The sequence below is a fragment of the Cohnella sp. AR92 genome, from assembly GCF_003990975.1.
Taxonomy (GTDB): Bacteria; Bacillota; Bacilli; order Paenibacillales; family Paenibacillaceae; genus Cohnella.
This window is the reverse complement of sequence record NZ_RZJR01000015.1, coordinates 57672-115342: the sequence shown is the minus strand read 5'-3', so window position 1 is coordinate 115342 and position 57671 is coordinate 57672. Positions and strand designations below refer to the sequence as shown.

Genomic DNA, 57671 nt, shown 5'->3' with positions numbered 1-57671 from the left:
AGGACGACGACTTCAACATTCGCGTCCGGATGACCGGTAGAAGCCTGGTCGTCGCCGAGGATACGTTCATTCACCATTATGGCAGCGTCAGCATGAAGGCGTTGGGGGACCGTTTCAAGCAGGTGAACGATAAGAACGAGCATTACTATATGGACAAATGGCCCAATCCCTACGAGAGCATTCATCAGGTGTTGAAGTCGCTCCAAGAAACGGGGCAGACCTCGCTCGATTCGTCGGCCTTGTTCCCGAACGGAGTTCTGGTTCAAGGCTTGGGAGCGACGCCGTATTGGATCGAGGATGGAGGGAGAAGGCCGGTGGAGGGCGCGTTGGCCTTGCCGATCACCCGTCTGTCCCAGATCGATCTGCTGCGCTGGCCGATCCGCGAGCCGATCTCGGCGGCGGAGGTCGAGCTTCGGTATTACAGCCTATCTCTTCAGGACAAAGCCGGCTTCGCGAAGCTCCAAGACGACACGTACTACCGGCTGGAAGGCAGCGTGGCGCGGAAGATCATCAGCCGTTCCGCGGTTCGGGCATGGAATCTCGATCATCGCCCTGTCCGTCTGCTCGAGCCGGAAGAGCTTATTCGGTGTACGGAAGGCTTACCGATCATCGCGCCGCCCCAACTGAAGCAGGTTCTTTAGGCGGAATTCGGAGGGAGGCGGGACTTGATCACTTTCCTATCTTCAAGACGAATGGCGGCATCGGGGAGGAGTCCCGAGCCGCCATTCGTCTTGTTTAGGACCTTTCGATCCGGATAAGGCGCCTCCCCCACTTGACCGCTTTATTGTGGCAAGCGCCGTCAGGCGGCATATGCTGTAGAAGATATGGCAGGCGCCTTCGCGGCGCCGATTCTCGTCATGAATGGAGGCAGAAGGCCGCGATGCAAGAGCTGATGACAGAGATCGTCGTCCACTTATCGCATTCGCATCAACAGATGGCGCGGATACTGGATGCCAAACGGCACGTTGCCGTTCGCATGGCGCAGATGATACAGACCCTGCCGGACGAACACCCCCAGTTGAACGGACTGGAGGGGTTGCTGGAGAGCTCTTCCCAGGTAACGAAGAGCGTGATCTCCTACGTGAACGGGTTGGCGGATCTCCAAGAAGCGATGGCCGACAGCTTGACGCAGATCGTCAAGGCGCTTGCCGATACGGATGAGGAATAGCGGCCGGCGCCCGGACTTGACGCGAGAGGAGGGATGGGGATGAATAGGGAGCAGGCTTATCAGTTGACGCTTGATGCGTTAGCCAAGCTGCAATGGAACACCGCCATGATTCTGGAAGCCAAGGCGATCGAAGCGGAGAAGGTCCGGAATTGGCTTCTGACTCATATTACCGGCGACACCTATGTCACGCATCCCGAGAGACTGAGTACCTCGCTTCAATTCCACGAGCATAACGTGGAGCTGATCGAAGGCTTGACCAAGCTCTGCCATGGCCTTAACCGGAACATGAAGGCGGTTCTTCAGCCGGAAGGGGAAGACTCGGAAGGGATAGGCGGAATGGGAGGAATGGGAGGCATGTTCGGCGGCGGCTTCGGAGAAGGCGATAACGACGGATGAGCCGGCTGGGCAAGGAATGGGAAGTGAAGCTGACGCTTCTCCAATCCATCGCGCGAAGCCAGGAAGCTCTCGCGCGGATCTTGGAGAGCGTGGCGGATGTGGCCGTTCATAGCGAGCCTTCCGCGGTCGTCATGCGCGAGCACGTACGCGAGCTTTCCAATCTTCAGGCTGCGCTCGTGGAAGCCGTTACGGGTCAGCGCTGGAAGGCGCCTCGCATCGGGCGGGCGTCGCCTCCCTGGCTGTCCCGGAAGCTAAGGGTCGCAGCCGGGACGGGAAAGCTTCGAAGAGGGGGAGCCAAGTGAAGAAGAAGCGGATGGCCGGCAGGAAAGCGTTCGTAAGGCGGACGAAGAAGCCGAACCGAACGAGGACGGGTAAGCTCCGCAGCCAAACGAACCTGAAAGCCAAACCGGTTCGTACGGCGCGAAGATCGACGGCGCGGGCAAGGAAGCCTTCAGTCAAGCGCCAGCCTTCCAGCTATGACCAAGGCTTCCGCGTCGCTTATAACGAAGGGTACAACACAGGGTTCGCGAAGGGCTTCGAGGATGGACATCAAGCGGCATACGAGCAGCAAGCGTAACCGAAAGGCTGGGATCAGGGATGCGAAGCAAGCGACGGCTCAGGCGTTCTAATCGGTTGAAGAGCTCCAGGAGCGTTCGCGCTCGCAGGGGCCGCTCCCGTATCATCAAACGCGGCGCAAGAAGGCTGACGTCGTCCGCCCGCGGTACCTCAAGAGCAAGGCGCCGCAAAGCAAGCGGGTCCGGAACCCGTACGGCGAACCTCCCCGCCGCTTCGGCGCCGGGACTTGCGTACAACCAGGTATTCGATCAGGCCTATGATGCCGGGTTCAACGACGGCTTCGCGAAAGGGATTCAGGACGGGCAAGCATTCGTCGTGTAATAGAAGCGCTCGAATACGGGAGCGCCTGCCTTGGAGACCGGGCAGGCGCTCTTTGCGTGTTTAACAAGCTCTATTGGCTAGGGATGGAGACTTGCATTATACGCTCTTGCGTACGGGTAAGTATCCATGTCCATCAGACCAGGGGCGCATATATTGAATCTGGGTGATGATGATGGGGTACAGGAGCAGGGAGAGGCAGCTCTCCGGCGCTCGGACGGAGGGCTATAGCATGGGCTGGTCGGAAGGCTGGCGCATCGGGGCCTGCCAGGGAATCGCGAATCGCGTGCCTGAACCGCCGGCGAATCGAAGCCGCTTGCGAATCATGTATGTGCCTCAAGGCTTCGAGGCTATCGACGAAGGAATGATCTCCGCGCTTCAGCAATGCGCGGGCCAACTGCTCGTGGCGCCTGCCGACCGCATGAGAGAACTTGCGGCTCAGATGAAACCGGATTACGTGCTTGTCATGAATGGCCTCCATGTGTTTCCTCCGGACCACCTGGAGCAGATCGACGCCATACGGGCCATGGGAATCCGCACGGCGATATGGTTCGTCGACGATCCCTACGTCACGGACGAGACGCCCGGTATCGCGAAGCATTACGACAAGGTGCTGACCCACGAGAGATCCTGCGTTCCTCTCTATATCGCATCCGGATGCCTGCAAGTGAGACACCTTCCGCTTGCCGTGAACCCCCGGCTTTTCCAACAGATGTATGTCCCTCCGGAGTATCGCTCCGATATTTGCTTTATCGGCATCGCCTTCGAGAACCGAGTTCAGCTGTTCGACGAGCTGGCCGACTTCCTGCAAGACAAGAAGGTGATGATCTCCGGCAAGCTGTGGGAACGGATGAAGCGTTACCCCGAGCTCTCCCGCTTCGTGCACGACGGATGGATTCCCGTACCGGAGACCGTCAAATATTACAACGGAGCCAAGATTGTCATCAACATCCACCGTACGACCGAGGCAGGGAAGGACAATCGGAATTCAATGAACTGGGGAGCGGAATCGATCAACCCCCGTACCTATGAGATCGCGTCTTGCGGCGCTCTCCAGCTGACCGACGAACGCAAGGAGCTCTCCTCGCAGTACGAGATCGGCCAGGAGATCGTCGCTTTCCGGAATGCTGCCGAGTTGATGTCGAAGATCGATCATTACTTGAAGCATGACGAAGAAAGGCTGCACGTTGCGGCCAGAGGCTTCAGGCGGACTCGCCAAGAGCATACCTTCGTTCACCGGGTCATGACGCTGCTGCAGTGGCTGGAGACATAACGACGGCAACGCCGTGCAGGAGAGGAGGCAGAAGAGGCGATGGCGGTTCGGCAACGGAAATCGGTCTCCAAACGGTCAGGATGGCGGGTTAGCCGCACGGCTTCGGGCAACCCGTCCGAGTACCTGGACGGAAGAAGAAACGGATTCGCTCTAGGTTACAAGCACGGACACTGGCAGGGATTGTGCGAAGCGGCTATCGTCAAGGCGAGCGTCGTTCATGAGAAGCGCCCGATCAAGGTTCTGTATGTCACCTCGGGCAAAGGTTACCCTTACAGTCCGCTGGATGAGGCCATTCACCAATCGCTGCTCGAGGTTGTCGGTTCGGTCTTGGTGGCTTCCCCGAAGGAGGATGTCGCTGCCGTCGCGGCGGTTCAGCGGCCTGACCTCGTACTGGCGTTGGACGGAATGGACTTCCCTGTCGAACAGGTCAGACGAATTAGCCAGATGGGCATTCGGACCGCGATCTGGTTCACCGACGATCCTTACTATACCGATATCACGTCGGGCCTGGCCCCTTATTACGACTTGGTGTTCACCTTGGAGAAGAATTGCGTTTCTTACTATCAGCAGTTAGGCTGCACTCGGGTTTACAATCTTCCTCTTGCGGTGTACCCCGGCTACTTCCGGCCGCGCAATCCCCGGATGTCGCTTCGGGGAGACGTTTGCTTCATCGGAACGGCTTATTGGAACCGAGTGTATCTGTTCCATGAGCTGCTTCCGCGCCTGGAATCCAAGGTGTTCCGAATCTCGGGCCTGTGGTGGGACCGCCTTCCGGAATATCACAGATGGAAAAACCGCATCGAGCTAGGCAAGTGGATGACGCCTGTAGAGACCGCCGAATATTACAACGCGCATCGAATCGTCATCAACGTGCATCGCGCTCATGACGATGAGACCTTCAACAAGAACGCGGCCGGAATCACGGCCGTATCCCCGAATCCGCGAGCATTCGAGATCGCCGCATGCGGAACGCTGCAGATCGTGGACCGGCGGGATGATCTGACGCAGTACTTCGTTCCCGGCCTTGAGATTGTCACCTACGATACGGTCGATCAGCTGTCCGGCTTAATCGATTATTATTTGACGCACGAGCAGGAGCGGGAACAGATTGCCTTGCGTGCTCTGTACCGGACGATGAGGGACCATTCCTTCGCCAATCGGCTTACGCAGCTGCTGGATCTCGCCATGCAGCCTTGAGCGGAAGGGAACCGACCGTCCGAACATTGCGGGGAGGAGGCGAGTAGCGCCGTGAGCATTGCCGGAAGCGTCGCAGCATGAACGCGGAAGTCAGATCGAAAATGATGATATTCTCGCATATCTGCAGCCCGGAGTATATTACCGGGGCGGAGAAGCTTCTCTTGTCCTTCGCCAAGGAGCTTCATCGTTTGTACGATTGCGTGCTGGTCGTCCCCAGGGAAGGAGCGATCGCCGAGGCATCCAGGCGCCACGGCATCGGTGTCGTCGTGCTGGATATTCCCCTAAGCATCGCCATGTATATCGCGGCTCCTCATCTGAACGCGGAGCTGGATAATTTCCGCAGGCACCCGATATGGGAGCAGCTTATCGCCCTCCTTCAAAGGGAGAATCCCGCTTACGTATGGGTGAATACCTGCGTTCATCCGCTTCCCGCGATGGCGGCGAAAGCGCTGGGTATACCCACGATCTGGTCCCTGATGGAGACGATCAACGACGGCTCCCACCGGGACGAGGCGGCCAGGACCGTCGCCGTCTACAGCGACCGGATCGCCGGGATCTCCCAGACGGTGCTGACCCCGTTCTCCCCGGAGATCGTACGTACCAAGGCGACGGTTCTCTCGCCATTCCTGAATCGGGATGAGCTCCTGCCGGACAGTTGGTCGTTCAATCGGGTACGCCAGCGCCGAAACCAGGGGTGGGGCGAGCATCACGTCGTAGCCGGCTACATCGCGTCGGCGCTTTATCCCAACAAGGGACTCAAGGAATTCCTCCAGGCGATGCTGCCTCTTGCGGCGGGCGACACGCGCGTGCGCATGCTCGTGATCGGCAATCCGGAGGAGGATGAGGAATACGTTCGTGCTTGCCGCGACATCGTGCAGAAATCCGGGCTTGCCGATCGCGTCTCGTGGATTCGCTTCGCGGACCGTATCGAGTACGTCTACCCGATGATGGATGTCGTGGTCGTTCCCAGCTTGATGGTCGAAGGCTTCGGAATGACGGCGCTGGAAGGGATGATCTTCGGCAAGCCCGTCGTCGCTTTCTCCTCGGGAGGGTTGACGGAGATTCTGCAAGCTACCGGCAATGCCAATTATCTGGTGAAGCCCGGGGATGTGGAGGGATTGACGACGGCAATCGCCACCTTGCTGCAGGACGAGAAGCTGCGGGCTCGAATCGGCTCCCAGAACGCGAAGGCGGCGGAAGCCGAGTTCGGCAGGGAAGCCTTCCGCGTTCGGCTCAAGGCAATGCTGTCGGATCTTCCCAGCCGGAATTCCATGCTGCACGGATTGGTCCGAGGCGGGGGACCGACGGTGTATCGGATCGAGCACGGCCGCAAGAGATCGTTCCCTTCCGAGCGGGTCTTCCTCGGTCTCGGATACCGCTTCGAGGATGTCCAGACCGTAGAGGACGGCCGATTGTCCCTCGTTCCCGAAGGCTTGCCGATGGCTCTTCCCGGCGCCGCGGTTCGCCGGGCGCGTGCTTCCCGGCGCGGCCGCAGAAGACATAAACGATCGGCAAACGCAAGAAGAACGGGCCGGCGTTCGAGACGGCGCAGCTCCGCCAGGCGATCCAGACGGAACAGGAGGTGAGCTCGTGCGAATCGTTACCATATTGGGCACGAGGCCCGAAGTCATTCGTTTAAGCCTGCTGACCCGATTGTTGGACGATTGGGCGTCCAAGCATACCATCGTGCATACCGGACAGAACTTCGCATGGAGCTTAAACGGCATTTTCTACGATCAATTAGGGCTTAGGCTGCCCGACGTTCAACTGGATCACCGGGAAGAAACGGTCGGAAGGCAGCTTGCCAGCACGTTCGGGGCAATCGAGGATGTGCTGCGCCGCGAGAAGCCCGACCGGGTTCTCGTGCTCGGGGATACCAACAGCGCGCTCTGCGCTCTCGTCGCCGAACGCATGGGAATTCCCGTCGCTCATATGGAGGCCGGTAACCGCTGCTTCGATCTCTCCGTGCCGGAAGAGAAAAACCGCCGGGTGATCGATGCGGTATCCACGATCAATCTGCCTTATACGGAGAACAGCAAGAACAACCTTCTTCGCGAAGGCTTTCCCGTGCAAAGGATCGTTCTCTCCGGCAATCCGATAAGGGAAGTGCTGGAGCATTACGCGCCCCGGATCGAATCAAGCTCCATCCTGGAGAAGCTCGGGCTCGAACCCGGCCGGTATCTGCTGGCCACCCTTCACCGGGCGGAGAACGTCGACAACCGGGAGCATCTCATCGCCATCATGCAAGGCCTTCGCGCGACGGTCGAGCAGCAAGGGCTCCGCCTGATCTGCAGCACGCATCCCCGCACCCGCTCGCGGCTAAGCCAGTTGGAGCCCGAGCTTGAACATCCTCTTCTCGAGTTCCACGAGCCATTCGGTTTCTTCGACTTCGTTCACCTAGAGAAGCACGCCCGCCTGGTGTTGACCGACAGCGGGACGGTGCAGGAAGAATGCTGCATTTACCAAGTGCCCACGGTCACGATCCGCCGTACGACGGAACGGCCGGAGACGGTGGATTGCGGAAGCAATGTCGTGACGGGTCTTCATGCGGGAAGAATCGCCGACTCCGTGAACGCAATGATCTCCGTGCAAGGGAGCTGGACGCCGCCGCAGGGCTATATGGAGCTCGGCGTCGCTCGGAAGGTAGCCAAATATCTTCTTGGAGGGAACATGGATGTTTGAAGGACGACGAATTCTGATTACCGGAGGCACGGGATCCTGGGGATACGAGCTGGTTCGCCAGCTGCTGCCTCAGAATCCGGAGAAAATTATCGTCTACTCCCGCAACGAATCCAGTCAGGTAGCGATGCAGCGGGCGTTCGAGGATAAGCGCATCAGCTTCTGCATCGGCGATATCCGGGATCGGGAAGCGCTCGTCCGGGCCTGCTCGGGAGTGGATCTGATCTTTCATCTCGCGGCGCTCAAGCACGTTCCCGTGTGCGAGGACCAGCCGTATGAAGCGCTCAAGACGAATGTTATCGGCACGCAGAACGTCATCGAGGCCGCTATCGAGAACAAGGTCGAGCGGGTTATCAATATTTCCACCGACAAGGCAGCCAATCCGTCGAACTTCTACGGGATGACGAAGGCGATCGGGGAGAAGCTCATCGTCTACGCCAACCTTCTCGGCAGCGATACGAAGTTCGTCTGCGTCCGGGGAGGCAACGTGCTGGGAACGAACGGCAGCGTCATTCACCTCTTCATGAACCAGATCGCTCACAAGAACGAGATCAGTCTGACGCATCGCAACATGACCCGCTTCTTCCTGACGCTGGAGGACGCCATCCGCTTGCTGTTCAAGGCGACCAAAGAGAGCGTGGGAGGGGAGATATTCGTCCTGACGATGCCGACTTGCCGGATCGTCGATCTGGCGGACGTGCTGATGGAGGCGATGGGCAAGCATGTCGATATGGTGGAGACGGGAGTGCGACCGGGGGAGAAAATCCACGAGATTCTCTTAACGGAATACGAGAGCCTGAATACCGTCGTCTACGACGATCAGTACCTCGTAATTCTGCCGACCCTCGACATTCCCGGACTGTCCGAGCATTACTCGGCATACCCTCCGGTTCATTTTGACAGCTTCAGCTCCAGCCAATCCTTGATGTCGAAGGAAGAGATTCGCCAGATGCTCGTTCGGGGAGGCTTCCTGACATGAGGATCCTGCTGCTCGGCGGCAACGGGATGGCGGGCCACATCCTGGCTGCCTATCTGAGCCGTCAATCCGGGTACGAGGTGGAAGCAACGATACGGCCCCATGTTGGAAAAAGCTTCGGGACGGGTACGGGGATACCGTCCCTTCCGAGGCTTTCCGGAGTACCGCTTCATGAGCTGGATGCCGAGGATTTGCCGGCGGTCAGGCAGACGGTAGAGCGGGTACGGCCCGATATCATCGTGAATGCGATCGGCATTCTGAATCGCCATGCGGAGGAGCAGCCGCTCCTCGCTTATACGGTGAACGGCCTGCTGCCCCATTGGCTTGCCCATGCCGCGGGCGAGATCGGGGCCCGGCTGATTCATATCAGCTCCGATTGCGTTTTCTCCGGGGCGCGCGGCTCCTACGGGGAAGAGGAGCTTCCGGACGGCTATACGGTGTATGCCAAGAGCAAGGCACTCGGGGAGATACGCGATCCTCGGCATCTAACGATCCGAACCTCGATTATCGGACCCGAGATCCGAGAGGACGGGATCGGCCTCTTGAAGTGGTTCCTGTCCCGGAAGGGAATCGTTCCCGGATACGTGAACGTTCCTTGGAACGGGGTGACGACGCTGGAGCTGGCGAAGGCGGCGGCGTGGGCCATCGAGCATCCGCAGGTCGGAGGGCTCGTTCATCTTACGGCGCCCGAGCCGATTAGCAAGCACCGGCTGCTGGAGCTCGTTCGGCATGCCTACGGGAGAACGGATCTGGAGCTTCGACCGGTTCCGGAGCCGGCGATCGATCGGACGCTGCAGCCGACGAAGAGCGGCTTCGGCCACAAGCCGCCAGGCTATTCCGCGATGCTCGAAGAATTAGCGGAATGGGAACGAACGGATCGGCTATGAGGAGAATACTCATAACGGGAGCGACGGGCTTCACGGGGCGACACGCTTGTCGTCTCTTCGCCGCGACCGGATGGGAGGTCATCGGGGTCTCATCCGGACGAAGCGGCGGAACGGGCGAGCCGCGCGGGGCAGCTCCGCAGAAGACGTGGGGAAGCGGCGAAGCGCTGCGAAAGTCGAACGCAGGCGGCGAAGCTCTGCGGGAGTCGGGAGTATGCGGAGAGGTTCATTGGAAGTCGGGGGTATGCGAAGAGGATCAGTGGAAGCCTGGGGTAAGCCGAGAGGATCAGTGGAAGTCGGGGGTAAGCGAAGGAACAGGCGAGCCGCGCGGGGAATGGCGGGAGTACGTCCCCCCAATCGTGGGCTGCGACCTGACGGAGAAGCAAGCGGTATTTGAGCTTTGCCGCGAACTTCAACCGGACGCCGTTCTGCACCTTGCCGGACAGAATGCCGTCGATCGATCCTGGCAGCGGCCCGACGAGACTCTGGCCGTAAACGTATGGTCTACCGTTCATCTGCTTGAGGGCATGCGGGCAAGCGGGAGGGGCGAACGGGGACGCATCCTGGTCGTCGGATCCATGCTGACGAACGCTTCTCTGGAGACGGCCGCTCATCCGTATGGCTTCAGCAAGGCAGTTCAGGTAGCGGCGGCGCTTAACTGGCACAACTGGTACGGGATCGAGGCTCTGGCTGTCGAGCCTTCGAACCTGATCGGGCCAGGGGGCAGCCAGGGACTATGCGGCAAGCTCGCGCGTTGGGTCGCTGCCGTGGAAGCGGCCCGGCCTGGGCGCGATGGGCAGGAGAACCCCGAAGGAGAGAGAGAAGCAAGCAGGCCAAGCCCGATGGGGGATCCCATTGGGTCAAACCCGTTTGTTCTCTCTTCGTTGGCAGAGGAGCGGGATTACTTGGATGTCCGGGATGCGGTGAGCGCTTATGAAGCTTTGCTGCTGCGGGGTCAGGCGGGGCGTCTGTATTCCTTGGGCTCCGGCGTTATGAGGACGTTAGGCGAAGTGAAGGAAGCGTTCGATGCCGCGGCCAAGGTGAAGCTGGCCTGGCAAATCCGCGATCAAGGGGGGCCGTCTCCTCAGCCTAGGGATTTATCCGATATTCTCTCTCTCGGCTGGAGGCCGCTTATCCCGTTCACTCAGTCTATCGAGGATGCCTTGGAGGACGAAAGGCATCGGTTGGGAGAATCTAATCGGAAAGGGTGATCGAGCGGATGGGTCGGCCTAGAGTGACGGTTGTCATTCCTTTCTACAATGATCCTTACGTAACGGAAGCCATTGAGAGCGTCCTTGCCCAAACCTATAAGGATGTCGAGCTTATCATCGTAAACGACGGTTCCACGAGAGAAGCGGAGCGTCTTGTTCCCTACGGCGCAAGAGCTCACATCCTGGGGAAGGCGAACGGAGGGACGGCAAGCGCTCTGAATTACGGCATCCGCATGGCTTCCGGAGAGTACGTGGCGTGGCTGAGCTCGGACGACCGCTACCTGCCCGGCAAAATCGAGAAGCAGCTCGACTTTATGGAGAAGATGGGTTCCTCGATCAGCCATACGGCTTTTCGGGTGATCGACGAGAAGGGAATACGGAAGGAGAAGCCCGTTCACCTTCGCTTCGAATCGATGTACAGCTTCTACGAATCTTTCTTGAAAGGCAATGCCGTTAACGGATGTACCGTGATGATGAGAAAGTCGCTGTTCGATCGGCTTGGCGGCTTCAACGAGAACCTTCCCTTCACCCATGATTACGATTTCTGGCTAAGGTCGATTCTTGCGGGCTATCCGCTTACGTATCTGAAGGAGCCGCTGACCGAATACCGCCACCACGTCAACATGGGCACGGTCAAGCATCGCGGCGATATCGAGAAAGAGTTCCAGCAAGTATCGGCCGGCTATCGGGAGCGGGTCGAGACGCTGCTCTCGGCGCTAGCGCCGCCGACCGCGGACAGGCGCCAGAAGCGCGGGTGAAGGAGCAGCTTTGAGGTCGCGAAGCCTCGGAGGGATCGTGTTAAAGAGACACGATCTCTCTTTGTGTTGTTGCCGTACGTCGCTAATTCACCCGTTGCAGAATCGAGCACGCGCCGAGATGTTGCCGTACGACACTATCTCCCCCGCCGCCACCTCGCGCATCTCCCGAATTAGTCTCAGACGAGACTAACTCCGCGCCGCCACCTCGCGCATCTCCCGAATTAGTCTCAGACGAGACTAATTCCGTGCCGCCGCCCCGCGTATCTCCCGAATTAGTCTCAGACGAGACTAACTCCGTGCCACCTGCCCCGCGCATCTCCCGAATTAGTCTCAGACGAGACTAACTCCGCGCCACCTGCCCCGCGCATCTCCCGAATTAGTCTCAGACGAGACTAATTCCGTGCCGCCACCCCGCGCATCTCCCGAATTAGTCCCAGACGAGACTAACTCCGTGCCGCCGCCCCGCGCATCGCTCGAATTAGTCTCAGACGAGACTAACTCCGTGCCGCCCCCCCGCGCATCGCTCGAATTAGTCTCAGACGAGACTAACTCCGCGCCGCCGCCCCGCGCATCGCTCGAATTAGTCTCAGACGAGACTAACTCCGCGCCGCCGCCCCGCGACAATAAGCAAGACGGCAAAAGCTGCCCCAACATTGCCGGGCGATTTAGCCGGCAGAGAGGGAGCAGCTTTCTAGTCAGTAGATATCATAGCCGATAGCCGTGCGGTAGAACACGTGAGGCGGAAGCGGCACGGCGCGATCGCGGCTCCAGCCGAAGCGGCGCATCGTTTCTTCGTTGCGGATCGGGCGCAGCCGCTGGCCTTCTCCGTAGAAAAGACGGCCGTCGGGCCCCGAATAGACGCGGTTGTCCAGCAGCTCGTGCTCCTCCCAAGGGTCCTGCTGGATCGGCCAGCCTTCGGGGAGCGAGAGCAGCTGCTCGTAGCTGATGCCGGCAGCTTCGGCAAGCCTTAATCCCAACTGGCTGCAGGAGAGCTCGTCGCGGATCGGGTAGCGGATTCCGTAAGCGATCATATGCGCGCCGCCGCCCGGATCCCTCGCGAGAAAGCTGTCCGGGAAGTCCCACATCAAGCCGGTCAGCGGATGGATGGGAGAACCCGTCGGCAAGCCCGCGAGCATGCCGTCCGCTCCGTGCGCGACCCGGTCCATCGAGAGGTTCAGGCGAAGGAAGGACTCGTAGGAAGCGATGGGGCGCTTCGTTCCCCTCTCTACGCGATAGACGCAGCCGGAAGCATCCATGCCATACCAGCCGCTGGGCACCAGATTGCCGCTTGGCGAATGGTGAGGATGCGCCTGCATCGGGATGCCGGGCAGGAAGCCGGGGTCGAGCTGCAGAATGAGCCGTTCCGGATTGAACCCCCACTTGCGGAGGAATCGGCGGCGATTGACCCTGGCAATCGCGTACATATCCAGATGATTGCGATCGAAGCTCTTGTTCCCTTCGTGATAGATGAACGTATCGCCGGCGATCCGGAGCGCCAGTCCTTGCTTGAGCGCCCGGTAGCCGTAATCGATATCCTCATAGCCGCCCAGAACGAACTGTTCGTCCAAGGCGCCGATCCGATCCCAGGTGCTGCGGCGCATCAGCATGCAGAACCCGCTCAAGGAAGTGACGTCCCGCCAGCGGGCAGGGTCGTGATGATTAAAGCCATCGGCGAATTGGAAAAATTGGGCGTCGTTCAAATACGTAAAAGCGCGTTTCTGCATCGGCAGAACAAAGTTGGACACCGGCCCGGCGATGGCGACGGACTCGTGCGACAGAAGGGCGGCTTGAAGCTGCGGAAGCCAGCGGGGAGAGACCAAAGTATCGTTGTTCAGCAGCAGAATAAGCTCCCCGCGCGCCATGGAGACTCCTTGGTTGCAGGATGCGGCGAAGCCCGCATTGCTTCCGTTGCAGAAGAAGCGGATGTCCGGCTGCTCGTGCAGCCAGCCTATCGTCCCGTCCGCAGAGCCGTTGTCGATGACGATCAACTCATACGGAACATGGGTGAAAGCACGGATGCTGTTCACGCACCGAATCGTTTGATCCATGTTGTTCAGAGTAAGAAGAATAATGCTGGTCAGCAATTTTCCACCCCCAACTCCTTCAGCATACTGGTGAAATGATCGGCGTAACGCTCGAGCGTAAAATTGTCCCGGACGTGGTTTTCGCCTCTGCGAACCAACGCCTGGCGCAGCTTCTTATCGGTCATGAGGCGGATCGCTTGGCGGCTTGCGCCGTCCGTATCCCCATGATCGTAATAGAGTGCGGTAACTCCGTCGATCAGGGAGGATCGTACCCCATCCGAATCGCTAGTGACGACCGGGCAACGGCAGATCAACGCTTCAAGCGCGGCATAAGGGGCTCCCTCCGCTTTGGAAGTCATGCAGAGCACCCCGCCGGAATCCCCGATCACGGAGTAGAAGTCGGCCATCTTGGCATGCGGGATGTGATGAACCTGGTAAACCCGGCCGGTGAGTCCCAGGACGTTGAGCTTCGTTTGCATTTTCTCCTGTTCTCCGGCCTCGGCGAGCCAAGGATCGCTGAACATCCAGACCTCCAGGTTAGGAACGCTCGGGAGCACCTTGGCGGCAATGATCAGAAAATCGCTCCAATTCTTGTTGGGGTCCAATCGTCCGATCCACGCCATCACGGGCCGCGGATAATCGGTTATCTGCCGATAATGGAACTGCGATGCATCGAAAGGGTTATGGAAGGCATACCGGCGTTTGTGGGGGTAATGCTCGAGAAGAATCTCGCCAATATGGGGAGTGTGCGGGAAGAGAATAGCATCGGCATGGGAGTCGAGATAAGGCTTGGCTCCGGTCAGGGCTTCTCTGGCGACCGGCTGAGGGCCGAAGCCCTGAATTTCGAAGATAAGCGGTCCTTTATAGCCCAATTGACGAAATAGAGACAGCTCCAAGAAAAAGGACACGACAACGATGGCCGAGTAGTTCTCCTTATGGAGGATCGAACGCAACGATTCCGGATTGCTCGTATAGAAGACCGTCAGCCCTTCGTTGTTGGAGGCTCCGCTTCCCGATTGGAAATACAGGAGATGGGCGTCGATTCCTTTGCCGGCAAGCGCTTTGACTCTCATGCGATTTAACGTATCGACTCCGCCGCTGGGGAGCACGAACACGAACAGAACTTTCATCGGTCATCTCCCCTGTCGGTTAATCTGCGATGGGGCGAGAGGCGAGTTCATAACCTCTCCAGAAGCGCATTCAAATAAGGGGCATATTGGTCCCGGACGAAGTTGAATTCGGCGTCCACCGTCTGACTGCGCTGCCTGGAGCCCATTGCTTCATGCCAACGGTAAGCGGTCAGCGTCTCGTTGATAAAGTGGAAGTCGATTCCGGAGATAAACACGCGCAGCCAGAATTCGTAGTCCTGCGTGCAGGTCAGTCCTTCATTGAAAGGGCCTAACCGGAGAGGGAGGGATTTGTGCATCATGACGGTGCATCCGTTAATCGGACAGAAGGTGAACATGGCGCGGATAAAATCTTTGACGGAAGGGAATTTGACGGCGAGGTTCGACTTGAGCACTTCATTGTAGGCGCCGATCAGATCGAAGTCCGTGCAGCTGATCAGCGCATTGTGCTGCTTCATGTAAGCGACTTGCCTGGCGATCTTGTGGGGGTAGAAGCGGTCGTCCGAGCTCAGCCAGGCGATGTATTCTCCGGATGCCATACGAATCCCATGATTCAAGGCGCTGGCCGTACCGCCGTTCCCTTTGCCCAGATAGTGAATATGGCGCAGATAGGGGGTAAGCCGCTCCTGATGCATGGTGGACCCGTCATCGACGACGATGATCTCGATGGGAGAGTATGTCTGGGCAAGCGCGCTCGCGACCGCTTGGTCGATAAAGGCGTCGTTGTAGAAAGGAATGACAATGCTGACAAGGGGAGCCGTCGTTACGGATGTCATGGCCAGCCTCCTGTTCCTGAATGGTATCAGTTTATGAGGACAGGATAGCTGCCGTCACGACAGTTGAACCCCCATCATCGGCCTGTTTTGGATTGGATCGTCCATCTCAGGAGAAGACCCGATTGCGACAGACCGGAGCCGAACCCATAGAGCGCGACGAGATTCCCGGCTTGAAGCTTGCCTTCCCGCACGGCGAGGTCAAGGGCAAGCGGAATCGAAGCGGCGGAAGTGTTGCCGAACCATTCCATGCTCGTGAGAGCTCGGCTAAGCGGGAGGTCCATCCGTTCGCACATCGCTTCCACCATTCTCATGTTGGCGCTATGGGGGACAAACCAGTCGAGCTCCTCCATGTCGGCGCCGGCGGCTTCAAGCATTCTTCGAACGGCAAGGGGAACTTGAGTTACCGCCCACTTGTACACCTCCCGGCCGTTCTGAACGATCTTGCCTTCGCCGGCAAGCGGTTGGCCGTTCCACTCATCGGACAGTCCGGACGCGTATACCAAAGGCCCCCCGGCTCCGATCGTGTCGGCATCCGATGCCAGGAAAGCACCTTGGGCGGCATGCTCGACCAGAACGGCTCCCGCCCCGTCACCGAACAGAATGCAGGTGGAGCGGTCCGTATAGTCCGTGATACGGCTAAGCGTCTCGACGCCGATAACCAGAATTCGGCGGTACGCTCCGGTAAGCACGAGTCCGTTGGCCGTCTGAAGAGCGGATACGAAGCCGGCGCAAGCCGAGTTCATATCGAAGGCAAGGCAGCCGTTCATCCCGAACGCTTCCTGCACGCGGGAAGCGACGGATGGAAATGGCGAGTCGGGGGTCGTCGTCGCGACGATTATGCCATCGATGCTTCCGGAATCCAGCGGATATCGGTCAAGCAGATCCCGGACGGCGCCAATCGCGAGATGGCTGGCGAATTCGCCGGGCGAGGCTATGCGACGCTCCCTGATGCCGGTGCGGCGGACGATCCACTCGTTGTTCGTATCCACCATGGCGGATAGATCGTCATTCGTCAGGCGGCGTTCCGGAACGAAGCTGCCTATCGCGGTAATGGAAGCCTGGGACGTGATAGCGGGCGTTAACATGAAGTGCGTCCTCCTTATGGGGTCGAATATGGTTAGATACTAGAACCAGGTACTAAATTTATCTTACGAGCATTAATTGCTACTGTCAAGATGACCTTCTCCGGGCATAGCCCCGTATGGAGGGGGCAAACTAACTCATGGCGCCGCAACGCCCACATCGCATGAAGGAGGAGTAAACAATTGAATAAGGGCTTGATTTTCTCGACGCTTGTCCTCTCGACCGCTTTGGCCGTAACGTCGACGGGTTGTGCCACCAAGCAGGGAGAGATGAGCACCAAGAACGTTCGGTCGCATTCGTACCGGATGAAGGCGGCGGACGGACCAAGGTTCGCTCATGACGGAGCCCTCGAAGCGAACCGTTACCGCGGTACGCAAGTCATGGACGGCAATGTCACGGGACTGCATGGGAATTCGAATGTAGAGATGAGCCAGGAGATTGCGGATAAGCTCGCTTCGGTTCCCGGGATCAAATCGGCCCATGTCGCATTGTCAGGCAGGAATGCTTATGTTGCGGTTGTCGAAGACAGAACTGGCGGAACCGGCAGAGGCGGGGTGACGGCTCATTCCGCACGTACTCATACCATTACGCCATACAGCTGGACCGGTCGCGAGCTAAGTTCCAACAACCTTCGTTCGGGATACGGTTCTACTCCGGGGACGGCCGTTCCTCGCACCGGCATGACCGGTTCGACTCATCGGGGCATGGGAACGATGAGTACGGCTCCGACGCCGTTCGGAACCCATCCGGGGATGAACGGGCCGACCGGAACCGGAACGACCGGAACCGGAACTGCTGGAACAACGGGCACCACCGGAACGACCGGAACCGGAACTACGCCAGGTACTGGATATGCCAGCGGAGAATTGTCCGACGCGTTGAAGAATCAGGTTGCCGATATCGTGAAGGGCATGTCTCCTCATGTCCAGAACGTATTCGTCTCCGCCAACCCGGATTTGTACGGACGGCTTGAAACCTACGCTAACGACGTTCGGGCCGGGCATCCCATCCGAGGGTTTGCCGCCGAATTCAGCACTCTGATTGAACGGATCTTCCCGCAAGCGGCGGGTTCGACCGCTCCGACGAAGTTGGCGCCATCGTATTATTCCCCGTCTACCGTTCCTTCGAACCGTTATAGCGGGACGGTCAACCGATAAAACATTTTTTCTCCAATCGACCTTGAGCGAACATGCTCAAGGTCTCTTTGCGCAAAGGCTCTTATAGGACAAAAGGGCGGATTGCGCCGGGTGATATAATGAAGGCAAGGAATGGCAATGCGAGGGAACCTATATTGAGCAAATATCAAACCGCTTTGATCGAAACGTTACATAAGCAGTTCGAGACTTGGTTCGAGGATATCGAGGATCGGCCATCCATCGCTGCGGAAGAAGTGGCAAGGTTCTTGCATACCGTAAAGGGAACGGCAGGAACGATCGGAATGCCGGAGCTGTCGGAGACGGCTGCTTTGCTCATGGAAGAAACCGAATTGACGGAGATGGCAGGGGAATGGCCCGCCGAAAAGCTGGGAGCGTACTTGTACCCGCTAATGAGAATCTGCTACGAATTCTCTCAGGGGAAGGACGGCATGCAAGCACATCCGATCGCAAGCGACCTGGATATTCCGATGGACCAGCCGTTGGTGCTGATCCTGGATGACGACGTGACCATGCTTCGTTATCTGAAGGAGGAGCTGGAGGCGAACGGCTTTTTTGTCATTGCCACCGTCCGACCGGATCACGCCATTCATTATTTTCACGACCTGATGCCTGATTGCTTCATCCTTGATCTCATGATCCCGGACATCGACGGCTTCCAGGTCATGGAGACGCTCGGCAGCCGTATGAGAAGCCGCTTCGTTCCGACAACGGTCATCAGCGTGAACGACGACAAAGAAACTCGTTTGAAGGCTTTCCGCATGGGAGCGGATGACTTCCTCAGCAAGCCCCTCGATATGGAGGAACTGCTCGTTCGCTTGGGGCGGCAGCTGCGCCGCAAGGAGCAGGTGGATCGTCTGCTGTTCGTCGACGAACTGACCGGCGCGCTCAACCGTAAGTCGTTCGCGGGCGCTTATCGCCGGCTTTGCGTCGAGAAGCAGCGTACGGAGGCGAACTTCACGCTTGCCGTCATCGACCTGGACCGCTTCAAGCAAGTGAACGACAAGCACGGGCATTCGACGGGGGATAAGGTGCTGTCGCGTTTCGCGGATTACGTGCGGGAGCATACGCGAGCTTCGGACGATCTGTTCCGATTCGGCGGGGAAGAGTTCGTGCTTCTTCTGCCGCATACGAGAGAGAACGAGGCGGTTCATCTGCTCGAACGAATCCTGGAGCAGTTCGGCCAAGTCGAGTTCGGCTCGGAGGAATGCCCGCTGCGGGTGACGTTCTCCGCCGGAGTGGTCGAAGTGTCGGATACGAATCCCGACCGGTACGAGGACTGGATCGAGGCGGCGGACCGGGCGCTCTATCGGGCGAAGGAAGACGGGCGCAGCCGCATCGAGATCGGCTCGATCGGGTACCTGACGCTGGAGAGAAGCAAGAAATTGAATGTTGCCGTCGTAGATGACGACGTAATCATTCGGACCCTTCTCGCCGAGCTGCTGAGCAAGTCGCTCGACGGCTCGGTCTGCGCCGACATTAAAGCTTTCCGGGACGGGAGAAGCTTCCTGGCGGATAAGCGGCACTCCGATCGCAATCCTTATCTGGTCATTCTCGACGGAATGATGCCGGATCTGGATGGTCTCGAGGTGCTCGCCGAACTGCGCGCCAACCCGGATTCCGACCGCTACTCCGTCATCATGCTGACGGGAAGGGCGGGATCGGACGATATCAACCGGGCGCTTAAGCTGGGAGCGGACGATTATTTAACCAAGCCATTCCGAATTCAGGAGCTGGATATCCGAATTCGAAGACTTCTTAGAAGATTCCGGTGACGGAGACGGAGGACGACCCATGCCCAGACTGCTGCTCGCGGAAGACGAGCCCGTTCTTAGAATGCTCGTATGCGATACTCTCGAGGATGAAGGCTATGAGATCGATGTCGCTTGCGACGGAGAAGAAGCCATGGAGAAGATCAAGCTGACGAGCTACGATCTGCTTATTCTCGATTATATGATGCCCCGCCTATCGGGTCTTGACGTCCTTGTTCGGGCAAGGGCGCTGCCCGGAGGAGACCGATTCAAGATCCTCATGCTATCAGCCAAGAACCAGTTGACGGACAAGGAGAAAACGGCGGCCGCGGGAGCGGACGACTTCATGTCCAAGCCGTTCAGTCCGCTGGCGCTCTCGGCCAAGATCGAGGAAATGCTGCATGCATAGGCTCTATCGGCGTTTTCAACGCAGCATGCTGTGGAGGGTATCCGGGCTGCAGCTCAGCTTCTTCGTCCTTCTACTTATCGGAGTGGCGGCGATGAACGCGGACGAACATCGGGCTATGAGCAGCTTCCAGCATCGGGCGGACGAGCTGTCCGGCAAGGAACGCATGCTTACCGAGATTACCCGGCACATGAACGTCATTTTCTATAATTCCCGCGAATTCGTCGAGCGCCAGGGTCCGGACAGCGGAGCCTATAACCGGATCATGAGCGAACAAGCACAACTCGAAGCCTCGATTGAGCAATATCGCAAGCTTGAGCTGAGCCAGGAGGAACAGAAATGGCTGGGCTCCCTGGATGCTTTCTTCGAATCTTTCTTCGATCGGCAGCTTCCGGAAGCCCGGAAGCAGGCCGAGAAGGATGGAAGCAATCCGCGTCTTTTGGAGGGGCAGCTGAACGAGCTTTCGAACGAGGTGCTCGTGAACGCTTACCAGGTCATGGAGAGCAACCAATCGGCGCTGGCGGAGGCCCAGCAGAAGCTGGATAGAAGGCTGTCGGGGCAGACGGCCCGTTTCGTGTTGTACGGCCTCGCCGTGCTGCCGCTTGCTTTGTTCTTGTATTACCGCATGGTCAGGGATTTGAGCTTCCCGATTCGCAGGCTTTCTCTGACCGCCAAGAACTTCGCCAGCGGAAGGCTCGAGCAACCTCGCGATACCGGACGTATCGACGAGATCGGCGAATTGGCGCGCTCCTTGCATTCCATGATGAATCAGATTCAGAGCAAGGAAGAGGAGCTGCTCGCGCAGAACGAGGAGCTCCTCGCCCAGCAGGACGAGCTTCAAATGCAGCAGGAAGAGCTGACGGGCGCAATCGTCAAGATGGAAGCGAACGAGCGGTTTCTGCAGCGCCGGAACGGCCTTGTCCAAGCTCTAGCGAATACGCTGGACCGTCAAGAGCTGCTGGATAGCATCATTTACAATCTGGTCATGCTTACGGAGTCGGACAAGGGGATGGCGATATTGCTGGATGGGAGTCGCGACCATGCCTCGTTCGGACTGTCGGAGGAGGGAATCTCGCAGCTTATCCGGTCTTGGGATGAAGGTATTTTTGCTAGAGTGCTTAGCAGCCGAAGGCCCTATACGATCAAGCGCCCGGCCAACGAGTCCGAGAAGGGCTATGTGACCGAGGAGATTCCCGCCAGCGACATGTATGTGCCCGTTCTCGGATCCGACGGAGTGCCTGTCGCCGTCATTGGCCTCACAAGCGTGGGAAGAAGATTTACTTCGGAGGATGAAGAGGAGATGGTCTCCTTCGCCCTTCAAGTCTCGCTTTCTCTTGAGAAGCTTCGGATGTACGAGACGGCGGAACATCAGAGAATCTTGACGCAGGACATGCTTGATACCATTCAAGAAGGCATTCAATTGCTGAACGCGCAAGGGACGACGATTCAGGTGAACCGGACGTGGCGCGAGATGATGGGGCTGCCTGCCGCCGGAGAGATTGCGGCCGGCCGGGAGGAATGCCGCGCTTTGCTGTCTTCTCTCGTCGATGAGCCGGAGCCGCTGCTGGCCTTTCTCTCTTCCATTGCGGATGGCCGGGAAGACGTCGGAGCCGAAATCGTCTATAAGATGAGGCAGCCGCAGCCAAGAATCATCCGAATGTATTACGAGCCGATGATGAGAAGCAAGGAGCGGAAGGGCTATCTGCTTGTCCATCAGGATATCACGAAGGAGTACGAGGCGGACCAGCTCAAGTCCGAATTCGTCAGCACCGTCAGCCATGAGCTGCGAACGCCTCTGGCCAGCGTTCTCGGGTTCGCGGAATTGCTTCTCTATAAGAAGCTCGCCCCCGAACGCCAGACCAAATATATCTCGACGATTCATCAGGAGGCCACCCGCCTGACGGCGCTGATCAACGACTTCCTGGACCTGCAGCGGATGGAATCCGGAAGAATGACCTACGAGCTTCGGGAGCTCGAACTAGGATCGCTCGTGAAGGAAACGATGGAGCTCCACGCCATGCAATCGGACGGGCATCGGTTCTTGTTCGAGGACGCGTCGGAGGCTGCCGTCGTCCTGGCGGATAAGGACAAGATCGAGCAGGTTCTCTTGAACGTGATCGGCAACGCCGTCAAATATTCCCCGGGCGGAGGAGACATCAAGGTCTCCTGCTTGCTTCAGGGGAATCAGCTAAGGGTCGCCATCGAGGACCAAGGTCTCGGCATTCCGGAGGAATCGCTTCCGAAGCTGTTCGAGAAGTTCTACCGGGTGGACAACGGCGACCGAAGGGCGATCGGGGGAACGGGCCTGGGCCTCTCTATCGTCAAAGAGATCATGACGATGCACGAAGGAGAGGTAGAGGTCGCTTCGGCCTACGGGCAAGGTACGACGGTGACCCTCGCTTTCCCTCTTGCTAAGGCCTGCGCAACGGACGATCGCGGCCCGAAGAAGGCTTGGGAACGCGGAGAGGAGCAAATGCAAATTCTGCTCGTGGAGGATGATGCGAGCTTGTCCGAGCTGCTCGCCGAAGAGCTGCGGGAGAACGGATACAGCGTCATCTCCTGCGATAGCGGAGAGGGGGCGCTCGCATGGATCTCGGAGCACCGGCCGGATGCCGTCGTTCTCGATCTTCTGCTCAGCAAGGGCATGTCCGGACTGGAGTTCCTGGAGCGCATGAAGGCGGATGAACGATTCGCCGATACTCCGGTCCTTGTCTCCAGCGCGTTCGAGGAGAAGGAGCGGGCTCTAGAGCTGGGGGCAAGGGGCTATCTGGTAAAGCCGTATCAGCCGAGCATGCTGTCGGAATCGCTGCGCCGTTTGCTGGCGGAAGCGGGAAATTAACATCGGAAGGAGCAGGCGGCTACCTACGCGCTTGCTCTTATTTTGTATAAGCCCCCAATCCAACGTTCATCCGGAGGATCAGGGGCGTATATTTACGGCTATCGGATCTTAACGGAAGCGACAGCCCCTTAAGCGGTATAGGTCAATCACCTCCGTTAGGCGCCAGCCGCAGTCCGTAATCCGCAACCCCAACCAAAACCGCGTGGTCCTGCTTAAGCGTATGATCGAACGTCTTCTAGGGAAGGCTGACCCATATCTTCCTTATTCATCCTAAGGGGCGACACCATGGGGCATGTACAAACCGAAGAAGATTTATTCGGCAAGCCGACCGTAAAGCGCATAGAAGGGCTGTTCCAGGACTGCGCCGACTTTGAGCGGCGGGATTACGAGCCGAGCGGCATCAGCGTCTTCTATCTCGTCTGCATCGTAGGCAACGACTCCCTTATGCGGGATATCGTCCTGCCCTTCTCCGACGCCGGCAAGGAGGAGGCTCTGGCCATTCTTCGCCGACCTCCTTATCGATTGGCCGAGAACGCAAGAGACTGTATGAACGGGATCCTGGAGGGCTGCGCGGCCATTCTCCTGAACGACCAGGCTTGGCTGATCGATCTAAGCGAGCAGCTCGGCCGCAATATCGAGCAATCCGAGACGGAAACGGTCATTGCCGGCCCCCACGACGGCTTCGTCGAGAATATATTCATGAACATCGCCGTCATGCGCAAGAGAATAAGAAGCCCGAGGCTGAAGACGCTGCTTCTGTCGGTCGGCGAGATTTCGAGAACTCCGCTCATGATCCTGTACATAGACGGTCTCGTGAATCCGGACAATCTGAACCGACTTGTGCAGAGAATCGAGAATATCGAGATCGATGCGGTTTTCGAGACGAATATGCTCGTCCAGTTCATCGACGAGAACCCGAACTCCGTTTTCCCCCAGTTCATGACGACCGAACGGCCGGACGCGGCGGCGTCCAAGCTTCTGGGAGGGAAAATCATCGGCATTCTTGAAGGCAGCCCCTCCGTATTCTCTTGCCCGACTGCGTTCTTCGATTTCTTCACTTCTCCCGACGATTATTATCAGCGTTGGCTTCTTGGTTCCGCTCTGAGGCTGCTTCGGATCATCGGCTTCCTCATCACGATCGGCTTCACGGCGTTCTACGTGTCGGTGACGACCTTTCATTACGAGATGATTCCCCACACGATGCTTCTCAACCTGACGGAATCCCGGAGCAAGGTGCCTTTTCCCCCTTTGTTCGAAGCGCTCCTCATGGAGACGACGATCGAGCTGCTGAGGGAAGCGGGAGCGCGGCTTCCGACGAAGATCGGCCAGACCATCGGCATCGTCGGCGGTATCGTCATCGGGCAGGCCGCCGTTCAAGCCGGCTTCACGAGCAATATCCTGATCATCGCGGTCGCCACCTCGGCCATCGCCTCGTTCGTCATACCCAGTTACGTGATGAGCGCGTCCCTGCGCCTGATCCGGTTCGGCTTGATCATCCTGGCGGGAATGTACGGCAATCTGGGTCTGCTGATGGGGATCGGTTTGATCATCATCCAATTGTCCGGCATCACGAATTTGGGCGCTTCCTACCTGACTCCGATCGCTCCCGCTAGCTTCAAGGATATGCTGGACACCTTCGTGAGAGGACCTTTCTGGGCCTTGACGAAGCGGCCGACCATCAGCCGGTCGCCCAATAAAACCAGGCAAAAAATGCGAAAATAAGCGACGGTGAAGCCTGTGAAAGAGAAGCTTAACGGATTCCATGTCGCTTTATTGGTTTACATGTGCGAGGTCGACGTCACGGTCTTCAGCCTCCCCCACGTCTTGGCCAAAAATATCGGTACCAACGGCTGGGTCGCGATCTTCCTGTTGTCCGCCGTCTTTGCCTTCAATATTTTTCTCTATCAGATCTTGTTCCGGGTGGGGGAAGGCCGCTCGGCGTTCGAACTTCTGGAGGGAGTCATCCCGAAGGGGATCCTCGCGCCGTTCTATTTGACGCTTTCGATCTTTTGGATCGCCCTTGGGGCGGTCGTCGGCAAAAATTTTATCCTGCTTTATCAGATTCTCGCGTTTCAGACGACGAGTCCCGAGATGATCTTCCTTCTCTTTTGTCTCATTGTCTATGCGCTGTTATCGAAGGACATCTACAGCATCGTTAAAGCGATCACGATCTTTTTCCTGCTTACCTGCTCGATGAATCTGCTCGTCCCTTTCTTCTTCGATAACTGGAGCCTGGTTCGCTTCACGACTTCCTTCTTTCAAGGCACGGAGAGCGGGCAGACGATACATGGCTGGCTGGAGGCAAGCTTAGTGTTCGTCGGATTCGAGTTCATCCTGTTCCTGTTCCCGAATTTCGAGCGCCGCCAGAAAGTGTTCAAAGGCATCTACATAGGGCACGCGTTCTTTACGTTTGCTCTGCTCCTGGTCGCGATCGTATCCTTCGGCTTCTTCAGCTTTCAGGAGGTTCAGGCGTTGCCGTATCCGGTCATCAATACGATGGAATATATCGAGCTTCCGTTCATTAACCGGCTGGAAAATTTGATCTTCACGTTTTTCCTCTTCGCGAATATCGTATCCACCGTCACGTTCGGCTACATGGGTCAGGTTACGCTAAAGCGGATCGTGCCGAAGCTGCCCGACAAGGTTCTCGTCTTCGCGATCATCTTGCTCGTCTTTGCGGTCGGCTGCTTCTTCCGTATTCTCCGCCAGACCGAGGCTTGGCTGGAACGAGGGTTCTATATCGAGATGGCGCTCGCATTCGCGATGCCAATCGTCTTGATTCCAATCGCAATGGTCTTAAAAAGAAAGGGAAAGGCTGCTGCCCATGAGTCCGGTTAAACGACGCGCCTGTCTCCTGCTTCTGTCCATTCCGCTGATCGCTTCGACGGTCGTAGGCTGCTCCGATCAGCGAGTCATCGAGAAGCTGGGCTTCGTTCGCACGATCGCATACGAGTCCGGCGGCGAAGGCAATGAAGGCAAGATCAAAGTGACCATCAGCATTCCGAAGACGAATAATACCGAAGCGATTCATTATACGGCTGTCTCCGTGACGGCGCGGGAAGCAAGAATCCTCTTCGACCGCCAGAACGAACGCCATATCGTGAACGGCCAGCTGCGCCAAGTTCTTTTCGGCGAGACGCTTGCCCAAGAAGGCTTGTGGCCCCATATCGATTCTTTGCTCCGGGATCCGACCATTGGCAATCGAGCTCACGTCCTCGTCGTCGAAGGCTCTGCCGAGCAGCTCTTGAAACGAAACTATCTCCAAAGCGGAACCGCGGGAGAGTATATCGACAATCTGATCCGCATCGAGAAAAGCTCGTTGGACGTGGCGGATACGTCGATTCATACGTTCCTCAGGGATTATTACGACGACGGCATCGAACCCGTCGCCTCGATCATCAAAGACAATTCCTACAGCATCCTGTTTAACGGAATCGCGCTTTTTCGGCAGGACAAGATGGTCGGGAAGGTATCAGCCGAAGACTTGCCCTATTTCGGAGCGCTCCACGGCAGGGTCAAATCCGGAGACTTGTTCACCGATTTTAAAGGGAAGCAATATGCCAGCGACTATTCGTCGATGATCTTTTTCTCCAGCAAGCGCAAGGTCAAGGTGTTGTCGATCCCTTCCGAATCCGGGGGCAGGGCCCCTAAGGTAGTCGTGAAGCTCAATATCATCGGCTCGCTGCTCGAATACAACGGTCCTATGCATGTCAGCGACAGAGAAGAGCAGGTCAAGCTGGAGGCGGAGATCGCCAAGTACGTTAAGGAGAGATGCGAGACGTTGATTCGTCAGCTGCAGGATGCCCGCTCGGACGCGATCGGCATCGGGCAGCACGTCCGCAACGCCATGCCCTACGCCGCATGGAAGAAGCTGGACTGGCCGGAGACGTTCTCCCGGGCGGAGATCGGGGTCGAGGTTCGGGTCCGAATCCGGAATTTCGGCAAGATGCAGTAGGAGTACGCGCCGACGGCGCTGCAGAGTGAGAAGCACATTTTCGGATAACCGCTATGTTTAACCGACGCTCCCGGATTTCTTCGGAATATGCTGTGGCATGTCCGACAGAGGGGGTGAAGGTTATGTTGCAGTTAAACGGGATCGTCGGCGGCAATGCGCCGATACGACTCGCGGCCAGACGGAGAAGGGATATGCAATTGACCGTGATCGATGTCCCCAACCGCAAGAAGCTCGTTCTGAAGAAGTTGAATTTTCTGCTCTCCAACGACGCATTCGTCTTTATCGTCGAAGCTCTTCCCGGCACGGGGGTGTTTCGGGCGAGAGGAGGCGCTGGCGACCTGGCTCCGAATAAGGTGTTGTTCAACAATACGACGGGAGACACCGTCCGCATTTTCCTGAACGTCGCCGTATTCAATTCGGCTGCCAATGCCAGGACGCTGGATAGAACGTCGAGCTGGCTGCTGAAGCTGGACATCGTCTGACGGGGAATTGCCTTGCGCGGGAAATAGGCGATTCTCTACGGGCAAACAGGCTCCTGCCCGGTTGCGCGCGTAGGATGCGGTTGCATATATTATGTTGAGTCCCGGAAATTAATGACAGGCAATAGTCAGCTATAGGACGCCATGGCTGGTCAAAATCAGACATGGTCGTACGCCCAAAATTACCGGGTTATCGCACCAGCATCTAGAGCTATTCATATGATAAAGTTGACTGTATCCCTTAACCTTGTAATCATTCCATTCCCGGGCAAGGAGGGGTGACACACTTGAAAGGCAACGACCACAAAAGCAAATTCCTTCTGACCAATCGGGAACGCGAGGTTTTTGAACTGCTCGTGCAGGATAAAACCACACGCGACATCGCCCAGCAATTGTTTATAAGCGAGAAAACGGTCCGCAACCACATCTCCAATGATATGTGTTTTAAAACACGCATCAATTGAATGCCGGAACAACGTAGGACAGCAACTTACTTGTCGTAAGGGAATATGTAACGACTTTCGAACTCCCGAGCTATCAATATTAGGACAAGCTTCCACTTGAATTGACTCCTGACCTTGCAGCAAAAGTGGATAAAATCAAGTTTCACAGTTCTGGAGTAATTGCCCAACTTAAAGCCGTAATGCTCAGTTGACTTACGATAGCTCAACGGGTCAAATCGATGTTGAGCAATCTCCGCAGTTCATAGCCGCAGGCTCATCTGTCCTCGTTACACTTGGCACAGTTCAGTAAAATGAAGGTGAAGCAAAGAGAATATTCCTTTAAATGGGGGCCTTCCCTATTCGCTTAAACAAGCTTCCACAATTTAGACTTCCAAGGTAGAATACATACCAACTTTTCTTGGAAGGGGTTCTTGTATGCCAAAATTGTCCGAATTGAGCCTTTATAATGCACATCCGTGGGCAGTCCCTGTTGTTCCTGATGTAGCCGATCCGTATTTTGCTCAGCTCATACCCTGGCAATTCGCCGAACAAGTGCTTGAACTGATCGAGCAAATGTTCAACGAGGTTGAGGATTTCTTTAAGTCGAGAAGCTTGCATATAGAGGTGACGATCTTCGAAATTAAGGAGGTCTTTGGGCATCTGGATATATCGAGCATAACCCCGCATTCGGAAGTCACCGCCATCTTTCATAAGTATAGCGAGTTGTCGAAGGAATACTTCGCATGATGGGGTAGGGGAGCGGTCAATAAAATTGCTAGCTTCTTTTTATGTCCAGATTATTTCATGCCGCCGACAAACAGAAGTCCACTTTTTCTTGCCCCTTTATGAAATCCCGAATACTTCATTCGCAGTTCTCCCAACTTTAACAGTTAAATTAAGATCCTAAACATAGTTATTAGCAGAGATATGCTCAAAAAACAACCTAAGTCCAACCTCAATAAAAATCTAATACAACTCAACTCTAACTCAGGGTTGAGTTTCTTTATTCCCACCCGCTCACCCAGTCTCCCGCCCTGATTCGCAGATCCACCCTGCTCGCCCTACTACCCTCCCACCCCAGCCTACCACAATCACAAAAAAGTCATGAGCCTTCCCAGACGGAGTTAGAAAACTGATGCAAGACATGAACCAATTCTGACGGAGTTGAAGAAAAAACACCGCAAGAGGTAGCAGACCTATGAGTGTAGGCAAGCAACATAATCGATCCTTGAAAACTGAACAGCCCCGAACGGACATTGGTCTACTACAAGACATGAACCAATTCTGACGGAGTTGAAGAAAAAACACCGCAAGAGGTATCAGCCATTTAGGTATAAGCAATCAACTACAACAACCGCAGGAGGCCACAAACATGACAGTTCAAAACAATGAAGCACAAGAAGTTGAGGTATTTATGAGTAACGCGAAGGGCAAGTCGCTCGAGAAAGCTTTAAAGCGTTTCGATGTGAAGGTTTTCTTGGACTGGAGCGACAGCGAAGCGGATGAGATTTTCTATGTTGAGTTGACCAGTAAAGTCACCAATAAGCGAGTCACTTTCACAAAGAGCTTTTTCGAGTCACCAAGAAATGCGAACAAAGTTCAGAGTAAGCTGAATCAGATCGGTAATATCGATTCAAGCACCTACACAGCCCTTATTTATCACATTCATGACCTAATTGATAACGAGAAGTTTGTAGTTGGAGGGGGCTATTCGCAGAATAGCACTCAGCGGCTCGAATGGGATCAGCAGGTAGCGATGAAGAATGCAAAGTTGGTCGTGAGGAATTTCTTGCGTAACCAGTTCCGATTCGCGCTCCAATCCGAGATGAACTACGCCAGTTCTAAGCATCTTGGGGTAGTTCTTGATAAGGAAGCTGATCTTCCAGAGGGAGTAATCGCGGTAGGCTTCAAGGGTTCTGCCTTGCAAGCGGTTTTGAACCCACTCGGACGTATGCAATCTCAACAGTATCGCCGCGAAATCCTCGGAGGTCTTGCCCATCTTGGGGTATTGGACGCAGAGATTGCCGAATATGACGATGATGAAGCGGAAGAGGTGTATGGCGGTTCTGTAGTAATTGGGGGTAAAACCTACACCGAAGATGGCTTCGTTATCGAAAACGGGAAGGTTCGTAAAATGAATGATGAAGAGGTAGCAGAGTACAGCCAGAAAACGAAAAAGAAGAAATCCCATCGCCTAGATAAACAGCGGAGTGTAACCGAAGACAAGGTCGGCGTAAAGTTCTACATCATGCACTTTACCCAAGAACTTCTCGAGGAGATGAAGCAGTATGTCGCCGCTTAATCTCACAATGTATTCAGAACAGATCAAAGCTCTCCTGAATGGGGTTCAAGACCCCATTCCCACCCTCGGTGGTAAGAGTGCTTTACTAAAGACTCTCATTCGCATATTTGACCACTGTATATATGAGTACGACCTGACCATCATGGGCGACCTCTTTCTCGGAGGTAACAGATTCCATACGCACTACAAGAACTATCGTATCGACCGAATCGGTAACGAAAAAGACAGAGGTCTTCTAAGTTTCTACAAGGCAATCCAAGACCCCAACCAGTTCGATTATCTAATTAGAGGTATCGGATCTTTAAGCAGACCTGGACTTGTGACTAAAGCGGACTTCGAGAACTTCGTAGAGTGGAGACGTGACCCGAGTACGGACGCAATAGACGCAGCGATCCTGACCTACTTGGTAAGCAAGTACAGCCGCGCCGCCAACAGACAGGACTTTAACCATCTGAAAGCCAGTGAAGGTATCAACATCGGTAACCTACATAGGAAGTTGACTCCGCTCACGAAGATTTACAGAGATGTTCAGTTTTTAAATCAGGGGTATCACGAGCCTTTTGAAAAGCTCATGTTCCGAGAAGATGCCCTGATCTACCTCGACCCTCCGTACTTAACAGATACAGCTGGCATCACCGAGGAGACTGAGGGTTACGATGATAAGTTTGATGCAGCCGACCACATCGCCATGCTAGACCGAGTAGTATCCAGGTCCTGCAAGGCAAAGGTCATTATAAGTAACTACTTCAACGAGCTTTACTACGACTACGTGAGGAAAGGGCTTCTCTACTGCTACTTTGTAGGGATCGTCCATGTGAATAGCTCTGGAATTGGTCGAAAGCGCCCTGAGTTTATCTTCACTAATGTTGAACTTCCGCAGTACGTGCTTCCCCCGATCCCGCACGATTATCAGTATTACTTGAGCAGCTGATGTTTGTCAGGGGTAGCAATTGGAAGCCAGGAAGCATTTGAACGTCAACAACCATTGGTTCCACTTGAGATGTAACTAAATCACAGACCTATAAAGCATACTATGCATCCTTATCGGGGTATCGAAGCCCCAACAACAAATTAACGGCTTTATACCGTAGGAGGATACTGAAAATGATCAAACAACACCTTTATATCAAAACCGCATATGTAGTTAACGGACAAATCTACGTATTGGGATTCAACTCGAATGAATACACTACGTTATCCCATGCAGTTCAGTTACAGGATAGGGCTTCAGGAAGTATCTTTCGCTCGAGGAGGCACAAGAAGGATCGCGTGTTTGAACGGATAAAAATCTGCTAATCTACAATGGGTTGATAGGGTTACAGTATCACTGCTTTATGCTTCAGGTATGTTGCATTTCGCATGTACGGTAACCGCCCTTCAAAAATGCCCTTTACGCCGCTTCAATTTCCCTCGGGCTTCCATCGGTATTCGGAAGCCCCCAAACCCCTCTCAAATCGCCGTACATGTCCCTTACAAGTGATTCGGTGGTCTCGCCCTATCCCCGCTTAAGAGGTTTTCGCTATTATTTTGCTCTTAATTAGCCATTTCGGTAACCAACACCCGACCGAAAGGTCATCCCCATCGAATGTTTATTCCCCTCTAGCAGTTCATCGCTCCGTTCGATATTATTGGGGTAAGGGGTGTGAGAAAGTCGTGATTACGTTCAGCGTCAACGAGAAACGGTTCCATGAGGAAGACTATGAGAAAATTGTTCACCTGCTAAAAGAGCTTAAAGATCCCCATTGTGATGATTATAAAAGAGTTGCTATAAGTAAGCTGATCATGGACTGCTTGAATGGCGAGATAAAGGAAAATATTCAGAGCTACAGCAGATATGGTGAAAAGATCAGTAATGATGAGGTTATAGGTAAGTCGAGAAAGCAGATCGGGGACGAGAAAGTAGCTGACTTAAGGCTAGATGAACCTACTAGGTCTAGACGGGGTATCGAATTAGCTGACCGTAACGCATTACCTGAAGACGAGGCAGCGGCTAATGAAGATCGCGAGATCCACTTCAAGGTGTTTGGTATCGTGGAAGCACATCTCAATGAGTTAGGGCTTTCTCTGTTCGAGGTCATCGATCCGCTAGTCGATGCAACGATAGTACAAACCAAGAAGGTTGTCCTTACCCCGAGATTGTCGAGGAGTTTTGTCCCTTACCAGAAGGCAGCTCTTGAGTTCGTCACTAAATTCAACAAATGTTTAGCTAATATCCAAGTTGAACCTGACGGAACAGCACTAACCGATGAAGTGATACTTTACTTGGAACAGAACACCCTCACTGAGCTATTTGGGGTAGTTTACAAAGACAAGTCGCTTTGGCAATGGATAAAAGATGAGCGCACTTCGGAGACACCTAGCCAAGAATGAGCCTACTTTTGCAAGCACAGTAACTGATCACTCCCGAAGATCCCCGATCTCCGTTAGCCGTTATTGTCTTACAGTATCGTAAAGGAACACATCATCGCTTTAACAGTGTGGCATTTCCACAGTATTGTCGAAATGTCAGTAAGTCTCGATCAACTAAGCTCAAGAGGATAAGTGGTATCAAGGACAAAACTGCGGACTACTTTATGATCCTTGCGGGGTATGATACGAACGCAGTTGATCGACACCTGATGAATTTTCTACAGGAAGCTGGTATTAGGTTCGACGGCTACCAAGATGTTCAAGACACGATAAACGGAGCCGCAGATGCTTTGCGGGTTTCACGTTCCCACTTCGATCATAGTATCTGGAAGTATATGTCCGAACGTGCGAAATTAAAATCTTAGAAGAACGCATCGCCTATCATAACCACATCTATGTCCAAAATATTGTCATCCTTTTCGTAAAGGAACACATAGCCCCTGTAACAGTGCGGCGATTCTGTTGAAATGTCGACAGTAAGTATCAATCGAGGCAATCAATAGTAAGTGCAGTAAGAGAGCAACGTTCATAGTTGCTCTCTTTTCGTATTCTGAGAAAGTCTCTTAGGATGAGCAGGGTATCTCCGTTCCACACGCACCCGCCCACCCAGGCAGATTGAGAAGATTTCCCGACCTAACCAACTCGACAGTGAGTATTCGATTAGCCGTTGAGCTAAAACTCAGTAAATGTCGCCTTTAGTGTTTCTTTTCAATCCCTTCGGGGTAGCCCTCTAAGGCTTGTCCCTCTGTTGCCCTCTAAATCGCCCAACGAGCCCGCTTATGCCCTTGTCTGGTTTACCCCTCGCCCTCGCCCTGTTTCATTCGCCACGGCGGCTCCTATCCGTGTTACGTCGGTGGTGGTCATTCGTTCTGTCTAAATGTTAAAGGTGTATACAAGGCGATAGTTATATTACCGGTTCAGGATGATAAGTTCTAATGATTCCAAGTCTCGAATCCCATCCTCACTTCGTGTCCGTATTTGATAAGCAGCCAATTCTTCTCCAAGGTATTCATCATCGAGGATAACACTCTGTGAAGGGGTTAATCGCTTCTCGTTGATAACGCTCATTATTCCTTCAATCTTGCTGTGCAGCCTATCAAGAAAGGTAATATTTGCAGCAGTTAGATAATTATCTAGTTCGTATTGTTCAAGTAGCAGTTCAGTAATGGTCCCCTCGTTCAGATTGAACCTCCAGTTAGAAGCCACGATTATGGTGATTTCTCCGTACTTCGCTTTAAGCCGTTCGATAATATGTTTAAAGTTCTCAACGCATTCGGGATCGAAGCGTGGCTCGGAGTTACCTAAACTTTCAGTTGAGTATTTGGTTACCAAAACTCCGTCAAAGTCTAGAAAAACAGTAAAGCCTGTATCCACTTTTTATCCCTCCTTCATTTGCTGATCCGGGGTATTTCTACCCTTATAAGCCCCAATCATACCCGATAAAGTTGATAAAATCGACTCCTGATTTGAAACTAAAATACGTCCCAGATGTTCTACCATGCGTACCCGTCCCACACAAGCAATCTTGTGCAAAGTTTCCGACAGAACGACAACAGTGAGTATTCTCACAATCGTAAATCAGATACTTTAAGAAAATGATGATCAACTGGCGTTACGGTGGATAAGTTTCTTGCGTGAAAAGCTAATTATCAAGATTTAAGACCATTTATTCACACAATGTCTCGAAGCAAGAACAAATTATCAGATGAAGTCAGTTTAGTAAGTCAGGAGATTTTATAACGAGGCGAAGTTCGATTTATAAAATTGAAGAGAATTTTATAACCCAACGAAGTTGATTTTATAAAAGTCCAGAGAATTTTATAACAAACCGAAGTCCATTTTATAAATTGAAGACCCACTATGATTTTATCTATCTTTGTGACAGTATACGGTAAGTCGATCTCAGGCCTGAAAATAAACCCTTATGGAATTACGATAAGGAATAATACCCCTAATTATGTTGTTTTCCTGTGTTTTCGATCCGATTGATTCTACTTTGTTGTGAGAAGACAGAACATTAAATGCTGAATAGAAATGATGGGTGAATTCAAAGCCGTATTTGACTTAATTGACCTTAATTATGATGATTGCAGGTGATTAGCTCAAACAACTCCTTAGTTAGCCGCAATAACCTCTGATACTGCTCATCCCAAGCAACCTATATCCCCGTTTGTCGCCTGCTCTGCAGATATTTTCGTTTTCAACAGATTTTGATCAAGTGTATTTTATTCTACTTAACACTCCTACTGACGGAAAACTACAACCCAATTTCCCCTCACCCGCAGCTCCTTGGAAGGCTTGGGTTGCACGTTCGGCTCAGATCTAAAGGATGCTTTGATCTCGAAAAAGTGGTATGCGGCTCCCCTAATCCTAAGTAGGGGTCAGAAATAAACTGCGGAATCGTTTTTGTTGTTTTTAGCTGACTTCAATATGAATGTCGGCAGTTGTAGTGACTACATATTCATAAAGGAGGAATGTTTGACATGGCGAATGACATTGAAAAGGCATTACCACTTGTTGCAGATGAGTTCCATTCTCTAATAGAGGGGTATGGCGAAATGAAAGTGCGGTTGGAATCAGCGTTTCTGACCGATGAAGAACGATACTTAATCAAGCTTAAGCAGGTAATTATTGAAAGTATCAGTTCAGTACTGAAATTGATAGAGGAAAGTTCTGAAAGAAATAAAGTCCTGTTAGGCTTGTGTCTTAGTGGCGAAAAGTGCTCAAAAAAGTATGTGAATCGTCAATTTATGAGTGTCAATTCACTGAGGGCAGCAAGAAATGAATTTCGATTTCTATTGGCAGCGACTTTATTCAGGAGTGATAAGATTGAAGCTCTTTTAAAGAGTAGGTCGCAGGAAGACGTTGAGGATGTAGTCGCATGGTACCGAACTGTTTTCGAAAATCAGGAGTTGGGACGTAGATACCTTAAGTCTTCTGCAAGGGGTGAACGATATGAAGCACAAACCTAATATTTTTCGTGAAGTAAGAGACTGGATAGAAACTGTTCAATCCCGTATAAGTGATGATGTCTACAATGAAAAACTTGAAATAGAGCATAAGAGGTTAGAGGCTGTCTATGAAGTACTACGTTATCTCGGATCACTTTCGTGGGTTTCACATCAAAAAACCAGAGAACGTATGGAACATTACCTGAAAAAAGCAGACTTGAATGCTAAGAAGACCGCAGCTACTTTTAATGTGTCAGTAAATGCAATAGAGGTAAGTCTGAAATATGTATCGGACAAGGTCAGATCGTTGATCGGCAAGCCACTTAGCGTAATTGAGCAAGCACAGGATATATCAACTATTGAGACGGGACTAGATGAGTTCCGTAAGGTGGTTGCTTCCGGGGTACCATCTTATGGCTACTTTCTTTCGGGAATAGAACCTTACTTACCAAAGCCGAAGTACAATCCCAAGTTCAGTTTAGCCGACTGTACTAAGGAAATTTCCCGCATCGGGGTATTTGCTCATTATGCCAAGTATGTCTTGACCCAAGAGTGCGATCAGGACAAGTTAGCTCATTTGCTTTCGTTGGTAAGCTCCCTGAATGGTTCGAAGTATGATCGAGAAGTGCTCAAACTTTTCTTTAACGGAGAGTTCAGCGAGTCGGACACCGGGAAGTACTTCAAAATTGGAGAACAGATTGAACAGTTACAACAATGGCTTCAAAACCAAAACCCATATAACGCATGAGGTGGAGGAGAGGATCATGGCAAACATATTCGTACAAATGAGGCAGTCAATTGGTTTCCTCAATGCAGAGAGGCGATTTTGTCGGGATGTAGCAAAGAAAGAGTTAATTCAGGAAAAAGTCATCGCTCTTGAAGAGATCTTGGACTTCGCCAAGGAATACATCACTTATACTAATCATCAGACTTTCAGTGATGTAGGTGATCGACTTTATTATTATTTGTCCGAAGGCAACTTGAATTACCAGAAAGTTGCAGATCGTTTTAAGGTTTCTGTTAAAGTGGTCGCAGGTAACGTCCATTATGCATCAAAAAACTTGGTCAGTTTGATCGGCATTCAGATAAATCGAATTAAAGATGCTGAAGATATCAAAGTTGTTCGGCAGGCACTATCAGAATTTGGTGACATTAGAAAGTCAGTAATCAATCCTTATGACCTACCCGAGTTTTCAGAAGAAGCTTTGAAGTCTTTATATAGAGGTAAGAAACTTAAGATAGGGGGCATTGGCATTGCCAAGAATTCACCGCCGATTATCATTCCATGAGTACAGCCCACCCAATCCGTACACCGCTCGTATTATCGGGGTATCAGTTGCGGACCCTTCGCAGTTAATCGATATTGCTAAATCTAAGTACACAGAAGAGGGCTACTCAAGATTGGTGTATTCTGTTTCCAAAAGCCAACTTCGTACTTATTCTGATGAGTTCTTTGTTTCCTTTATTGAAACTGTACCAGTTGAGACCAGGGGTTTTAGTAACGTTTGTCCAGAGGCTGCTTTACCCTGCGAGCAGCCGGTTAGATGCCTGGTCTTTGACGCATTTCAATCACCGTTATACGTAGCGCAAGAATTCAAATACGTAAAAGAGACAAACTTCCTAGGGGGAATCGGGGTATACTCGATCAGTTCAAAGTTCGGTTTCGGTGATCAATCCCAGAAGTCAATTCTCGGTAAGGTCGCACAATACAGCCTAGAATCCCTTAACTTGTGTTTAAGACTGATGGTTGCAATAGTACAACCCGATAGAAGTTGGAAACTAGCCCTCGGGCAGATCCAAGTTCATAAATATACGGAAAATAACTCTGCGACCGTAAGATTTGCTTTGTTTGAACCGGCTGATTTTATTTCCTCACTCATCGTTAATAAGAACTTAAACGAGGTACAACATATTCCATTTAATACATTAGTTACTTTAGTTGGAGATATGAGCTATTACAAGTAGTTTGCAGTACTTGAATTTCGAGGAAGGATGAAACTAATCGAGATAATCAATGATATATGGTATGTTATGGTTAATGGGATTTTTAGGAGGAGCATGAATGAAGGAAGAACAATTTTTGAAAACCATGATAGAAGCAATAAAGTATGACAAGAAGTATAATAATAAAAGCGAATTACTTGGGATTTTAAGGTATTCCGTGCTTACCTATGAAAGAACTGGTACTTATGGTCGTAAACAGGACCATTTTCGGGAGTATGTTTGTTTAAGAGTACCAATCCCAATGTTAGAAATGGCGAGATTTCTAGAAGATGACTTCGAAAGAGTCGCATCTGAAGTTTATATGAAACCGACTGATACTATGATCGACTATGAGTATGCAGGAATCCAAATAAAGCCAAAACCTGTAGATCTTGAAGAAGATTTACACAAAGAACATGATGTGGTTTTTGACGAAATAAAAGAAGTAATCATTCAAGGTATTCGTGGTGCGAAATATACGATATGGATAGCGGTTGCTTGGTTTACGGATAGAGACATTTTTAAGGAATTGCTGTTAAGAAAACAAGTAGGGGTTAACATCCGTATTATCACATCAGCCGAAGACTCAAATAAATATTTACTTCCCGATTTAGAACGGAATTTTGAAGTAATGAAAGTAAAACTTTGGGGTAAGAATTTATCCAATAGAGTTCATGATAAATTTTGCATTATAGATTTTGAATATGTCATGCACGGTACCTATAATTGGAGCAATAATGCAATAAACAATAATGAAACTTGGGCAACTGCACTGGATAGAGACTTCGTAAGGAAATTTGCTGATGAATTTACAAGGTTGCTTGTAGAACATCAACAGAACTAAGAAGGGACTGACTTTCATTTTCCGCCACGAGTCTTAACTTATTATGATCTGACAAGGAAAAATTCATTTGCTTACTTCACCCAATTGGGGTATATTGGTAATAATTACATAACTTCAATGCGGAAGAACCGCAGACATTGCCTATGACGGGCGAAGTCTGCGGTCTTTTTGCATTCAATAACAAATCAGGAGGCGTTGTAGATGAGTTGCTGTGTATTTTGTCAGAAGGAAGAGGAAGTGCTGTTCAATCATTTCACCCACGATATGGGGTCGCTTTGCCTTGATGATTACATGAAGCTCCACTGCTCTTGTGGTATATGTAGCAAGAGCTTCCTGCCGCCCGAGGTTCTGCCCGAAGTCGATTTTAGAGTAAATGCAAAGTTCATCGGTATGGGCGACAAGAACATTGTAGTCTGCGATCACTGCTACGATTCGATCCGAAGTGAGTTCTCCGACATGTTCGAGGATTAGGTCTTAATCACTAAGGAGAAAGAAGGAAGTTGGTCGCAATTTGGCGAATATTTACAAGCATCGAGATGGTTTAGTACTGATTCACTTTATATCAGTCGACATAGAAAATCATGAGATTTTGGAGGTAGAAAATGGCTAAGAAAGAACGATGCTTTTGTGGAAGCGGTAAAGCTTCGAAAAACTGTCACCGGGTTGCATCTGACAGCCGAGCAGCTCACCTATTTAAGTTATTTGAGCAAGTAGAACATACAGTCGAGGATTATTTTATGGATAAGGAGAGTAAGCCTCAGTGTTTCTCGGGGTGCAATAATTGCTGTAGCGACTTCTTCGCTGTCTCGGAAGTTGAGCTTGAGATAATCTTGGATGAAATTCATAATACGTGGACTGAACAGGAAATTGCCAACCTATATAAAAAGGTGATGAATAACGTCCGTGCCTTCCAAGTTGAACATCCAGATGTAGATAATGCAATTCAGACGCAGCTTGATTATGAGGGCGATTTATATAAGTACTCATCCTTCAAAGGGGGTAAAACTAGAACGAGCTTCCCCTGTCCGCTTCTTAACAAGGAGACTGGAAGATGTTCGGTCTACAACAAACGCCCAATGGTTTGTAGGACACATGGAACCACTCATCTTAACCTAGATGAAAAGCTGAACTCAATAGAGAGTACAGTGTGTGAGTATATCCCTAGTCGCATACAAAATAATGCCGTTACACCTGATGTAACTGACATGCAGACAAAGTATGAGGAAATAGTCAATGTCACAACTGAGCAGGGTTCGCTTTATGTTCGGAAATTGCCACTATTCTACGGTATTCATGCTTTAGCTTCGATGCAGGGGTATAATCCTACTAAGTCAACGGTTTTTAACAGACACAATTTAGATATGTCGATGCAAGAAAGTAATGCGATGCAGCTTAAAAAGGCGGCAGCTATGAAATAACTGAGGGAGTTTACGTTATGGGGCTTGGAAAGCTGATCTTCCTAAGACGAAGTCGGATTAATAAGTTGATGAGACTGAATAGAGACGAGTTTGATTACTACTTCGACCTGACTAAGGTAAGTGTTGTGGTAAGAGACTTGATCTAAAGGGCAAATCCGTCAGCTTTTACTTTACTTTCATCAAGGTAACTGTCATGTTTATAAAAATACCTCACAGGGGTGCTCACTGTTTCTTCAAGGCTTAGATGATTTGGTTGAAGAGCTTCAGGGGTTGATCGATTCGGTTTTTGAATGCCAAGACAAAGTGAATGAGTTTGCTGTCAGAAAAGCAATGCAGGACTAATTCAATATTGCAGCACTTAACCACCCACCCTCGTAGGGTGGTTTTTCTTTATCCACTAAGCTCTCACAAAAACGGTTTGAACATTTTTGAACTCCCTCGGAGTTGAGCGGGTCGAGAAACTGGTCACAATAAAACAATAATGGTAGAATCACAACGATCAATATATTGGTAATTTCTTGGGGTGGTGAATGCGATGGATATAAGGTGCTTTGGTATGCAGTTTATTGATGGATATATAAGTATTGTGCACTTACAGAAGCCGCAACCTCTGGTAACTGACCATACCGTCAGGGGTTTAACCTAACCCAACCACCCGAGCGCCGACTCAGGGTGGTTTTCTTCTTTTATCATGGCTAAGTTAGGAGGGCTTTCATTGCAAGTGGGGTTCGATGATTTGGATTTTGGAGTTGAATTAGAATTTTCGGGTATCACCCGATTCGAAGCCGCCAAAGTATTAGTGGAGTATTTTGGAACGACTTACGCAATGTTTGGTGGTTGGAACAATGATGAATATCATATACCGGATTGGCATGGTCGCATTTGGAAGATCGATAGGGACGATTCCGTAGATGCACAAAAGAAAGAGGGCAACACGGTTATCCCAGCTACAGAAGAGTACAAATGCGAAATGGTCACGTCGATCCTGCAGTATCACGATCTACCGATGCTTTTTGGGGTTGTCTCAGCATTAAAAGCAGCTGGAGCGATAACCGGTGCTAACTGCGGAATCCACGTCCACATTGATGCATCGAGATTCACACCGAAGTCCTTACGTATATTATGCAACTTGGTCTACAGCAAACAGCACCTCCTGACCAACGCCCTTCGCGTAAGTGAGTCACGTAAGAAGCAATACTGTAACGATCTGTCGGAGGAGTTCATTGAGGTTTTAAACCGAGCCAAACCGAAGACATTCGAGGAGTTTGCAAACGTGTGGTATTCCGGCTTTAACGCACTCGCGGCGACCCGAACCCTGCGAAGGAATGAGTCACGTTATCGGGTGTTGAATCTCCATAACCTGCTAAGTAAAAGGTTTACTGCCATTGAGTATAGGTTATTTAACAGTTCCCTAGATGCCGTTAAGATCAAGTCATACATACAGCTATCTCTAATTATCACAGCGCAAGCCCTACGGCAGAAGAAAGCCACAACCCGAATAGCTATGTCCAATAACAACAAATTTACATTTCGGGTTTTCTTGTTGAAGGCTAAAGCGACAGGAGAGGAATTCCGCGAAATGCGCCTTATGCTCTTAAAGCATCTCGATGGTGACTCCGGTAGACGTCACCCAAAGGTTGATAAAGAGCCGTATCTAATTAACAACTAATAATTCCTCAACTATTTGAAAAGGGTGATTGTATATGAGTTCGATCTATTATGCTGCATACGGTATCAATATCAATACAGTAGAAATGAAGCGAAAGTTTAACGCCCATCTAGTCGGAAAGGGGTATTTGGAAGGTTTTGATCTTGATTTTTATGGTTTCCCAATCATGAAACCCTACCCCAATATGAAAGTTCCTGTGGTCGTTTGGCAGTTACCAGGGAAGGCTCAATCAAAACTTGATTATGACGAATTTATCAATATCGGTGATTTTAATAAGGAGTATCTTAACGTCAAACTAGAAGCCATCACCGATCAGGTAATCAAAGTCAATATGCCCCGCAATGAAATTAAGGCTTTAGTTTACACATCAAGGATATCCAATTTCGAACCCAACGTGAAGATTCCTTTGACCACCTATAATATCCTCTTCCAAGCTTACACTGAGCAGCATCACTTCGACACAGACATTCTGGTTAGAGCAGCACTCAAGGCTAATACCCGATATCAGAAGTACGAGTTTGCAAAGTATGAGCGGCAGCAAGAATTAATGCACGGACTAAAAGAAGAAAATCCCGAGTTAGTTTGCAGCATCCTAGTTGCTAGATGGTTGATCAATATAAAGCCATAAAAATTCTCCATTAAATTAATGAGAAGGGGAGTGATATCAATGCAATTTGTTACGACTCCTGGGGTTGAGCGGCTTGGCTCCAGGGATTGGAACCTTATCATTACCATCGTCACAAGGTTGTATCAGGACAATGAATACTTCCTGTCTTTCGAAGCGAAAACTGGAAATACGGTCGTAACAGATGGTAATGAGAACCACCTTTGTACTATAGATAAGTTAATATTCCCTCCATATGTGAAGGTATGGGCTATCTACGGCGATGATGGTAACTCAAAATACTACACGTTCCTGTTGCCCGAGGAGTATTAAAGGGTTATGAGAACAAACATGGCAGTTCGAAGCCTTTTCGGGTTTGAACTGCCATTTCTTTTTTTACACACCTTCTCGAGTCAGTTCCAGATCACGTTCATGTAAAGAGAGGATGGTAGAACGGTACTTCAAGTAAGTGTTAGTACTATAAAATCCTCATACTGATATGCAGGGGTATCCGAGAAAGATACATTAAGCGCTCGCTCCACGCCTCATATGTCCGGTTCAGTTCCGCCCTGTAAGCCAACATTTCCTGAGACTTGCCGAGATTATGCCCATTAAGATCCCTAAACAGAAGGGCGTCGATCCTTCCATTCATCAATTTTTCGAGGATCGACTTTTAGAACCTCACAAATATGAAGAGCTATATTAACCGTAGGCATGGTTATTCCATGTTCAATGTTCTGATAATGCTTCAAAGATATGTTAACGGCGCGACTGATCTTTTCTTGACTAAGCCCTCTTTGCTCGCGAATTTCTTTCATTTTCACTTGAGGAAACAGCCCCTTGCTTTGTTTCCCCAATGGTAGCGAATACGCGAAATTAAAATAACTAATTATAATTGGCGAAATATAATACGTGTAATATACTTATTTATGACTTGATGATTAGGTCAGGAGTGAGAAAGTGTGACAAAAAAACTTTGGAAAATACTGACTAGTTGACAGAATTGAATTCTTCATTGGGACTATCCGTTAGTTAAAACCATTTTGTAGCTGAGGGGAGTAATTGCTTTGAAAAGACATTACATACTATTTTTATCTTTGACTATGATTGCAACTATCGCTATATCTGGCTGTAAAAATAGTAGAGAAGGTAGTCAGACAACGTCAACAAAAACACTAACTACAACGTCATCGCAGTCTAAAGATGATGTAACGAAGGATTGGAAAACTGTCGAAATAGCAGGAATGAAGTACTGGTTAGATAAGGATGGAAGCTTTCATAATTATGACGATAAGGACTATATCGATTTCAACGGTGACGGAGTAAGAGAAGTCCTCTTCGGAGGAAAATATCTTCTCACCAATGCTCAAACGTTGCTAACTAGAAATAATTCTGCTAGAGACGGAGAGTTAAAAAGGGGAGATTACGATCAGCTTCAGGATCATGTGGATCTTATTCGAGTTCTTGGTGAAACCATTTTGTTCTCGACGGCTGATCAAGATGGATCCAAAGACCTTTATGGTTTGGGAAAGAACCCAAACGGCGAAGTCGGTAACGGTTCCTCTGGAGATACGATTACAACTCCATTCTTAATTTTGAAGAATATCGATAAATTCGATCTTAAAGATGGTTATTTTAGAGCTGCGGCGATTGCTAAGGACGGATTCTATGTTTGGGGTAGAGATGGCTTTTTGAAACCAACAAAATTTAATCTAAAAGGGGCATTTCCCAAATCTTTCGAAATTGGTCAAGACGGTATTAGCTTAGTTGTTAGTCGTAATGACAAAGACCAGACCATCACAGTGAATGAGGAAGCTCTAAGCCCGTACACTTATAAGAAAGAAGATATCGTGTGGGATTCTTCACGCGGGAATAGTTCAGGAAACTATGCAAATGGCGGATACTTTACTCAGAGCGGAGATACAGTTTATTTATCTATGTGGGGTCTTAGTAAGTATACTCCTGAAAAAGCGCAGTTTGAAAATCTAAAGAGAGAGAAGGGTCCAGTTTCAGATATTAAGTAAGCGTCAAATGCTTCGCGACGAGAACCCTTACATTAGCTACGGTGATATGCGCATTGTTCTAACGCAAAAAGATTTTATGCAATTATCTTTAGCCAAATCATTGTTTCATCTAATCATTCTCATAAGCAAGACGTACTTTTGTTATGTTACTTGTTAATTCATCGTGGCCACCAAATCCTCTCTGTTTACTTCCTGTATGGAACGCTTTCCAAGCGTACGAACGGCCTCTTTCATTTCCTCAGTACAAGATTTTATAAAATTCTCCAAATAATGCGCAACTGCCTGTTCAGCAAATTTATTTTTCTTCTTACCTGAATAGAAAACGAGTTGTGTGGGCGGTTCCCAAGGAATGGTTTTGCAAATTTGATCGTGCGTCATCGCCCAGATAAATGCCGTGCCCATATACACGGCATCCGCTCCCAAAGCCAACGCCTTTAAACATTCACCTGGCGTATTAAATCCCCCTCCAACCAATAAGCTGATTTTATTTTTTACCCCGTGCTTATTCAGATATTGTATTGTACGTGATAACGCATAAATGGTCAGAAGCACAAAATCATCTTCAAAAATAGGACCAATTTTTTTAGGTCATCCGGCACCTTCATTCCGTTTTAACATGGTAATATTTCTGTTTACGCTAAATTAGCAGGACTATTTGATATGAATAAGCAAGGTGATAATTATTTCAAATAAGGGGTTTGCCTGCTGTAGCTAGAAGTAATCCCATCAAGAATTAAATGGAGGAAGTTCGGGTAGATGTCCATAGCTGCAGTTATCGCTGCTGCATATATTATTCCGATTCAACATAACGGGAGAAGGTGTCGACATGCCCTGCACGATCCGCGTACCGAGCAAAACACTCCGGAGGCTGCTAAGGGCCTGTGTGGCTCGTTCCCGGAAAAAGAAATGCTGCTTACAGCGGCAGATTAAACGACGGAAGAACCAACGCAGCAAACGAAGCTGCTGGCCACGAAAGCATCGCTTTTGCCCGAAAGCCCGCGAGGTTCGGCTTATTCTTCTTCTTATTCGTGTCAGACCAATCGTAAGGCGCTATTTCCATATCGCTTCTTCTGACCTAGACTTAGCAAGCGGACAGGTTTTGGAAGCCAGTCTATTTGTAGGGGATAACGGGGAGGCCGTCCAGGAGTTCTCCAATATCAATCAGGAAGGTTATGTAAATCTATTCGTCAATGGGATCATGCAAGAAGGGGAAATGTACCACGTGGATGCCAATGGGCTTTTATTCGCAGCGGCAGACCAGCAAATCGCGGCAGGAAGCACTATCATCATTGAGTCAGTCGGTTTTAAAATGGAGTTGAGCCATAATTAGATTTTTGTAACGGAAGCTTAGCCCTGTCCCTTTCCTCAGGGGTGAATAAAGTGATAATGTAATATAATTAATTAACGTAAGGAGGTTATGAAATATGGCATTACAGCTTATGAAACTGCTCGTAACCGCAACGTCTACTGTTAATACCGTACCTACCCCCACGAGGTTTTTCAATGTCACGACAGGTTCAACCGCAGCGGGTGCAACTTTAACGATTGATGCAGCCTCTTTCTTCGACGATTCCGGTGCAGCAGTTACAGCGCTGCCTGCATTGAGCGCGAATAACAGCTTGTTCAACGTTTATGTCAACGGTGTTATGCAGATGGAAGATATTTCGACGTATACCGCCGGCGCTACGGGCGTCGGATCGCTCGCGATTGCCGTCCCTGCAGGCGGAGACCCGATTCCTGCTGACTCGCCGATTGTGTTGGAGGTTTTAAACTTCGCCCCTACCTCCACCGTAACGGTTACAACGTAAACGAACCCCTCCGCTGCCAGGTCCGTCACTCGCTTGTAAATCGCCCACATCTTGTTCCCTGGATGTGGGTTTCGAATTTTTTTATTTACAAAAGAAATAACAACTAGCTCAAGTTTTTTTAAAGGTAAACGTCAATAGCCCCAGGCCTATCATTGACTGGGGCTGTTATAGATTTATCACGAAATAAAGGCACGGCACATCAGTGGAATAGACGATGACCAAGGCAAAAACGGCTCCAGCGACTTCGGATCACGGGGATCCTCGAGCTGCGGCAATTTCTCAAAAAGATGCATGAGGTACTTAAACGGATGCAGTCCATTCTCCTTCGCCGTCTCGATGATACTGTATATCGCTGCACTGGCCTTCGCGCCTCTTGGCGTGTTAGCAAATAGCCAATTTTTTCTCCCAATGACAAACGGCTTGATCGACCTCTCGCTGCGATTGTTATCGATCTCAAGCCTTCCGTCCTTCAAAAAAGCGGTGAGCTTCTCCCACTGATTCAGACTGTAGGTGATTGCTTGTCCAACCAAACTTTTCGGAAGCGTTCGCGATCGCTGCTGATGGAGCCATTTCGAATAAGCCTCCAATACCGGAAGGCTTCGTTCTTGTCTTACTGCATGCCGTTCTTCCGGCGTGGCATCCTTCAAGTCGCGTTCAATGGCGAAGAGCGCATTGCAATACGTCAGCCCCTGTCCCGCCGCCGTGTCCGATTGCCCCTTCTTCTCTGGCGACGCTTTTAACGCTTCGTCATATTTGCGCCGGGCATGTGCCCAGCATCCGACTAGTGTAACACCAGCGACTTTATGGTAGCCTGGATAGCCGTCCACATGCAGATACCCCTTAAAGCCGGTTAAGAAGTCCCGGGGGTGTTCACCGCCCCGTGTCATCTGGTAGTCATAGAGCACAGCCGGCGATACGCCTCGGCCAGTCCGGTAGAGCCACAGATACGATGTGGATTCAGCCGATCTTCCCGGTTCGCGCAGCACCTGCAGTGTCGTCTCATCTGCATGTAATGTCTCCTGCCGGAGCAAATACGCCTTTATGGCATCGACCATGAGGGACAACCACTGCTCCGCGCCATAAATCATCCAGTTCGCCATCGTTTGCCGGGACAATGGAAAGCCCAAACGGGCGAACTGCTGCTCCTGTCGATAAAGCGGCAAGCTGTCCACGTACTTCTGGCACATGATATGCGCCAGAATCGACGGAGAAGCGAGGCTCCCCGGATAGACTGGCCTCGGCATCGGCGCCGTGACGATAGGCGTCTGAATGTCTTCGCGCTCACAATGTCGACAGGAATAGACCTGACGCACATGTCGGATGACCTTGACTTGAGGCGGCACAATGGCGATCTCGCTGCGTGTCTCGGTACTCATCTCATGGAGCGCGCCGCCACAGCACGAGCAGAGCTGATCCGTTTCACTGAGTTCATAGGTCACGGTCTCAATCGGCAAACGTTCCAGATCCGCTTCGCGCTTACCGGTCGATTTTCGGCGCTCGTAAGTTACTTGCTCCGTCGGCGGCTCTTGCCCTTTAGGCGTTGCGAGTACCTCGGCTTCGTTGAACAGATTCAGCTCCAATTGATCGGGGCTCGTCTTCTCGCTTGATGCACCGAAGCGTTTTTGTTGCGCAAGACGGAACTGCTCCTCGTACCATTTGAGCTTAGCAGTAAGCTCTGCAATTTGTTGCTCCTGCTTCGCGTTTTGCTGTTCCAGTTGTTTGATTGTCGTTAAGGTATCCGCTCGATTTTCCATACCGTATAGATTCAGTGAATGTCGCTTTATCCCTGCTGCAGGGTATGGCGATAAATCGAATTCGAGTTAAACGACCGTTTCGGCCGTGACTTTCGGGTGTGCCTGCCGCTGACTAAGCGAAAGTCCATCCAGCAGCCAACGAAGCTCGCGGGAAGAGATGGTTGTTGCCGTGTCCGTGCTTGCGCGTGGCCACTGAAACGTGCCGCGTTCAAGGCGGCGGTAAAACAGCCAGAACCCGTTGTGTTCCCAGTGCAAAATTTTGAGTTTGTTTCGCTCGCGATTGCAGAACACGAACAAGCATGGCGAAAAGGGATTGAGCCCGAAGCCTTCCTGCACGATGGCGGCTAATCCGTCGATGGACTTGCGCAGATCTGTTGATCCAGACGCAAGATAGACGTGCTGGACACCGGATAATGTTAGCATGGCGCTTCCAGAGCTTGCACGACTTCTCTTAGCAACCTTGGGTCGAAGCCAGAGCGGATCTCAATACGGGCTGGACCGATGTAAACGACAAGGGAAGCATGGTTGGTAAATTGGATGGAATCAGCAACTGTTAGCGGCACCCAGTGTGTAGGGGTAGTTACGACCTCAGAAGGAACTACTTTAAGTTTGCGGAGCCAATACTTCAACTGCTCTTTTGTAACATGATGGGCATCGCACCACGCTGACATTGTAAGCCCACTTGCTTTGTAGTCCGCGATACGGGCTGTCCATTCTTGGCGACGCTGTTCTTTAGTTGTCATAGGGCAACCTCCGATTGGATTAAGCTACTCTCATTCTCTCACATAAAATTTGAGTTCTTGAAGGTGTGTAGGGTTTTACGCTTACGATATTAATGTAATTGGAGACCACGTTACTTATATTAATGCTCTCAATAGTAACTCAACTGGAGATCGCGTGGGGTATATACGGCAATATCCGGTAGATACAATAAACGTCGGAAATGATAGCACTGATAGAGGCTTGAACGTCCTTAAGGATAAAACATACTGGATTAATCGATTGGAACCCAACCTTTCCACTTCAACAAAAGAGGACATCTATTTAACAGATTTAGATGGTAAGCGAGTTATTACAAATGATATTAATAAAGCTATTCAAAACGTATGGGTTGATAAGAATGCAATTTTCTATACATTGAATAAAGGTCTATTTAAGGCAAACCTTGATGGCAGTAATCCTCAAAAACTAACCGAATCAATAAGTTCTTACCAAATCTCCGGAGGCTGGATATATTATAATAAGAATGGTTCTTTGTTAAGGTTGAATATCGAAAATGCCAATGAAGAGAAGGTTATGGACTTACCATTAGAGAAGTCGTATAACGTAAATGGTGATTACGTCTATTATACAGACGGAAAGAACATTCTTCGATATAATATAGGATCGAGTATAGCTCCTAAAGAACTAAACATAGAAGAAACTATGTCTGAATCTTACGTGGATTCCATTCATGTTCTGCCAAGCGGGATATACTTTCGTCAACATAGTACAGGCTTTGCTTATCACTTAAACTTTGAAGGTAAGGTTATATCTATGGTCGATCTTGGAATTAAATCAGGCGAATAAAAACATCTTGGGAGTAGAAAAAATGGGCAGAATATAACTCGTTTATGAGTTCTATTCTGCCTTTCTTATTGAGAGGCAAATTGAAATAGTGAGGCTAATTTTTATTGTGTAATAGTATTTTTTACCTTAATATTGTACTTGATGAGCAATACATATTGAGGAGATAATATGACAAAATTATGGGACTTTTTTGGGTATATTACCTTCTCTACTTTTGAAGGCTTTGCAGTATTTGCGCTTAGTTTGTTCATTTATCGTTATAATTTTTTTGCTTATTTTTGGTCTTGTTTGATAATGAACGTTGCAATAAATCTTCAAAGTTACTTTATTAGGGATGAACTTTCACTAACATCTTTATCCCCAATATTTAATCTGGTTCTTACAGCTCTATTTTTTATGATTTTTATCCGAATCCCTGTATTAGGTGCTTTGGCTATGTTGATTGTGGGATTCACAGGATATATGTTGATTCAAACCCTAATTATCATGTCTGGATTTTCGGTTGCCGAGGTTCAACTTGATGTCTATATGGGTTACATTGTTCAGTTAATGACTGGATTAATTGGAACAAGTATAGGATGGTTACTATACAAGTTCGGTTTTGGATTCTCTTTTAAATTCGAGAAAATTCGATTCAGGTGGGAAAAAACATTTATTGTATCGTTCGTCATCATCTTTTTGGTGTTGCTCGTAATGATGATGATGCTGAGGGTAGTTTTTACAAATCTTTTGATCTTAGCTGGGGTACTAATGGTTTTTCTATACTATTCCTTCCGAAAGGAAACAGTTAAGTGATCAATAAGCTCTCTCGAAACTTCGCAGTTAGGATTAAGAAGGCTGCTCCAGATTCTCCGCAAAGTGTTGAGGTATTAAAGTACGCGCTCTCTGCGATCTTAAATACCTTTTTTATTATTGGCTTTTCTTTGATAGTCAGCCTCTTTACTGGAAAATTGTCAGAGGTTATTATTGTATTAATTGGGTTTGCATTACTAAGGCAGGTATCCGGTGGGTTTCACCTTAAATCTGGAACCTGGTGCATTATCGTATCAACTCTTGGCATTACCTTAATTTCATTCGCTGATTTCGGACAAGCTGTGTCGAGTCGGATTACGGTAATTGCGTTAATACTCGCCTTAATATTTGCACCGTCACGGATCGAGAAGCAAACTAGAATCCCGGCAAAGTACTTTCCGATCCTCAAATTGCTTTCAATCCTGATTGTTTCAACAAATTTTGCCCTACATTTCCCTGTTTTGAGCACAGCTTTTCTTGTTCAGGGGTTAACACTGATTAGGAGAAGGGGGTGAAACGAATGAAGCGAAAATTGTTCGGGACACTGGCAACAGTATTAGGCATGATCGCTGTCACGATCGTTTGCACTGCAAGTTGGTCTTACATTCATCAAGATGAGACTCCGAAAGAATTGCTGAAACAATAATCGGAGATGGTCGAATGAAACTGTTCGTAACTCGGGATCGGGATGTTGGGAAGATTGAAGTAAGTAACCTTCCGATTGAAGATGTTCTTTTCCTACAGCACGATAAGAAATACGTGTCAGTTCATACGATGGAACAAGAGTTTTTTGTTCCTGGTAGTCTGTCGCATTACGAAGAAGCATTACAAGCGGCTGGTTATGATTTCCGAATGGTGGACCGGAATATTCTTGTCAATGTGCCCAAAATTAAGTTGCTGGATACGATATTTTCAAAAGCATACTTCGAATCGGAGATCAGTGATAAATCAAAAAGCATAACGTTGGCGCAAGTGCATTTCCAAGCACTTAAATCAGAGTTTAAGATGGTACACGGCATTGCTTTCGTATAGGCGCATCAGCCACTCCTTCAGGAGCGGCTGATTTTTTTCGTATAGATAAGGTGATATGAAAAAGAACGCAGGGGCTAAATTGATACTCCGTTAAAAAACTACACCGTACACTTGGACATGAGGCTTGCCCATATGTGGCAGCACCCGACCACCCAAGCAGAAGGTGCTTGAGAGCTAAAATTGATTATGTACACATTGTTGAATGGGGGTAAAGCATGAATCCGTATATTCTTGACAGCTCCTTGCTTGAGGAGTTCAAGCAAGCCATAAGCGATCATGACGATTTCTTGATTAACACATACAGTGACTACAACGGCAAGAACCCTATCTGATTTGCTCAGTAAAGGACTGGCTATCTGAACGGGTTGCCATACATCGATTTGCACCATTCTCATGACGATGTCCGGTCACTAAATGTTCTTCAGTTGATTATGACTTACGATCTTGCCATCCAAGCTATCGTGCAGATCTATCCTGTATTTGAGCTGGAGTACCAATTAAAGAAAGATCATTCGGTATTTAATGAGATAGTTCCAGATGATGTGTTTTTTGCGCAGATCAGGGCATGCTTCGGGGCGCATCCAGTCGATTTAAGAAGTGCTGACGGAACGAAGAGTACAGATAAGTACTTCGCTTCTTGGTCTAGGGATGTTAGTAGTTTCGGGGGTAAGGGAGATTATTCGGTTCATTTCTACAGCAATGGTGCAGAAGGATTAAACTTCAACACCCAATTCCGAAGATAAAATATATAAACAAGACAGAGAATGCAAAGAATCACGAGATCAAAACAAGAGAAAGATGTCGATTTCGGGTAGGTCACCTGAACTCAACAACTTAAGCAATTAGGCTCATTCTCCTCGATCATCCCCATCCCTCCACCCACCCAGTCTACCCACTTGTCCCAACAACGAGAAGCAAGTAAAATGGGAGATGCATACAGTTTCTGTTGAGAGAGAAAATCGAATCATATTCTATAAATCAGTTTTTTTCATAGACTGGAATAAGTAGACCTCCGGAGGTGACAACTAGTGGTTACGATCACGCAGTACCAAATCATTGACGGAAATGTAACGATTGACTTTAATAGGTTCTGTGATAATGCAGCCAATTGTCAGGAAGAAGAGATCGAAAAGGATTTCGATAAAAGAAGTTATCAGGTAAATGATTCGGAAGTTGCCCTGAATGAGATTAGATCGTTTATACAAGCTTCTATTGAATGTCTCAAGAACGGGAACAAGATCATTTTCACTAGAGCCAACGGGAATCCACCAATAGTTTTAAAAGATCTTGACAGCTTTAGAACATGGGCGAATGAGTTCTTCAGCATACCCAGGTACCAGTTCATCAAATCAAGAGTGGTTGGCAAAGAAGTGAGCGTTGAATAGTGGTGAATTAAAGAGACCAATGGAGATGGTGTCCAACGGCACCGTCTTTTTGTTTGTTTTTATCTGGGGTATTAACTGAGAAACATTAGAGTTTGCAAGGTCACCTTGAAGGCAAGTCCAAGGTGAAGTCGATAAACCCAACTGAGGCTTTTCGGTGATCTGTGACTTTGGCGACCATACTTTATCCGCCGCGCAGCATATAATCAAGAATTTATCGGTTGATTTGAAGGATAAGGTAACGATTTTCTAAATATGGAATTTTTTTTAAATGATAACAGTTGGAGACAGCGTATTAGTGCTGTCTCTTTTTATGTTGAATTACGTCGTATTGGTGGAAGGTATTGGGAGGTAGCTCGTTGAATTATGGAGTAGGACGTGGCTTCGGGCTATAAGGGGGTTCCTGCCTTTGAAAGGTGGGTCAACCGAATGACGACGAGAAGTTAAAGCTCATGGATGTCCTGAAAGGGATTTTCGGTGACAGCGACCCGCTCGAAGATCTGAAGCTAAAGCGCAATTATAAAACTTTTCCTTTACAGAGAAAAGGTGATATCGAATACGAGGTAGGGTGGCAAACGTCCAAGATAGAATTGAAGGGCATCGAATCCTCAACTCTCGACCAACAAGCATATTGAACGAGTCATCATATATCGCTTGTATTATGGCGACGATCAAGACAATATTAATATTACTTTTCGGATTCGTATTATTTCCAATAAGGGGGGGGAGGGGATGATCCCTGACCCTATAGCCGATATTCAAATCGAAGGTAATCACATAAAACAGGGATACGGTTTCCTTGTCATGGGAGAGATCTTGAAGCTGGCAAAGAGATCAAGTTCATTAGCGGTAGGCTAGTAGGTGTAGATTTGGACCATGTTGATCGGTCGGCTCATTTTAATCGTTAGTTTGGTTTTGAAGTTGAGCTGTTTAAGGGGGATGGCAAAATCCTCTAGTTGAATGATGAGCTTGGGGCAACCAGAGATGATTGTGAGAAGCAGATGCAGGAGGAGCTTTAGATGGAATCAGTTAAGATTGGCTTTTCAATTTTCCTTGTCATAATTATTTTATTAATCATTGCGTACCTGTCTTATAGAAAACTAGAGGCTAAAAGATCCGCACTGAGAGACAAGGAGCTCTTTTATATCAATTACAAACGACCTGCGGTTAAGGATGAATTAAAAAATAAGACACTTGAAGAATATATTCACTATGAGAAATATGGAAAAAGCAAGCTGGCATCATTTTTTTATGCATTTTCTGATGAGGAAGCCACTGCTCCAGATAAAATAGCCATTAACAATTTTGAGTTTGAAGTAATGTATTACTGGGATTGCAAAGAAAATTTAAATGAATACCAACAGGAGATTATAGACCTTTGGAAGAAGTTCTTTGATCTATTTTCTTCGTACAAGAGATTAGATGAGATCAAGTCAATTTTGTCAATTCTAACAAGGCTTTCAACAATATCAGGGATAGCTAAAGAAAAGAAAGGAGAACTTGACAGCCAGCTAATAGACTTATTCGAAGGACGATTTAGGTCTAAGTTCAAGACAATAGAATTTAGAGTTGTTGTAGAGGAAATAGTTGACTGGTATACATATAAAGGGGATTATTATTATCCATTTATGGGAATTGGGACTACAGAAACCGAATTGCATCATCTTGAGACCCTTTACAATAACTACGATAGTGATTTTGAAAAGCTAAAGACAGAAGTGCCGGCTCTTTTCTTGAAGTATAGTGGTTGTATCTATTATTTTTACGAGAACCTTCCCCGCTATACGGATAGAAATTATGATGCCTTTTTTAGATATGTCATGCTTGGAAGGATAGCGGTATTTAGAAACATTGGTGAGTTAGATAAAATGAGTGATACGATTTATCTTTTCATGAAGTACAAAGCTAACCAAATTAGAGGAGCAAATCTATACTGGCATAAGGTTATGGATTATTATACTGGTTTCGGTGAGAAGCCCTTCCGACTTCTTAAATTGTATTTAACCGTGCAAGTCATATTCTTCATCTTAATGTACCCTTATAGTTGGAGTCCGATTGAACTAAAAGGGATACTACCGGATGATCCGATCTGGAGCAAGATGGTTTCAACTTTATATTTCAATAGCACTACATTACTTACAAGTGTCTACGGGGATATTTCACCTAATAATGCTTGGGCAAAATTGTTGGTGATAATAGAGCAGGTATTGGGGTATATCACTTGTGGCAGCTTGGTTGCACTTACTTTGAGGAAGTGGTTCAGATATTGAAATGTTTGTTGAGGGAGGATCTAGATGGAGATCAAATTTATTAACACCAGTCTCTCCTATATTATGGAGTTTATAAAGCCAATACATACTACAGAATATAATGAACATGTGAAATTTGACTTGCCTCGCCATTTGCACCGTGTAACATTCCATGGCGAAACCGAGTCAGTAATTATTGATTTTACAGCAAAAAGTGCGGATATAATTCCATTGTGGATGCAATATCATTTTAGTGATGAAAAGAGAAAGCTGTTAAGAGAATCGCTTTCATCCGAGATGGTAGCTTTAAGAAGCAGAGCCGAAACGCACTTGCGATCTAACATTGAAAGGTTACGTAGCCAATTCACAAAAGACAATTGTTTTGGAGATGAGTACTTTCTCCTTGATATGGATAACATACTCAACCCAGACCTTAGATTTGAAATAGAAATTCAAGATATCTCTGTTCTTAACTCAGATAAAGAGCCTATTTATCGTAAGAGCGGAGTATGCCTAGACAGCGAAAGAGCTATGATAATTTCTGAGTACAGACATGTCTTAGAGTGGAGTTCAAATGAAAACAAAATCAAACTCATAAACCTCGGCATTTTTAGCGGTCAGAAACATTCGAGTCAGAGCATACGTTACATAGTTTTTGAACTTAACTACAGAGAAGACGGTTCGTATTTTGTGTTAGGAGACAGGGTTAAAGATAAGGATATCGATCTAAGGAAATGGTATGCTTTCGCAACGCAAGTAATTGAAGACACAGATATTAAAAACAAAGTTTATAGTATTCTTAAACAGGGAGTTCAACGTTAGTTAATATCGAAATGATTTAGTAAAATCCATCTTATCTTGCTTGATATCTACGAAAATCGGACAGTATAAAACTCGCTAATCGAGTCTTATGCTGTCTTTATTTCTGTAGCCGTTAAAATATCTATGGTTTAAGACACAGCTTTAAAAAGGCTCTCAAATCGATTCAATGGTACTGGTGGCTTTAATACTGATTCTTGTTCGCTAACAAGCCGTTACACGCCATTCCCCACCTTCTCTTCTCCAATCGGGGGTACCTGTTTTCATTACAATAAAAGGAACTAATCTGCAGCGTAACCGGTCGTTAAAAGAACACTTTCGCCCTTAGCTTTGTCAGCTATCGATGGATCGCCGCACGGCGTTTGTATCTGCATGTAAGCCCTCAACTACCGGACCAAAAGAAAGACTCGCCAATACCTCTGAACCAAGGTATCATGACAGATCAAAACTCTTAAGTTTTGCCCCTCCAATTCTGCTCGATTTTCGGACGGTAGGATGGGCATTCAATCGGTGTCAAAACTTAGGGTCATAATCGGATGCTAAATAATCGGGGATGGTGGTCGTAATGGTAGTAAGACGGGGTTATATTCGCGTTTCAACGGTCGGGCAGTCCAAGCATGGTAACAGCTTAGAAAGTCAAATTAATGCTCTGCTTGCTGAGGGGGTCGACCGCGATAATATTTTTTCGGATACGTACACAGGGACAAAGATGGATCGCCCTGAATTTACAAAGCTCTGCTCGTTATTAAAGGAAGGCGATACTCTGGTCGTTACTAAATTAGATCGCTTCGCAAGAAGTATGATCCAAGGCGCACAGATCGTAAATGAACTGATCGGTCGAGGGGTTCGGGTTCATATCCTTAACATCGGCATTTTAGATAACACACCGACCTCAAAATTAATCAGAAATATTTTCTTCGCTTTTTCGGAATTTGAGCGCGATATGATCGTTGAGCGCACTGGTGAGGGGAAAGAGATTGCCAAGCAGAAGGAGGGCTTTCGCGAGGGTCGCCCTAATAAATTCACGAAGGTTCAACTCAACCATGCGATCAGTTTGCTCGAAACCAACACCATCAAGCAAGTTACGAACCTGACTGGTATCAGCGAGAGCACTCTAAAAAGAGAACTCAGAAAACGTAGAGGTGCGTAATGATAACAGTCCGAGCTGATGGTAATGCTGTCATTGTCGACTTTGGAGACATTATAATAAAGATCCCAACGGGGTATGCAATCCCGATCTCAGAAGTAAGTTTAGGTGAAGGCGGCGTGGTGTTTTTCCTTGCTAACGGCGAAGAGGATTTCATATCGATTGGTGCGACCGTCTTTGGTGAGGAGCCGCGCTATATCCCTTTCGAATACAGTATCGTCTTTGATGAGCACAATATTGGCATCACGGGGTTATGTAAACTCACTAAGCGTATTTCCGCAAATAACTGGTCATCCTAAGGTCGGATTGTGGTAACAAAAGGCTACTACGCACCCACTCACCCAAGCAGAATGAAACTTACCATCATCTGCTTATATCGTGGGTGCAGCATGGATGATATGCTTAAAATGGTGATACTCCATGATACACACTCCAATAAAACCAATGTTGCTTCACAAGTCAGATACCGTCCCTTCAGGGGATGGCTATATACATCAGCTTAAGCTCGACGGTCATCGTTGCATTCTTTCGTACAGTAAGTTAAAGGGACTTCGCTTGTATACCAGGCATCAAAATGATTGCACAAGGCAGTACCCTGAAATCAGCAGCGTCGATTTGGACGCTGACGAGGTTGTCTTAGATGGAGAGCTTGTCGCCATCGTAGATGGGAAGCCTTGCTTTGAGACTTTGATGGAGCGGTTCCAAGCTCGAAAGTCCGTCGACCGTCTTGCTGGCTCAAAGCCGGTATCTTTCGCAGCATTCGATATCCTCTACCTGAACGGTAAGGATTTAACCAAGCTAAAACTAATCGACAGGCTCGACATTCTGAAAAAGGTTGTTACTCCATCTAGTGTGATAACGGTCTGCGATTCATTCGAGGATGGGGTTCGGCTATTCAACTCTGTTAAGCAGCTTGGACTTGAGGGAATAGTGTCGAAGTCCAAGGACTCGCGATATCAGCTCGATACCCGCAGCTCCAATTGGATTAAGGTAAAGAACTACCTGTTCGATGTCGTTCAGATCGGCGCGATCCGTAAATCTGAGTTTGGTTGGTCGCTTCTAAAGGATGGTCGCTATGTGGGGGTTACGGAGTTCGTTCCTCCTGCTGAACGCAGAGCTTTTGCTAATTTCGCGCAGAAGCTCGTTCGGGGCGAGGACAAGAACTGGATTTACCTTCATCCTCATATAAATTGCAAAGTAAAGTTTCAATGCTACACGAAACATAACTTGCTCAGAACACCGAGCTTCGTTGAGTTCGTCATATAGCTACACCGCAGAGTGCCGAGAAATCGGCACTTTTTATTTTGCCGCTGAGTCTTTTTAGGTTGAGTGAATCTCAGAGTGGTTTTTTATTATTTATCCTCTTTGCTTGAGTATTTTCGTTAGAGGAATTTTCTCTACTCGCTCGAGTGTGATTCGATTTCAGCAGATAGCTACTGAGA

Annotated in this window: 62 protein-coding genes and 1 pseudogene (1 of these 63 only partly in view); 53 read left to right on the top strand and 10 right to left on the bottom strand. The window is 49.7% G+C overall.

What is annotated here, in order from left to right; translation table 11 throughout:
• From ELR57_RS22955 to ELR57_RS22890, 14 genes are all read left to right on the top strand, one after another.
• On the top strand, positions 1–641 hold the end of the coding sequence (locus ELR57_RS22955; RefSeq protein WP_238162656.1) for a glycosyltransferase family 2 protein. It extends 760 nt beyond the left edge of the window; only the last 641 of its 1401 coding nucleotides appear in the window; its start codon lies off the left edge, out of view; its stop codon occupies positions 639–641.
• Positions 642–880: 239 nt separating this feature from the next.
• Positions 881–1168, top strand: coding sequence for a nucleoside-diphosphate sugar epimerase (locus ELR57_RS22950; RefSeq protein ID WP_126961430.1), 288 nt, complete (start codon positions 881–883; stop codon positions 1166–1168).
• Between the two features lie 39 nt (positions 1169–1207).
• Positions 1208–1564, top strand: coding sequence for an alpha-helical endospore appendage domain-containing protein (locus tag ELR57_RS22945; protein WP_126961429.1), 357 nt, complete (start codon positions 1208–1210; stop codon positions 1562–1564).
• Positions 1561–1866, top strand: coding sequence for a hypothetical protein (locus ELR57_RS22940; protein WP_126961428.1), 306 nt, complete (start codon positions 1561–1563; stop codon positions 1864–1866). The genes ELR57_RS22945 and ELR57_RS22940 overlap by 4 nt, the downstream gene beginning before the upstream one ends.
• Positions 1863–2141, top strand: coding sequence for a hypothetical protein (locus tag ELR57_RS22935; RefSeq protein ID WP_126961427.1), 279 nt, complete (start codon positions 1863–1865; stop codon positions 2139–2141). Before ELR57_RS22940 ends, ELR57_RS22935 begins: the two co-directional genes overlap by 4 nt.
• 56 nt (positions 2142–2197) lie before the next feature.
• Complete coding sequence (locus ELR57_RS22930) at positions 2198–2461, top strand: hypothetical protein (RefSeq protein ID WP_126961426.1); 264 nt, start codon at positions 2198–2200, stop codon at positions 2459–2461.
• Positions 2462–2690: 229 nt separating this feature from the next.
• On the top strand, positions 2691–3731 hold the full coding sequence (locus ELR57_RS22925; protein WP_238162655.1) for a CgeB family protein: 1041 nt from the start codon (positions 2691–2693) through the stop codon (positions 3729–3731).
• 39 nt (positions 3732–3770) lie between these two features.
• Positions 3771–4928: a CgeB family protein gene (locus ELR57_RS22920; RefSeq protein WP_126961424.1), complete on the top strand. Its 1158-nt coding sequence runs from the start codon at positions 3771–3773 to the stop codon at positions 4926–4928.
• Positions 4929–5005: 77 nt separating this feature from the next.
• On the top strand, positions 5006–6514 hold the full coding sequence (locus tag ELR57_RS22915; protein WP_126961423.1) for a glycosyltransferase family 4 protein: 1509 nt from the start codon (positions 5006–5008) through the stop codon (positions 6512–6514).
• Positions 6515–6518: 4 nt separating this feature from the next.
• Entirely contained in the window at positions 6519–7610 is a 1092-nt protein-coding gene (wecB, locus tag ELR57_RS22910; RefSeq protein WP_126961422.1) for a non-hydrolyzing UDP-N-acetylglucosamine 2-epimerase, read from the top strand.
• Complete coding sequence (locus tag ELR57_RS22905) at positions 7603–8586, top strand: polysaccharide biosynthesis protein (protein ID WP_126961421.1); 984 nt, start codon at positions 7603–7605, stop codon at positions 8584–8586. The genes wecB and ELR57_RS22905 overlap by 8 nt, the downstream gene beginning before the upstream one ends.
• Positions 8583–9470 carry a dTDP-4-dehydrorhamnose reductase family protein gene (locus ELR57_RS22900; RefSeq protein ID WP_126961420.1) on the top strand — a complete coding sequence of 296 codons (888 nt, stop codon included), beginning with the start codon at positions 8583–8585 and terminating at the stop codon, positions 9468–9470. Before ELR57_RS22905 ends, ELR57_RS22900 begins: the two co-directional genes overlap by 4 nt.
• The gene (locus tag ELR57_RS22895) at positions 9446–10678 is read left to right on the top strand and encodes an NAD-dependent epimerase/dehydratase family protein (protein ID WP_126961419.1); all 1233 of its coding nucleotides are present in this window, start codon (positions 9446–9448) and stop codon (positions 10676–10678) included. Before ELR57_RS22900 ends, ELR57_RS22895 begins: the two co-directional genes overlap by 25 nt.
• Positions 10679–10686: 8 nt before the next feature.
• Positions 10687–11436: a glycosyltransferase family 2 protein gene (locus ELR57_RS22890; protein WP_126961418.1), complete on the top strand. Its 750-nt coding sequence runs from the start codon at positions 10687–10689 to the stop codon at positions 11434–11436.
• 695 nt (positions 11437–12131) lie between these two features.
• On the opposite strand, the gene ELR57_RS22885 is transcribed toward ELR57_RS22890, so the two are convergent.
• From ELR57_RS22885 to ELR57_RS22870, 4 genes are all read right to left on the bottom strand, one after another.
• On the bottom strand, positions 12132–13520 hold the full coding sequence (locus ELR57_RS22885; protein WP_126961417.1) for a glycosyltransferase family 2 protein: 1389 nt from the start codon (positions 13518–13520) through the stop codon (positions 12132–12134).
• A complete protein-coding gene (locus tag ELR57_RS22880; RefSeq protein ID WP_126961416.1) occupies positions 13514–14590 on the bottom strand; it encodes a glycosyltransferase family 4 protein in 1077 nt (358 codons plus the stop codon). Before ELR57_RS22880 ends, ELR57_RS22885 begins: the two co-directional genes overlap by 7 nt.
• A 47-nt stretch (positions 14591–14637) precedes the next feature.
• A complete protein-coding gene (locus tag ELR57_RS22875; protein ID WP_126961415.1) occupies positions 14638–15363 on the bottom strand; it encodes a glycosyltransferase in 726 nt (241 codons plus the stop codon).
• Between the two features lie 74 nt (positions 15364–15437).
• The gene (locus ELR57_RS22870; RefSeq protein WP_126961414.1) at positions 15438–16448 is read right to left on the bottom strand and encodes a ketoacyl-ACP synthase III; all 1011 of its coding nucleotides are present in this window, start codon (positions 16446–16448) and stop codon (positions 15438–15440) included.
• A 180-nt stretch (positions 16449–16628) separates the two neighbouring features.
• On the opposite strand from ELR57_RS22870, the gene ELR57_RS22865 reads away from it, so the two are divergent.
• The 13 genes from ELR57_RS22865 (at position 16629) to ELR57_RS22805 (ending at position 32145) form a co-directional block, all read left to right on the top strand.
• Entirely contained in the window at positions 16629–17603 is a 975-nt protein-coding gene (locus ELR57_RS22865) for a YhcN/YlaJ family sporulation lipoprotein (RefSeq protein WP_126961413.1), read from the top strand.
• A gap of 134 nt (positions 17604–17737) precedes the next feature.
• Complete coding sequence (locus ELR57_RS22860) at positions 17738–19375, top strand: response regulator (protein WP_158630141.1); 1638 nt, start codon at positions 17738–17740, stop codon at positions 19373–19375.
• 19 nt (positions 19376–19394) lie between these two features.
• Entirely contained in the window at positions 19395–19760 is a 366-nt protein-coding gene (locus ELR57_RS22855) for a response regulator transcription factor (RefSeq protein ID WP_126961411.1), read from the top strand.
• Positions 19753–22596, top strand: a complete 2844-nt coding sequence (locus ELR57_RS22850) for an ATP-binding protein (RefSeq protein ID WP_126961410.1) — start codon at positions 19753–19755, stop codon at positions 22594–22596. Before ELR57_RS22855 ends, ELR57_RS22850 begins: the two co-directional genes overlap by 8 nt.
• A 285-nt stretch (positions 22597–22881) precedes the next feature.
• Positions 22882–24318 carry a spore germination protein gene (locus ELR57_RS22845; RefSeq protein ID WP_126961409.1) on the top strand — a complete coding sequence of 479 codons (1437 nt, stop codon included), beginning with the start codon at positions 22882–22884 and terminating at the stop codon, positions 24316–24318.
• Between the two features lie 6 nt (positions 24319–24324).
• Entirely contained in the window at positions 24325–25434 is a 1110-nt protein-coding gene (locus ELR57_RS22840) for a GerAB/ArcD/ProY family transporter (RefSeq protein ID WP_126961408.1), read from the top strand.
• Positions 25421–26551, top strand: coding sequence for a Ger(x)C family spore germination protein (locus ELR57_RS22835; RefSeq protein ID WP_126961407.1), 1131 nt, complete (start codon positions 25421–25423; stop codon positions 26549–26551). The genes ELR57_RS22840 and ELR57_RS22835 overlap by 14 nt, the downstream gene beginning before the upstream one ends.
• 122 nt (positions 26552–26673) lie before the next feature.
• Positions 26674–27033 (top strand): hypothetical protein, encoded by a 360-nt coding sequence (locus ELR57_RS22830; RefSeq protein ID WP_126961406.1) that lies wholly within the window; start codon positions 26674–26676, stop codon positions 27031–27033.
• Positions 27034–27317: 284 nt separating this feature from the next.
• A complete protein-coding gene (locus ELR57_RS22825) occupies positions 27318–27494 on the top strand; it encodes a LuxR C-terminal-related transcriptional regulator (RefSeq protein WP_126961405.1) in 177 nt (58 codons plus the stop codon).
• Positions 27495–27908: 414 nt separating this feature from the next.
• The gene (locus tag ELR57_RS22820) at positions 27909–28220 is read left to right on the top strand and encodes a hypothetical protein (protein WP_126961404.1); all 312 of its coding nucleotides are present in this window, start codon (positions 27909–27911) and stop codon (positions 28218–28220) included.
• Between the two features lie 625 nt (positions 28221–28845).
• Complete coding sequence (locus ELR57_RS22815) at positions 28846–29775, top strand: hypothetical protein (protein ID WP_126961403.1); 930 nt, start codon at positions 28846–28848, stop codon at positions 29773–29775.
• Positions 29762–30706 carry a DNA adenine methylase gene (locus ELR57_RS22810; RefSeq protein WP_126961402.1) on the top strand — a complete coding sequence of 315 codons (945 nt, stop codon included), beginning with the start codon at positions 29762–29764 and terminating at the stop codon, positions 30704–30706. Before ELR57_RS22815 ends, ELR57_RS22810 begins: the two co-directional genes overlap by 14 nt.
• A gap of 722 nt (positions 30707–31428) precedes the next feature.
• Positions 31429–32145 carry a hypothetical protein gene (locus ELR57_RS22805; protein ID WP_126961401.1) on the top strand — a complete coding sequence of 239 codons (717 nt, stop codon included), beginning with the start codon at positions 31429–31431 and terminating at the stop codon, positions 32143–32145.
• Positions 32146–33093: 948 nt separating this feature from the next.
• On the opposite strand, the gene ELR57_RS22800 is transcribed toward ELR57_RS22805, so the two are convergent.
• Positions 33094–33558: an HAD domain-containing protein gene (locus ELR57_RS22800; protein WP_126961400.1), complete on the bottom strand. Its 465-nt coding sequence runs from the start codon at positions 33556–33558 to the stop codon at positions 33094–33096.
• A gap of 1109 nt (positions 33559–34667) precedes the next feature.
• On the opposite strand from ELR57_RS22800, the gene ELR57_RS22795 reads away from it, so the two are divergent.
• The 10 genes from ELR57_RS22795 to ELR57_RS22750 all read left to right on the top strand — a co-directional run bounded on the left by ELR57_RS22795 (position 34668) and on the right by ELR57_RS22750 (position 41986).
• Positions 34668–35156 (top strand): hypothetical protein, encoded by a 489-nt coding sequence (locus ELR57_RS22795; RefSeq protein ID WP_126961399.1) that lies wholly within the window; start codon positions 34668–34670, stop codon positions 35154–35156.
• The gene (locus ELR57_RS22790; RefSeq protein ID WP_126961398.1) at positions 35140–35883 is read left to right on the top strand and encodes a hypothetical protein; all 744 of its coding nucleotides are present in this window, start codon (positions 35140–35142) and stop codon (positions 35881–35883) included. Before ELR57_RS22795 ends, ELR57_RS22790 begins: the two co-directional genes overlap by 17 nt.
• 16 nt (positions 35884–35899) lie before the next feature.
• Entirely contained in the window at positions 35900–36424 is a 525-nt protein-coding gene (locus ELR57_RS22785) for a hypothetical protein (RefSeq protein ID WP_126961397.1), read from the top strand.
• The gene (locus ELR57_RS22780; protein WP_126961396.1) at positions 36390–37100 is read left to right on the top strand and encodes a hypothetical protein; all 711 of its coding nucleotides are present in this window, start codon (positions 36390–36392) and stop codon (positions 37098–37100) included. Before ELR57_RS22785 ends, ELR57_RS22780 begins: the two co-directional genes overlap by 35 nt.
• A gap of 97 nt (positions 37101–37197) precedes the next feature.
• Complete coding sequence (locus tag ELR57_RS22775) at positions 37198–37962, top strand: phospholipase D-like domain-containing protein (protein ID WP_126961395.1); 765 nt, start codon at positions 37198–37200, stop codon at positions 37960–37962.
• Between the two features lie 201 nt (positions 37963–38163).
• Positions 38164–38433 (top strand): hypothetical protein, encoded by a 270-nt coding sequence (locus ELR57_RS22770; protein ID WP_126961394.1) that lies wholly within the window; start codon positions 38164–38166, stop codon positions 38431–38433.
• 131 nt (positions 38434–38564) lie between these two features.
• Positions 38565–39380 carry a YkgJ family cysteine cluster protein gene (locus ELR57_RS22765; RefSeq protein WP_126961393.1) on the top strand — a complete coding sequence of 272 codons (816 nt, stop codon included), beginning with the start codon at positions 38565–38567 and terminating at the stop codon, positions 39378–39380.
• Between the two features lie 721 nt (positions 39381–40101).
• Positions 40102–41049 carry an amidoligase family protein gene (locus ELR57_RS22760; RefSeq protein WP_238162661.1) on the top strand — a complete coding sequence of 316 codons (948 nt, stop codon included), beginning with the start codon at positions 40102–40104 and terminating at the stop codon, positions 41047–41049.
• A gap of 34 nt (positions 41050–41083) precedes the next feature.
• The gene (locus ELR57_RS22755; protein WP_126961391.1) at positions 41084–41677 is read left to right on the top strand and encodes a gamma-glutamylcyclotransferase family protein; all 594 of its coding nucleotides are present in this window, start codon (positions 41084–41086) and stop codon (positions 41675–41677) included.
• Positions 41678–41716: 39 nt separating this feature from the next.
• Complete coding sequence (locus tag ELR57_RS22750; protein WP_126961390.1) at positions 41717–41986, top strand: hypothetical protein; 270 nt, start codon at positions 41717–41719, stop codon at positions 41984–41986.
• 287 nt (positions 41987–42273) lie between these two features.
• Here ELR57_RS22750 and ELR57_RS22745 read toward each other — a convergent pair whose 3' ends face one another.
• Entirely contained in the window at positions 42274–42471 is a 198-nt protein-coding gene (locus tag ELR57_RS22745) for a helix-turn-helix domain-containing protein (protein WP_238162660.1), read from the bottom strand.
• A gap of 249 nt (positions 42472–42720) precedes the next feature.
• Here ELR57_RS22745 and ELR57_RS22740 point away from each other — a divergent pair, with 249 nt between their 5' ends.
• Complete coding sequence (locus tag ELR57_RS22740; protein WP_126961388.1) at positions 42721–43677, top strand: hypothetical protein; 957 nt, start codon at positions 42721–42723, stop codon at positions 43675–43677.
• Positions 43678–43786: 109 nt separating this feature from the next.
• On the opposite strand, the pseudogene ELR57_RS22735 reads toward ELR57_RS22740, so the two are convergent.
• Positions 43787–44250, bottom strand: a pseudogene (locus ELR57_RS22735) (glutamate synthase-related protein); the annotation flags it as partial.
• 183 nt (positions 44251–44433) lie between these two features.
• Between ELR57_RS22735 and ELR57_RS27960 the strand changes: the two are divergent.
• The 3 genes from ELR57_RS27960 to ELR57_RS22725 all read left to right on the top strand — a co-directional run bounded on the left by ELR57_RS27960 (position 44434) and on the right by ELR57_RS22725 (position 45485).
• Positions 44434–44607, top strand: coding sequence for a hypothetical protein (locus ELR57_RS27960; protein ID WP_158630139.1), 174 nt, complete (start codon positions 44434–44436; stop codon positions 44605–44607).
• A 169-nt stretch (positions 44608–44776) separates the two neighbouring features.
• Positions 44777–45007, top strand: coding sequence for a DUF4183 domain-containing protein (locus ELR57_RS28740; protein WP_158630138.1), 231 nt, complete (start codon positions 44777–44779; stop codon positions 45005–45007).
• A 94-nt stretch (positions 45008–45101) separates the two neighbouring features.
• On the top strand, positions 45102–45485 hold the full coding sequence (locus ELR57_RS22725) for a DUF4183 domain-containing protein (protein ID WP_126961386.1): 384 nt from the start codon (positions 45102–45104) through the stop codon (positions 45483–45485).
• Between the two features lie 176 nt (positions 45486–45661).
• Here ELR57_RS22725 and tnpC read toward each other — a convergent pair whose 3' ends face one another.
• The 3 genes from tnpC to tnpA form a co-directional block, all read right to left on the bottom strand.
• Entirely contained in the window at positions 45662–47239 is a 1578-nt protein-coding gene (gene tnpC / locus ELR57_RS22720) for an IS66 family transposase (protein WP_126961385.1), read from the bottom strand.
• Positions 47240–47305: 66 nt separating this feature from the next.
• Positions 47306–47662, bottom strand: coding sequence for an IS66 family insertion sequence element accessory protein TnpB (tnpB, locus tag ELR57_RS22715; RefSeq protein WP_126961384.1), 357 nt, complete (start codon positions 47660–47662; stop codon positions 47306–47308).
• Entirely contained in the window at positions 47656–47982 is a 327-nt protein-coding gene (tnpA, locus tag ELR57_RS22710) for an IS66 family insertion sequence element accessory protein TnpA (RefSeq protein WP_126961383.1), read from the bottom strand. The genes tnpB and tnpA overlap by 7 nt, the downstream gene beginning before the upstream one ends.
• Before the next feature lie 259 nt (positions 47983–48241).
• Here tnpA and ELR57_RS22705 point away from each other — a divergent pair, with 259 nt between their 5' ends.
• From ELR57_RS22705 to ELR57_RS22650, 12 genes are all read left to right on the top strand, one after another.
• Positions 48242–48808 (top strand): TolB family protein, encoded by a 567-nt coding sequence (locus ELR57_RS22705; protein ID WP_126961382.1) that lies wholly within the window; start codon positions 48242–48244, stop codon positions 48806–48808.
• A gap of 168 nt (positions 48809–48976) precedes the next feature.
• Positions 48977–49603, top strand: a complete 627-nt coding sequence (locus ELR57_RS22700) for a hypothetical protein (RefSeq protein ID WP_126961381.1) — start codon at positions 48977–48979, stop codon at positions 49601–49603.
• Complete coding sequence (locus ELR57_RS22695) at positions 49600–50115, top strand: accessory gene regulator ArgB-like protein (RefSeq protein WP_126961380.1); 516 nt, start codon at positions 49600–49602, stop codon at positions 50113–50115. The genes ELR57_RS22700 and ELR57_RS22695 overlap by 4 nt, the downstream gene beginning before the upstream one ends.
• A 5-nt stretch (positions 50116–50120) precedes the next feature.
• Positions 50121–50246 carry a cyclic lactone autoinducer peptide gene (locus ELR57_RS22690; protein WP_126961379.1) on the top strand — a complete coding sequence of 42 codons (126 nt, stop codon included), beginning with the start codon at positions 50121–50123 and terminating at the stop codon, positions 50244–50246.
• Positions 50247–50260: 14 nt separating this feature from the next.
• The gene (locus tag ELR57_RS22685; RefSeq protein WP_126961378.1) at positions 50261–50632 is read left to right on the top strand and encodes a LytTR family DNA-binding domain-containing protein; all 372 of its coding nucleotides are present in this window, start codon (positions 50261–50263) and stop codon (positions 50630–50632) included.
• Positions 50633–51660: 1028 nt separating this feature from the next.
• Positions 51661–52017, top strand: a complete 357-nt coding sequence (locus ELR57_RS22680) for a hypothetical protein (RefSeq protein ID WP_126961377.1) — start codon at positions 51661–51663, stop codon at positions 52015–52017.
• Between the two features lie 449 nt (positions 52018–52466).
• Positions 52467–52649 carry a hypothetical protein gene (locus ELR57_RS22675; RefSeq protein ID WP_126961376.1) on the top strand — a complete coding sequence of 61 codons (183 nt, stop codon included), beginning with the start codon at positions 52467–52469 and terminating at the stop codon, positions 52647–52649.
• A gap of 384 nt (positions 52650–53033) precedes the next feature.
• On the top strand, positions 53034–54284 hold the full coding sequence (locus ELR57_RS22670; RefSeq protein WP_126961375.1) for a potassium channel family protein: 1251 nt from the start codon (positions 53034–53036) through the stop codon (positions 54282–54284).
• A 24-nt stretch (positions 54285–54308) separates the two neighbouring features.
• On the top strand, positions 54309–55085 hold the full coding sequence (locus ELR57_RS22665) for a hypothetical protein (protein WP_126961374.1): 777 nt from the start codon (positions 54309–54311) through the stop codon (positions 55083–55085).
• Between the two features lie 562 nt (positions 55086–55647).
• The gene (locus ELR57_RS22660; protein ID WP_126961373.1) at positions 55648–56232 is read left to right on the top strand and encodes a recombinase family protein; all 585 of its coding nucleotides are present in this window, start codon (positions 55648–55650) and stop codon (positions 56230–56232) included.
• Positions 56232–56528, top strand: coding sequence for a hypothetical protein (locus ELR57_RS22655; RefSeq protein ID WP_126961372.1), 297 nt, complete (start codon positions 56232–56234; stop codon positions 56526–56528). Before ELR57_RS22660 ends, ELR57_RS22655 begins: the two co-directional genes overlap by 1 nt.
• A gap of 121 nt (positions 56529–56649) precedes the next feature.
• Entirely contained in the window at positions 56650–57495 is an 846-nt protein-coding gene (locus tag ELR57_RS22650; RefSeq protein WP_126961371.1) for an ATP-dependent DNA ligase, read from the top strand.
• Positions 57496–57671: the final 176 nt, after the last annotated feature.

What these genes read in the sequence shown, in the direction of transcription:
- ELR57_RS22950 (WP_126961430.1), top strand. Translation starts at nt 881, where the DNA reads ATGCAAGAGCTGATGACAGAGATCGTCGTCCACTTATCGCATTCGCAT.
- ELR57_RS22945 (WP_126961429.1), top strand. Translation starts at nt 1,208, where the DNA reads ATGAATAGGGAGCAGGCTTATCAGTTGACGCTTGATGCGTTAGCCAAG.
- ELR57_RS22940 (WP_126961428.1), top strand. Translation starts at nt 1,561, where the DNA reads ATGAGCCGGCTGGGCAAGGAATGGGAAGTGAAGCTGACGCTTCTCCAA.
- ELR57_RS22925 (WP_238162655.1), top strand. Translation starts at nt 2,691, where the DNA reads ATGGGCTGGTCGGAAGGCTGGCGCATCGGGGCCTGCCAGGGAATCGCG.
- ELR57_RS22920 (WP_126961424.1), top strand. Translation starts at nt 3,771, where the DNA reads ATGGCGGTTCGGCAACGGAAATCGGTCTCCAAACGGTCAGGATGGCGG.
- ELR57_RS22915 (WP_126961423.1), top strand. Translation starts at nt 5,006, where the DNA reads ATGAACGCGGAAGTCAGATCGAAAATGATGATATTCTCGCATATCTGC.
- ELR57_RS22905 (WP_126961421.1), top strand. Translation starts at nt 7,603, where the DNA reads ATGTTTGAAGGACGACGAATTCTGATTACCGGAGGCACGGGATCCTGG.
- ELR57_RS22900 (WP_126961420.1), top strand. Translation starts at nt 8,583, where the DNA reads ATGAGGATCCTGCTGCTCGGCGGCAACGGGATGGCGGGCCACATCCTG.
- ELR57_RS22895 (WP_126961419.1), top strand. Translation starts at nt 9,446, where the DNA reads ATGGGAACGAACGGATCGGCTATGAGGAGAATACTCATAACGGGAGCG.
- ELR57_RS22890 (WP_126961418.1), top strand. Translation starts at nt 10,687, where the DNA reads ATGGGTCGGCCTAGAGTGACGGTTGTCATTCCTTTCTACAATGATCCT.
- ELR57_RS22880 (WP_126961416.1), bottom strand. Translation starts at nt 14,590, where the DNA reads ATGAAAGTTCTGTTCGTGTTCGTGCTCCCCAGCGGCGGAGTCGATACG.
- ELR57_RS22875 (WP_126961415.1), bottom strand. Translation starts at nt 15,363, where the DNA reads ATGACATCCGTAACGACGGCTCCCCTTGTCAGCATTGTCATTCCTTTC.
- ELR57_RS22870 (WP_126961414.1), bottom strand. Translation starts at nt 16,448, where the DNA reads ATGTTAACGCCCGCTATCACGTCCCAGGCTTCCATTACCGCGATAGGC.
- ELR57_RS22855 (WP_126961411.1), top strand. Translation starts at nt 19,395, where the DNA reads ATGCCCAGACTGCTGCTCGCGGAAGACGAGCCCGTTCTTAGAATGCTC.
- ELR57_RS22850 (WP_126961410.1), top strand. Translation starts at nt 19,753, where the DNA reads ATGCATAGGCTCTATCGGCGTTTTCAACGCAGCATGCTGTGGAGGGTA.
- ELR57_RS22845 (WP_126961409.1), top strand. Translation starts at nt 22,882, where the DNA reads ATGGGGCATGTACAAACCGAAGAAGATTTATTCGGCAAGCCGACCGTA.
- ELR57_RS22835 (WP_126961407.1), top strand. Translation starts at nt 25,421, where the DNA reads ATGAGTCCGGTTAAACGACGCGCCTGTCTCCTGCTTCTGTCCATTCCG.
- ELR57_RS22830 (WP_126961406.1), top strand. Translation starts at nt 26,674, where the DNA reads ATGTTGCAGTTAAACGGGATCGTCGGCGGCAATGCGCCGATACGACTC.
- ELR57_RS22820 (WP_126961404.1), top strand. Translation starts at nt 27,909, where the DNA reads ATGCCAAAATTGTCCGAATTGAGCCTTTATAATGCACATCCGTGGGCA.
- ELR57_RS22815 (WP_126961403.1), top strand. Translation starts at nt 28,846, where the DNA reads ATGACAGTTCAAAACAATGAAGCACAAGAAGTTGAGGTATTTATGAGT.
- ELR57_RS22810 (WP_126961402.1), top strand. Translation starts at nt 29,762, where the DNA reads ATGTCGCCGCTTAATCTCACAATGTATTCAGAACAGATCAAAGCTCTC.
- ELR57_RS22795 (WP_126961399.1), top strand. Translation starts at nt 34,668, where the DNA reads ATGGCGAATGACATTGAAAAGGCATTACCACTTGTTGCAGATGAGTTC.
- ELR57_RS22790 (WP_126961398.1), top strand. Translation starts at nt 35,140, where the DNA reads ATGAAGCACAAACCTAATATTTTTCGTGAAGTAAGAGACTGGATAGAA.
- ELR57_RS22785 (WP_126961397.1), top strand. Translation starts at nt 35,900, where the DNA reads ATGGCAAACATATTCGTACAAATGAGGCAGTCAATTGGTTTCCTCAAT.
- ELR57_RS22775 (WP_126961395.1), top strand. Translation starts at nt 37,198, where the DNA reads ATGAAGGAAGAACAATTTTTGAAAACCATGATAGAAGCAATAAAGTAT.
- ELR57_RS22770 (WP_126961394.1), top strand. Translation starts at nt 38,164, where the DNA reads ATGAGTTGCTGTGTATTTTGTCAGAAGGAAGAGGAAGTGCTGTTCAAT.
- ELR57_RS22765 (WP_126961393.1), top strand. Translation starts at nt 38,565, where the DNA reads ATGGCTAAGAAAGAACGATGCTTTTGTGGAAGCGGTAAAGCTTCGAAA.
- ELR57_RS22755 (WP_126961391.1), top strand. Translation starts at nt 41,084, where the DNA reads ATGAGTTCGATCTATTATGCTGCATACGGTATCAATATCAATACAGTA.
- ELR57_RS22750 (WP_126961390.1), top strand. Translation starts at nt 41,717, where the DNA reads ATGCAATTTGTTACGACTCCTGGGGTTGAGCGGCTTGGCTCCAGGGAT.
- ELR57_RS22745 (WP_238162660.1), bottom strand. Translation starts at nt 42,471, where the DNA reads ATGAAAGAAATTCGCGAGCAAAGAGGGCTTAGTCAAGAAAAGATCAGT.
- ELR57_RS27960 (WP_158630139.1), top strand. Translation starts at nt 44,434, where the DNA reads ATGTCCATAGCTGCAGTTATCGCTGCTGCATATATTATTCCGATTCAA.
- ELR57_RS22725 (WP_126961386.1), top strand. Translation starts at nt 45,102, where the DNA reads ATGGCATTACAGCTTATGAAACTGCTCGTAACCGCAACGTCTACTGTT.
- tnpC (WP_126961385.1), bottom strand. Translation starts at nt 47,239, where the DNA reads ATGGAAAATCGAGCGGATACCTTAACGACAATCAAACAACTGGAACAG.
- tnpB (WP_126961384.1), bottom strand. Translation starts at nt 47,662, where the DNA reads ATGCTAACATTATCCGGTGTCCAGCACGTCTATCTTGCGTCTGGATCA.
- tnpA (WP_126961383.1), bottom strand. Translation starts at nt 47,982, where the DNA reads ATGACAACTAAAGAACAGCGTCGCCAAGAATGGACAGCCCGTATCGCG.
- ELR57_RS22700 (WP_126961381.1), top strand. Translation starts at nt 48,977, where the DNA reads ATGACAAAATTATGGGACTTTTTTGGGTATATTACCTTCTCTACTTTT.
- ELR57_RS22690 (WP_126961379.1), top strand. Translation starts at nt 50,121, where the DNA reads ATGAAGCGAAAATTGTTCGGGACACTGGCAACAGTATTAGGCATGATC.
- ELR57_RS22685 (WP_126961378.1), top strand. Translation starts at nt 50,261, where the DNA reads ATGAAACTGTTCGTAACTCGGGATCGGGATGTTGGGAAGATTGAAGTA.
- ELR57_RS22675 (WP_126961376.1), top strand. Translation starts at nt 52,467, where the DNA reads ATGGATGTCCTGAAAGGGATTTTCGGTGACAGCGACCCGCTCGAAGAT.
- ELR57_RS22670 (WP_126961375.1), top strand. Translation starts at nt 53,034, where the DNA reads ATGGAATCAGTTAAGATTGGCTTTTCAATTTTCCTTGTCATAATTATT.
- ELR57_RS22665 (WP_126961374.1), top strand. Translation starts at nt 54,309, where the DNA reads ATGGAGATCAAATTTATTAACACCAGTCTCTCCTATATTATGGAGTTT.
- ELR57_RS22660 (WP_126961373.1), top strand. Translation starts at nt 55,648, where the DNA reads ATGGTAGTAAGACGGGGTTATATTCGCGTTTCAACGGTCGGGCAGTCC.
- ELR57_RS22655 (WP_126961372.1), top strand. Translation starts at nt 56,232, where the DNA reads ATGATAACAGTCCGAGCTGATGGTAATGCTGTCATTGTCGACTTTGGA.
- ELR57_RS22650 (WP_126961371.1), top strand. Translation starts at nt 56,650, where the DNA reads ATGATACACACTCCAATAAAACCAATGTTGCTTCACAAGTCAGATACC.